At 62.1% G+C, this 53598-nt stretch carries 49 protein-coding genes (1 of these 49 running past the window's edge); 27 read left to right on the top strand and 22 right to left on the bottom strand.

Annotation, left to right across the window (positions count from 1 at the left end; genetic code table 11):
- Nucleotides 1–140: 140 nt before the first annotated feature.
- From PQR40_RS15900 to PQR40_RS15890, 3 genes are read right to left on the bottom strand one after another with little or no spacing between them, the layout of a single operon-like run.
- The gene (locus PQR40_RS15900) at nt 141–3188 is read right to left on the bottom strand and encodes an efflux RND transporter permease subunit (RefSeq protein ID WP_408509360.1); all 3048 of its coding nucleotides are present in this window, start codon (nt 3186–3188) and stop codon (nt 141–143) included.
- Entirely contained in the window at nt 3185–4321 is a 1137-nt protein-coding gene (locus PQR40_RS15895) for an efflux RND transporter periplasmic adaptor subunit (protein ID WP_408509359.1), read from the bottom strand. The genes PQR40_RS15900 and PQR40_RS15895 overlap by 4 nt, the downstream gene beginning before the upstream one ends.
- A complete protein-coding gene (locus PQR40_RS15890) occupies nt 4311–5657 on the bottom strand; it encodes a TolC family protein (RefSeq protein WP_408341123.1) in 1347 nt (448 codons plus the stop codon). Before PQR40_RS15890 ends, PQR40_RS15895 begins: the two co-directional genes overlap by 11 nt.
- Nucleotides 5658–6075: 418 nt before the next feature.
- Here PQR40_RS15890 and PQR40_RS15885 point away from each other — a divergent pair, with 418 nt between their 5' ends.
- From PQR40_RS15885 to PQR40_RS15875, 3 genes are all read left to right on the top strand, one after another.
- Nucleotides 6076–6735 (top strand): response regulator, encoded by a 660-nt coding sequence (locus PQR40_RS15885; protein ID WP_408241424.1) that lies wholly within the window; start codon nt 6076–6078, stop codon nt 6733–6735.
- A complete protein-coding gene (locus PQR40_RS15880; protein ID WP_408484744.1) occupies nt 6735–8093 on the top strand; it encodes an ATP-binding protein in 1359 nt (452 codons plus the stop codon). Before PQR40_RS15885 ends, PQR40_RS15880 begins: the two co-directional genes overlap by 1 nt.
- Nucleotides 8094–8288: 195 nt before the next feature.
- A complete protein-coding gene (locus PQR40_RS15875) occupies nt 8289–8993 on the top strand; it encodes a ProQ/FinO family protein (RefSeq protein ID WP_408241430.1) in 705 nt (234 codons plus the stop codon).
- Between the two features lie 18 nt (nt 8994–9011).
- Here the strand turns inward: PQR40_RS15875 and PQR40_RS15870 are convergent, their stop codons facing one another.
- A complete protein-coding gene (locus PQR40_RS15870) occupies nt 9012–10358 on the bottom strand; it encodes a TAXI family TRAP transporter solute-binding subunit (protein WP_408241433.1) in 1347 nt (448 codons plus the stop codon).
- Nucleotides 10359–10633: 275 nt separating this feature from the next.
- Between PQR40_RS15870 and PQR40_RS15865 the strand changes: the two genes are divergently transcribed.
- The 3 genes from PQR40_RS15865 (at nt 10634) to PQR40_RS15855 (ending at nt 12501) form a co-directional block, all read left to right on the top strand.
- On the top strand, nt 10634–11086 hold the full coding sequence (locus tag PQR40_RS15865; protein WP_408509358.1) for a DUF2946 domain-containing protein: 453 nt from the start codon (nt 10634–10636) through the stop codon (nt 11084–11086).
- Between the two features lie 107 nt (nt 11087–11193).
- Nucleotides 11194–12090: a hypothetical protein gene (locus tag PQR40_RS15860; protein ID WP_408241439.1), complete on the top strand. Its 897-nt coding sequence runs from the start codon at nt 11194–11196 to the stop codon at nt 12088–12090.
- Between the two features lie 30 nt (nt 12091–12120).
- Nucleotides 12121–12501, top strand: a complete 381-nt coding sequence (locus PQR40_RS15855; RefSeq protein ID WP_408241442.1) for a copper resistance CopC family protein — start codon at nt 12121–12123, stop codon at nt 12499–12501.
- Nucleotides 12502–13035: 534 nt separating this feature from the next.
- Here the strand turns inward: PQR40_RS15855 and PQR40_RS15850 are convergent.
- From PQR40_RS15850 to PQR40_RS15840, 3 genes are all read right to left on the bottom strand, one after another.
- Nucleotides 13036–14238, bottom strand: coding sequence for a porin (locus PQR40_RS15850; RefSeq protein ID WP_408509357.1), 1203 nt, complete (start codon nt 14236–14238; stop codon nt 13036–13038).
- A 132-nt stretch (nt 14239–14370) separates the two neighbouring features.
- The gene (locus PQR40_RS15845; protein ID WP_408509356.1) at nt 14371–15831 is read right to left on the bottom strand and encodes an amidase family protein; all 1461 of its coding nucleotides are present in this window, start codon (nt 15829–15831) and stop codon (nt 14371–14373) included.
- Between the two features lie 45 nt (nt 15832–15876).
- The gene (locus PQR40_RS15840; protein ID WP_408509355.1) at nt 15877–17190 is read right to left on the bottom strand and encodes an MFS transporter; all 1314 of its coding nucleotides are present in this window, start codon (nt 17188–17190) and stop codon (nt 15877–15879) included.
- Nucleotides 17191–17552: 362 nt separating this feature from the next.
- On the opposite strand from PQR40_RS15840, the gene PQR40_RS15835 reads away from it, so the two are divergent.
- Complete coding sequence (locus PQR40_RS15835; protein WP_408509354.1) at nt 17553–18485, top strand: LysR substrate-binding domain-containing protein; 933 nt, start codon at nt 17553–17555, stop codon at nt 18483–18485.
- A 44-nt stretch (nt 18486–18529) separates the two neighbouring features.
- On the opposite strand, the gene hpaC is transcribed toward PQR40_RS15835, so the two are convergent.
- Nucleotides 18530–19078, bottom strand: a complete 549-nt coding sequence (hpaC, locus tag PQR40_RS15830) for a 4-hydroxyphenylacetate 3-monooxygenase, reductase component (protein WP_408509353.1) — start codon at nt 19076–19078, stop codon at nt 18530–18532.
- 271 nt (nt 19079–19349) lie between these two features.
- Here hpaC and PQR40_RS15825 point away from each other — a divergent pair, with 271 nt between their 5' ends.
- On the top strand, nt 19350–20012 hold the full coding sequence (locus tag PQR40_RS15825; RefSeq protein ID WP_408509352.1) for a response regulator transcription factor: 663 nt from the start codon (nt 19350–19352) through the stop codon (nt 20010–20012).
- A 72-nt stretch (nt 20013–20084) separates the two neighbouring features.
- Here the strand turns inward: PQR40_RS15825 and PQR40_RS15820 are convergent, their stop codons facing one another.
- From PQR40_RS15820 to PQR40_RS15800, 5 genes are all read right to left on the bottom strand, one after another.
- Nucleotides 20085–20828: an SDR family NAD(P)-dependent oxidoreductase gene (locus PQR40_RS15820; protein ID WP_408509351.1), complete on the bottom strand. Its 744-nt coding sequence runs from the start codon at nt 20826–20828 to the stop codon at nt 20085–20087.
- A 143-nt stretch (nt 20829–20971) separates the two neighbouring features.
- The gene (locus PQR40_RS15815; RefSeq protein ID WP_408509350.1) at nt 20972–22099 is read right to left on the bottom strand and encodes an amidase; all 1128 of its coding nucleotides are present in this window, start codon (nt 22097–22099) and stop codon (nt 20972–20974) included.
- The gene (locus PQR40_RS15810; RefSeq protein WP_408509349.1) at nt 22096–22611 is read right to left on the bottom strand and encodes a nuclear transport factor 2 family protein; all 516 of its coding nucleotides are present in this window, start codon (nt 22609–22611) and stop codon (nt 22096–22098) included. Before PQR40_RS15810 ends, PQR40_RS15815 begins: the two co-directional genes overlap by 4 nt.
- A 20-nt stretch (nt 22612–22631) precedes the next feature.
- Nucleotides 22632–23009, bottom strand: coding sequence for a hypothetical protein (locus PQR40_RS15805; protein ID WP_408197927.1), 378 nt, complete (start codon nt 23007–23009; stop codon nt 22632–22634).
- A gap of 48 nt (nt 23010–23057) precedes the next feature.
- Nucleotides 23058–24344 (bottom strand): acyl-CoA dehydrogenase family protein, encoded by a 1287-nt coding sequence (locus tag PQR40_RS15800; protein WP_408509348.1) that lies wholly within the window; start codon nt 24342–24344, stop codon nt 23058–23060.
- Nucleotides 24345–24594: 250 nt separating this feature from the next.
- On the opposite strand from PQR40_RS15800, the gene PQR40_RS15795 reads away from it, so the two are divergent.
- The gene (locus tag PQR40_RS15795; RefSeq protein WP_408389425.1) at nt 24595–26085 is read left to right on the top strand and encodes a PAS domain-containing sensor histidine kinase; all 1491 of its coding nucleotides are present in this window, start codon (nt 24595–24597) and stop codon (nt 26083–26085) included.
- Nucleotides 26086–26092: 7 nt separating this feature from the next.
- Here PQR40_RS15795 and PQR40_RS15790 read toward each other — a convergent pair whose 3' ends face one another.
- From PQR40_RS15790 to PQR40_RS15775, 4 genes are read right to left on the bottom strand one after another with little or no spacing between them, the layout of a single operon-like run.
- Nucleotides 26093–27409: an MFS transporter gene (locus tag PQR40_RS15790; protein ID WP_408389423.1), complete on the bottom strand. Its 1317-nt coding sequence runs from the start codon at nt 27407–27409 to the stop codon at nt 26093–26095.
- 37 nt (nt 27410–27446) lie between these two features.
- Nucleotides 27447–27839, bottom strand: a complete 393-nt coding sequence (locus tag PQR40_RS15785) for a tautomerase family protein (RefSeq protein WP_408509347.1) — start codon at nt 27837–27839, stop codon at nt 27447–27449.
- 28 nt (nt 27840–27867) lie between these two features.
- Nucleotides 27868–28368: an aromatic-ring-hydroxylating dioxygenase subunit beta gene (locus tag PQR40_RS15780; RefSeq protein WP_408509346.1), complete on the bottom strand. Its 501-nt coding sequence runs from the start codon at nt 28366–28368 to the stop codon at nt 27868–27870.
- Nucleotides 28365–29648 carry an aromatic ring-hydroxylating oxygenase subunit alpha gene (locus PQR40_RS15775; RefSeq protein ID WP_408230402.1) on the bottom strand — a complete coding sequence of 428 codons (1284 nt, stop codon included), beginning with the start codon at nt 29646–29648 and terminating at the stop codon, nt 28365–28367. The genes PQR40_RS15780 and PQR40_RS15775 overlap by 4 nt, the downstream gene beginning before the upstream one ends.
- 105 nt (nt 29649–29753) lie before the next feature.
- Between PQR40_RS15775 and PQR40_RS15770 the strand changes: the two genes are divergently transcribed.
- Nucleotides 29754–30674 (top strand): LysR family transcriptional regulator, encoded by a 921-nt coding sequence (locus PQR40_RS15770; protein WP_408509345.1) that lies wholly within the window; start codon nt 29754–29756, stop codon nt 30672–30674.
- An 18-nt stretch (nt 30675–30692) separates the two neighbouring features.
- On the opposite strand, the gene PQR40_RS15765 is transcribed toward PQR40_RS15770, so the two are convergent.
- Nucleotides 30693–31580 (bottom strand): LysR family transcriptional regulator, encoded by an 888-nt coding sequence (locus PQR40_RS15765; protein WP_408509344.1) that lies wholly within the window; start codon nt 31578–31580, stop codon nt 30693–30695.
- A 102-nt stretch (nt 31581–31682) separates the two neighbouring features.
- Between PQR40_RS15765 and catB2 the strand changes: the two genes are divergently transcribed.
- The 3 genes from catB2 to catC all read left to right on the top strand — a co-directional run bounded on the left by catB2 (nt 31683) and on the right by catC (nt 34211).
- The gene (gene catB2, locus PQR40_RS15760) at nt 31683–32840 is read left to right on the top strand and encodes a muconate cycloisomerase CatB2 (protein ID WP_408509343.1); all 1158 of its coding nucleotides are present in this window, start codon (nt 31683–31685) and stop codon (nt 32838–32840) included.
- A 47-nt stretch (nt 32841–32887) separates the two neighbouring features.
- A complete protein-coding gene (gene catA, locus PQR40_RS15755) occupies nt 32888–33796 on the top strand; it encodes a catechol 1,2-dioxygenase (RefSeq protein WP_408230414.1) in 909 nt (302 codons plus the stop codon).
- A gap of 124 nt (nt 33797–33920) precedes the next feature.
- Nucleotides 33921–34211, top strand: coding sequence for a muconolactone Delta-isomerase (gene catC, locus PQR40_RS15750; RefSeq protein WP_063496017.1), 291 nt, complete (start codon nt 33921–33923; stop codon nt 34209–34211).
- Between the two features lie 57 nt (nt 34212–34268).
- Here the strand turns inward: catC and PQR40_RS15745 are convergent, their stop codons facing one another.
- Nucleotides 34269–35246 (bottom strand): PDR/VanB family oxidoreductase, encoded by a 978-nt coding sequence (locus PQR40_RS15745; RefSeq protein ID WP_408230418.1) that lies wholly within the window; start codon nt 35244–35246, stop codon nt 34269–34271.
- 164 nt (nt 35247–35410) lie between these two features.
- On the bottom strand, nt 35411–36304 hold the full coding sequence (locus tag PQR40_RS15740) for a LysR family transcriptional regulator (protein WP_408509342.1): 894 nt from the start codon (nt 36302–36304) through the stop codon (nt 35411–35413).
- A gap of 148 nt (nt 36305–36452) precedes the next feature.
- Between PQR40_RS15740 and PQR40_RS15735 the strand changes: the two genes are divergently transcribed.
- Entirely contained in the window at nt 36453–37202 is a 750-nt protein-coding gene (locus PQR40_RS15735; protein WP_408509341.1) for a sulfite exporter TauE/SafE family protein, read from the top strand.
- A gap of 152 nt (nt 37203–37354) precedes the next feature.
- On the opposite strand, the gene PQR40_RS15730 is transcribed toward PQR40_RS15735, so the two are convergent.
- Entirely contained in the window at nt 37355–38314 is a 960-nt protein-coding gene (locus tag PQR40_RS15730) for a LysR family transcriptional regulator (protein ID WP_408509366.1), read from the bottom strand.
- A 139-nt stretch (nt 38315–38453) separates the two neighbouring features.
- Here PQR40_RS15730 and PQR40_RS15725 point away from each other — a divergent pair, with 139 nt between their 5' ends.
- The 4 genes from PQR40_RS15725 to PQR40_RS15710 all read left to right on the top strand — a co-directional run bounded on the left by PQR40_RS15725 (nt 38454) and on the right by PQR40_RS15710 (nt 43136).
- Nucleotides 38454–39764: an MFS transporter gene (locus PQR40_RS15725; RefSeq protein WP_408509340.1), complete on the top strand. Its 1311-nt coding sequence runs from the start codon at nt 38454–38456 to the stop codon at nt 39762–39764.
- An 18-nt stretch (nt 39765–39782) separates the two neighbouring features.
- The gene (locus tag PQR40_RS15720) at nt 39783–41027 is read left to right on the top strand and encodes a Zn-dependent hydrolase (RefSeq protein ID WP_408389411.1); all 1245 of its coding nucleotides are present in this window, start codon (nt 39783–39785) and stop codon (nt 41025–41027) included.
- Between the two features lie 34 nt (nt 41028–41061).
- A complete protein-coding gene (locus PQR40_RS15715) occupies nt 41062–42084 on the top strand; it encodes a histone deacetylase family protein (protein ID WP_408230433.1) in 1023 nt (340 codons plus the stop codon).
- A 305-nt stretch (nt 42085–42389) separates the two neighbouring features.
- Nucleotides 42390–43136: a glucose 1-dehydrogenase gene (locus PQR40_RS15710; protein ID WP_408509339.1), complete on the top strand. Its 747-nt coding sequence runs from the start codon at nt 42390–42392 to the stop codon at nt 43134–43136.
- Between the two features lie 129 nt (nt 43137–43265).
- Here PQR40_RS15710 and PQR40_RS15705 read toward each other — a convergent pair whose 3' ends face one another.
- Complete coding sequence (locus PQR40_RS15705) at nt 43266–44147, bottom strand: LysR substrate-binding domain-containing protein (protein ID WP_408230439.1); 882 nt, start codon at nt 44145–44147, stop codon at nt 43266–43268.
- Between the two features lie 118 nt (nt 44148–44265).
- Here PQR40_RS15705 and PQR40_RS15700 point away from each other — a divergent pair, with 118 nt between their 5' ends.
- From PQR40_RS15700 to PQR40_RS15660, 9 genes are all read left to right on the top strand, one after another.
- Nucleotides 44266–45495: a 2-aminoethylphosphonate--pyruvate transaminase gene (locus PQR40_RS15700; RefSeq protein WP_408338028.1), complete on the top strand. Its 1230-nt coding sequence runs from the start codon at nt 44266–44268 to the stop codon at nt 45493–45495.
- A 171-nt stretch (nt 45496–45666) separates the two neighbouring features.
- Entirely contained in the window at nt 45667–46620 is a 954-nt protein-coding gene (locus PQR40_RS15695) for a LysR family transcriptional regulator (RefSeq protein ID WP_408230445.1), read from the top strand.
- 111 nt (nt 46621–46731) lie between these two features.
- The gene (locus PQR40_RS15690) at nt 46732–47709 is read left to right on the top strand and encodes an isopenicillin N synthase family dioxygenase (protein WP_408230448.1); all 978 of its coding nucleotides are present in this window, start codon (nt 46732–46734) and stop codon (nt 47707–47709) included.
- Nucleotides 47706–48635 (top strand): alpha/beta fold hydrolase, encoded by a 930-nt coding sequence (locus PQR40_RS15685; protein WP_408509338.1) that lies wholly within the window; start codon nt 47706–47708, stop codon nt 48633–48635. The genes PQR40_RS15690 and PQR40_RS15685 overlap by 4 nt, the downstream gene beginning before the upstream one ends.
- On the top strand, nt 48632–49738 hold the full coding sequence (locus tag PQR40_RS15680; protein WP_408230454.1) for a BMP family ABC transporter substrate-binding protein: 1107 nt from the start codon (nt 48632–48634) through the stop codon (nt 49736–49738). The genes PQR40_RS15685 and PQR40_RS15680 overlap by 4 nt, the downstream gene beginning before the upstream one ends.
- A gap of 14 nt (nt 49739–49752) precedes the next feature.
- Nucleotides 49753–50688 (top strand): aromatic ring-hydroxylating dioxygenase subunit alpha, encoded by a 936-nt coding sequence (locus PQR40_RS15675; RefSeq protein ID WP_408230457.1) that lies wholly within the window; start codon nt 49753–49755, stop codon nt 50686–50688.
- On the top strand, nt 50678–51880 hold the full coding sequence (locus PQR40_RS15670) for a Rieske 2Fe-2S domain-containing protein (RefSeq protein WP_408509337.1): 1203 nt from the start codon (nt 50678–50680) through the stop codon (nt 51878–51880). Before PQR40_RS15675 ends, PQR40_RS15670 begins: the two co-directional genes overlap by 11 nt.
- Nucleotides 51881–51887: 7 nt before the next feature.
- Nucleotides 51888–52535: a glutathione S-transferase family protein gene (locus PQR40_RS15665; RefSeq protein WP_408230463.1), complete on the top strand. Its 648-nt coding sequence runs from the start codon at nt 51888–51890 to the stop codon at nt 52533–52535.
- Between the two features lie 162 nt (nt 52536–52697).
- Nucleotides 52698–53598: the 5' portion of a DMT family transporter gene (locus tag PQR40_RS15660; RefSeq protein ID WP_408338038.1), read on the top strand. It continues 20 nt past the right edge of the window; 901 of the gene's 921 nt are visible here — the first part of the coding sequence; it begins with the start codon at nt 52698–52700; its stop codon lies off the right edge, out of view.

Raw genomic sequence — 53598 nt, 5'->3', positions numbered from 1 at the left:
ACGCTAATAGACCACTAAGTAATCAAGGAAAGGCCAACACCAAAAGCACACAGAAAAGCACGCCAAGCAGGCAAACAAATCAAGAAAAGCCCACAGCAGCCGACAAACAACCAAGCGCCGCGCAGGCAAAAAACCTCACTTTATATAACCTCCCTCATCAACAACTTCAACACCACAGGCAACAACACCAACACCAACGGCAACTGCACAATCAACCCGGAAATAATGGCAACCGCCAAAGGCTGCTGCATAGCCGACCCTTGCCCAAGGGCAAAAGCCAGCGGTAACAACGCCAGAATAGCCGCAATAGTCGTCATGGCAATCGGCCGCAACCGATTCCGCCCGGCCGCGATCAGCGCGGCCTCAAACCCAACACCTTCATCCCGAATCAGCCCCTGCAACTCCGATACATAAAAAATTGCCACCTCGGTCACGATACCGATAATCATCGTCATCCCCATCATCGCGGAGATGTTCAACTCAATGCCGGTAATCCACAATCCAATAAACACCGCTCCGGTCGCCAGCAATGGCATCGCCATCACCGCAAGCGCCACACGAAAGCGCTCGTACAGAAACAGCAGCAACCCAAACACCAACGCTATCGCGGCGCCGAACACGCTCAACAAACCCTTGAAGGCAATCTGCTGTTGCTGGTACAAACCGCCCAACTCGTAATACACGCCGGTCGGCAACAGGCTCCTGTCGCTCAGCACCTTCTGTACGTCCGCGATTGTCGAGCCGAGATCGCGGCCGTCGATTCGTGCGGTCACGGCCACCATCCGTTTGAGGTTGTCGCGGCTGATTTCCGGCTGGCCGGTCACCGTCACCTGATCGGCGACGCGATTCAGCGCGAACAGATGGCCGTCCGGTGCGCGAATCTGCAATTGCCCCAGCTGCGTATCGGTTAGCTTCAGTGCGCCAGCCACGCGCACCCGCACGCCCACCGTCTTCGGCCCGGTCTGGAATTGCGTTGCTACATTGCCTTCCACCATGTCGGAAACCGCTTGGGCAATCGACTGCGGGTCCATGCCCTCAGCCGCCGCGGCCTCCGGCCGGATGTGCAATTCGAGCGCGTCACCGGCAGGGTTGATGCCGTCGTTCACGTCCACCACGCCCGGAATCTTGCCGATCTGCGCAGCGACCTTGCGTGCGGTGGTGTCGAGTGTGTTCTGGTCGTCAGAGTAGATCTTGATCTGGACCGGCTGCGGCACCGCGGTCAGATCGCCGATCAGGTCTTCCATCAATTGCGCGAGTTCGATATTCACGCCCGGCACCTGTGTCTCGATCTTCGAGCGAATCTCCTCCATCACCGTTTCGATCGGCTCGCGGCCACTCGATTTCAGCCTCACGAAGAAGTCGCCCTTGTTAGGCTCGTTCAGATCGCCGCCGAGACCGGCGCCGGTGCGGCGCGAGTAAGTCGCAACGTTCGGATTCGCGCGGATGATGCCTTCGATCTGCTTCATCAGCCGGTCGGTTTCGGTCACGGATGTGCCCGGATCGGTGTGATAGTCGAGCACGAAACCGCCTTCGTCCATGCTCGGCATGAAACCGCTGCCCACCCGCGTGAACGCGAACGCGGCCACCACGATCAGCGGCACCAGGCCGAGCAGCACGAGAATCGGCCGTGCCGTCACGCGTTCGATCAGAAAACCGTAGCGCCGGGTCATCCATGAAGCGAAGCGAGTTTCCTGATGCTCTTCGGCGTCCTTTGGTTTTAGCCAACGGTCGCACAGAATCGGCACCGCGAGCCAGGTGACGAGAAACGAAATGAACAGGGCGCTTGCCATCGTCACCGAAAGCGCCTTGAAGAACGCGCCCGTCACGCCGGACAGAAACGCGAGCGGCACGAAAATGATCAGCGTCGCGGCCGACGAACCGGCAAGCGGCCGCGTGAATTCGAGTGCCGCCGCCATCACGCGGCCATGAAACTGGTGCGCGCCGCCTTCGCGCATGCGTCGCACGATGTGTTCGATCATTACGATGGCGTCGTCGATCACGAGGCCGACCGCGGCGGCCATCCCGCCGAGCGTCATGATGTTGAAGCCCATGCCGAACACGTCGAGCAGCAGAATCGTCGCGGCCATTACGACCGGCACCAGCGCGACCGCAATCGCAGTGATTTTCCAGTTGCGCAGGAAGGCAAACAGGGTGAACGCGGCCAGCACCACACCGATCATGATTGCATCGCGCACGCTGGTCGCCGAGGCGATCACCAGTTCACTCTGGTCGTACCAGTTCGAGAGATGCACGCCCGTCGGCATCTGATGCTGGAAGTCGGCGAGCTTCGCACGGATTGCCTTGGCCATGGCCACGCTGTTCGCGCCTGGTTGCTGGTAGACGTTGAGCAGCACGGCGTCCTGGCCGTCGGCAGTGACGCGCATCCATTGCGGCACGACGCCCTGACGGACTGTCGCAATGTCCCCGAGGCGGATTTGCGTCGCGCCGTTGGCCGACACCACCACGTTGCGCAGTTCGTCGAGTCGCGTGATCGTGCTGTTGGCGATCACGAGGTACAACTTGTCGTGATCCTCGATACGGCCGGTAGCCATCAGCACGTTGCTCGCGCCGATCGCTTTCGACACATCGGAAAGCGAGAGCTTGTAGGCGGCGAGGCGAGCCGGATCGATCGTGACTTCGAATTCATCCTGCGCACCACCTGTCACTTCGACGCGCGCCACACCTTCCACTGACGACAGCAACGGGCGCATCTGGAACTGTGCAAGATCGCGCAGCGCCGACAGCGACTGCTGTTTCGACGTCAGGCTATACGCGAGCACCGGGAACACGGTCGGGTCCATGCGCCGCACCTGCATCGAGGTGCCTTGCGGAAGCGTCGCGAGGATCTCGCTGATTGCCGATTGGGCTTGCAACGTGGCTTGCGCCATGTCGGTGCCCCAGTCGAAATTGATCGAGATCTCCGCCGATCCGCGGCTCGTGGTCGATTCGACGTCGCGTACGTTCGGCACGCGCCGCAATGCTTCTTCGACGGGCATTGTGACGAGCGTCGCCATTTGTTCGGCAGGACGGTCGCCCGCGTCGAGCGAGACAACGGCGCGCGGAAACGCGACGTTCGGGAACAGGGAGATCGGCAGGCGAAACGCGGTCAATGCGCCCGCGATCGCCAGCAACGCGATCACGAACAGCAACGAGCGCCGGTGCTTCTGCATCCATTGACCGAAATTCATCGCGGCACGCCTCCGCCAGCCCGCACCGCCATGCCGTCCTTCAACTCATAGTTGCCGCTGACGACGAGGCCTTGTGTGCCGTCGATCGGGCCGTCCACGCCATAGCGGTCGCCGTTTTCTACCTGCGTGACCACTGCCACGCGGCGCGCCTTGTTTTGCGGCGTGATCTGGAACACGTATGCGCCTTTGTCGTCTTTCAGCACGGCAGCACGCGGCACGACCCAATGCGTGCCGCTGCGCGTTGCGATATCGGCGCTGACACGCGTGCCCGGAATGAACGCGCTCTGTCCGAGCGGGACGTTCGCGCCGACGTTGACGAGCTGGCTCTGTTGATCGACCGACGCGCCGACCAGCACCACACGGCCCTCCGCCGCAGCCTTCGCGAGCGAAGTGGACAGGCCGTGAAGGGTGACCGTGTCGCCCGCATGGATAGCGGGGACATCCGACGGTTCGACGCCGAGCATGACGTTCGCGCGCGCGTCCTTGCCGTTACCGCCAGCCAGTTGCAGGATTGCGGCGCCGGGCTGCACCTGATCGCCCTGTGCCGCCGATACTTGCAAAACCACGCCGTCGATCGGCGCCGCGATGACCTTATTGCCGCTCGCGACACCCGTCTGGTTCTGCGCGGCGAGCGCCTGCTGCGCGTCCTCGGCGGCCTTGCGTGCCGTGGCGAGCTGCGATTGCGTGGCAAGCCCTTTGTCGTACAGCGATTGCGTGCGCGCGAGCTCGCCTTGCGCCAGCGTCACGGCGCTTTTTGCCTGAGTGGCGGCGAGCACTGCGGCGGGGTCGGCTTGCACGACGAAAAGCGGCGTGCCACGCGTCACGCTCTGGCCGGCTTGCACGCGCATCTGCACGATACGCGCGACGTACGGCAGATTAACCGTGGTCAGGTTCGACGCGGACGCCGCGACGATGCCATACGCACGTACCGGTTGCGCGATGACGGCGCGCTGCACCCGTACGGTCTGCACGGATACGACGGATGGGTCTGCCGCATCGACGCCGGCGAGCGTACTGGTTGCGCCGGCTGCATCGGCCGCATGGATGCCAGCGCTTATTAGCGCGACGCAGACAAGGGAAATCGCATAGGAGGCGATGTGCGGCCACCGCGTCGGGAGTGGGCTATTTCGCATGAGTTTCGGTGAAGGTCTGAGCGGAGGAAAAGGCGTCTGGAATCGCGCTGCCCAGCAGTGCTTGCAGGCCGACGCGCTGTTCGGCGAGCGATTCGCGTAGTGCGGCGACGTCGACGCGTTTGGTAAGCGCGGCGCTTTGTGCGTCGGTGTAGGCGCCGAGTACGAGATTGTGTTGCGCGTAGGCCGCAGCCGCGTGTTGGGCGGCGAGATCGACATCGGGCAGCGCGGCTTGGGTCTGCTGCAACTGTCGCGTGAGAATTACGCTGTCCGCACGCATATGGGCGACATCGGCATAAGCCTGATTGAGGCGTGACTGATATTCGTCACGCAGGCGCTGACGCGTCGCTTTTTCGATCGCGACGTTGCCTTGATTGCGGTTGAAGATCGGCAGGCTCAGATTGATCTGGAAGCCGCTGGTGTAGATGTTCGAGGTGTCTCGCGCACGCACGAAACCTACTGACAGGCTCGGGAACTGGCTGAGGATCGCCGCGCGGTATTTCTGTTCCTGCGCTTCATAACCCGCTTGCAGTGCGATCAGATCTGGACGGCGCTGCGCGAGTTTGCCGAGCGCGGCATCGAGCGTGGTGTCGGGCAGTCCGGTTGTGTCTTCGTTGCCGGTGAGTTGCAGTTGTACTTCGGGGGAGAGGCCGAGTAGCGCGTTCAGATCGTGATGGGTCTGTTCCGCTGCCCGTTCGGCGTCCGTGTATTGCTTGCGTGCATCGCTGTATGCGGTCAGCGCGGCCGTCAGCGTGTCGTCGGTCAGATTGCCTTCGCGGTGCGCGTCGGCCATGCGCTCGTAGCGCGTGCGCGCGAGGTCGCGCTGCTGTTGCAGCAGCGGCAGCGTGTCCTGCTGAAAGCGCGTCTTGATGAACAACTGCCGCGCCTCTACGACGATCTGCCATTCCTGCCACAGCAGGCCAAGATCGGTTTTGGCTACGGTCGCGTCAGCGGATTGCTTATTCGCACTGCGCAGCACGATCGCCATCACGTCGATGCTCAGGCCATAATTGAACGCGCGCGTGGCGCCGGCCGCGCCTGGGTAGTCGCTTGATACGCTCAGTTGCGGGTCGGGCAGCAACCCTGCGGAATAAGCTTGCGCGTGGGCAATGCCGAGATCGTCACGGGTCAGCTTCAGATCGGGATTGTTCGCGACGGCCAGCATCGCGACTTCGTCGATGTCGAGCCCATCGGACGGATCGAAGCGATGTGCGGCCAGTTCGGGCAGCGGCATGGTCGACGGATCGATCTGGATGCGTTCGAGCGAGCGGGCGGAGGTGGATGTATCCTGCGGCGCAAGCGGCTCGCGGTGATACCACGTGCAGCCGCCTAGCAGCATTGCGCAGACGGGCACGAGTATGCGCAACCGTGCGGCGAAGGCGGCCGGTGATTTAGCGGTGAGCGCGGCGACCAGCCCCGGCGGTCGCCTCGCTTCCGGGGTGACTGGCGATCTGACGGCGAATGAGGCGGCCAGTCCGGCAGGCCGGTTCGCTGCTGAGGTAGCCGCTGAAATGACCGCTGCGGCGGCGTTGAAAACGGGCAAAATCCGGCTCCTGAACGAAGTTGAGACAACCGCGAACGGATGTCGCAGAACAGGTGCCGATTCTGCTGATGGGGAGCTTAAGAAACGCTTAACCGAAATTTAAGCGTCCCATAAGCCTCCCTTCAGCGTCGCCTAAGGGTCCCATCAGGACCACATAAGGAAGCCTTAAGCTAACTGGCTGGACAATGCGGGCAAACTGGAGGGAGGAGAGGCCATGCGTCTGCTACTGGTCGAAGACGACGACATGATTGCGGAGACGGTGTTGGGCGCGATGCGCCGCTCGGGCTACGCGATCGACTGGGCCGAAGACGGCCGTGCGGCGGAACTGTCGCTGGGCAACGGCGTGTACGACCTCGTGCTGCTCGATCTCGGCTTGCCGAAGAAGGACGGTATCGACGTGCTCAATGCCTACCGCAAGAGCGGGGGCGCCGCGCCGGTGATCATCCTGACCGCGCGCGACGCGGTCGACGAACGGATTCGCGGCCTCGATGCGGGCGCCGACGATTACCTGATCAAACCATTCGACCTCGACGAGCTGGCCGCGCGGGTGCGCGCGCTGTTGCGGCGGCGCACCGGCCAGAAGCAACCCATCTATGCGCACGGCGAGCTCACACTCGATCCCGCGGCGCATGAAGTCACCAAAGGCGGCGATGTGCTGCCGCTCGTGCCGCGCGAGTTCGCCTTGCTGCAGGCGTTGATCGAAGAGCCCACGCGCGTGTTCACCAAGCCAGAGCTGGAAGAGAAGCTCTACGGCTGGGGCGAGGAGGTGGGTAGCAACACCATCGAAGTGCACGTGCATAGCTTGCGGCGCAAGATCGGCGCGGATGAGGTGGTGACGGTGCGCGGCGTGGGCTACCGTCTGAAGAGGTGCTGATGACGTCGATTCGCCGCTGGCTGCTGGGCTGGCTGATTTTCGGGCTGGCCGCGGCGTCGGGCGTGGCCGGCTACGGCATCTTTCACACCGCGCGCGAAGAGGCGGGTGAGCTGTTTGACTACGAACTGCGCACGGTAGCGCTGTCGTTGCCATCGAATCTGGCCGGTTCGAGCGACGGCGAGCATCGCAATCCTGATCTGGGCGATCTGGCCGACGACCGGATCGTGATCGAAATCTGGGACCGGTCCGGCAATCTCATCTATCACTCGAGGCAGGCACCGGTATTCTCGCGTTTGCCGGCGGGTTTCAGCACGATCGAGCGCGGCGAGAATCACTGGCGCGCGTTCGGTTTGGAGCAGCCGGACCGCTATATCCAGGTTGCGCAGCCGATCTCCGTGCGCGAAGACCTTGCGCTACAACTGGCGCTGCATACGCTGTGGCCGCTCGGCGTGCTGGTGCCGGTGACGATCGTGCTGGTGCTGCTGGTGGTGGCAAGGGGGCTGGCGCCGATCGGCGGCCTGACGCGCGCGCTGACGACCCGTTCGATCGATTCGCTGGAGCCATTGCGCCTGGATGGCAGCGTGCCGGTCGAAATCAAGCCGCTGGTCGAAGCGCTCAACGACCTGTTGCAACGATTGAACGTTGCTTCGCAGGCGCAGCGCACCTTTATCGCCGATGCCGCGCATGAGTTGCGTTCGCCGCTTGCCGCGCTGAAGCTGCAACTGCAGGCGGCTTCCCGCGATGGGTCGTTAAAGGGCGAGGGACAAGCGCTGGAGCGTGTGGAGGAGCGGGTCAACCGGATCATTCACCTGGTGCAGCAGTTGCTGACGCTGGCGCGTGAGGATGCGCATCCCGTGACGTCGATGGTGCCGGTGAGTTTGCGCCGGATCGGTGAACAGGCGGTGGGGGATCTTTCGCTGCTCGCAGAGACGAGGGAGATCGATCTCGGGCTCGAGTGCGAAAACGCGAGCGCGGGCTACGACCCTTACACGGTGCTGGCTGAGCCGCATGGGATGAGTGTGTTGCTCGGGAACCTGATCAACAACGCGATTCGGCACACGCCGCGGGGTGGGCGCGTGGATGTGATTCTGAAACGGTCCGGTGAGCGGGTGGGGTTTGATGTCGTGGATAGTGGGTCCGGGATACCGGAAGCTGAAATCGAGCGGGTTTTCGATCGGTTTTATCGGGGGGAAGAGGCGCAGGGCGACGGTAGCGGGCTTGGACTGGCGATTGTGTCGCGGATCGCCGCGCGGCATCAGTTGGGGGTTACCTTGCGGAATAATGAGGGGCGGGGTGGGTTGTGTGTTTCGGTTTTTGGCCTGGCGGCGGGTGGGGTGTCTGTTGATGTTAAGAGGTGATTTTTTGCCTGCGCGGCGCTTGGTTGTTTGTCGGCTTGGCGCGTTTTTCTGTGTGCTTTTGGTGTTGGTCTTTCCTTGATTTCTTCTGAGCCACAGCGGAACGCTAACCAACCTGAACATGCACCGCATCACCCCTGTCACGAGTACGTTTCAACACGCTGCTACAATCTTGTCTTTCTCGATTGATTTTGCGCTATGGGTTTCGAACAACTCGCTGAATTGAAGAAGCAACTGGCTGCGGCACGTGCCGAAGCTGCACCTGCGGCCAAGCCCGTCGCCCAGCCCGGCGCGAAGCCTGCCCGCAAGCCGTCGCCGCCGCGCCGTGCCGCTTCCAGGGCAGATGCGAAGCCTGCCGCCGACGCAAGGCCCGCGGCTGATGCAAGGCCTGTGGACCCGGTAGTGAAATCGATCGGTAAGCTGCAAAAGCGCTTCCCGAACGCGTTTCCGAAGAATCCGGCGCCCAAGCTGCCGCTCAAGGTCGGCATCTTTGAGGACCTCGTGGTTCACGCGAAGGAGCTGTCGCTGAGCGAAGCCGAATTGCGCGACGCGATCAAGACGTGGTGCCGCGGTAGCCGCTACTGGAAATGCCTGGTCGAAGGCGCCGCGCGCGTGGATGTCACGGGCGGCGAAACAGGCAAGGTCACGGCGCAGGAAGCGGCCGGCGCGCAGCGTCTGCAGGCGCATCGCGCAGGCAGAGGCGCGGCGAAAGCAGCCGCTGCGTCGGCTGATGCGTCAGCCCATGCCGCGGGCGCTGAAGTTGCTCCGGGCGACGCAGCCGGGCAAGCAGCGGCCGCCCCGCAAGCTGACGCGCTCAGCCAGCCGCAGACCACCTCGACGGAAACTCCGGCCGCCGAATCGACCATGCCGCCGGCAGCACCGTCGGCCACCGCCGAAGCATAAAGAAGCCCGCCGCCCCGTCTAGGGGCGGCTGCCTTGCGCCGCGGCCAGCCGGCCGCGTACGAAGCCGACGTGCTCGCGCAGCACATAGAACGCGTCGGCGTATGCAAGCGGCATGCGCAAGCGGTTAAGCGACGCCTCGATTTGATCGAGCTTCGCGAACAGCCGCTTGCGCTCCTCGTCGGTCGAGTCGGCGAATGCGCCGCGTTCAATCGCAATCAAAGCACCGTAATAGCGATAGATGCGCGAGCGCACGCGCCATCGGTACAGTGCCGGAATCAGCCGCATCGCCGGAAACAGCAGCACCGCCATCGGCAGCAGCAGAACGAGCGTGCGATCGCCGATGCTCGCGAGCCAGAATGGCAGCGCGCGGTATAGAAAACTCTTGCCGGTCTTGTAGTAGCGCTGTGCGTCTTCGCTGATCTGATATTCATGGGCGACCGGACTCGGGAATTCCCCCGCGTGCTGCAACAGCCCCGCCGTGCCGTGCACCTCCTGCGCGGCCTCGATCAATAAGTCGGAAATGGCCGGGTGCAGATTGGTCCGTGCCACAAGTTCGACCGTCGGGCTGATCAGATGGATGGTGTCGGGCGGAATTCTGCGCCTGAGGTCAAGCACGCCGGGCGGCAGGTCGATCTCGTTGAGATAGGGAAAGAGGCGCGTATAGGCGCTGGCTTCGTCGAAATTCATCACGGAGATGCCGGGCACTTTCAGGAGCCGCAGCATCAAGCCGCGCGTGGCGGAGTCGCCGTTCAGGATCGCCGCGTCGACGTCGCCTGCCACGAGTTGCGTGGCGGCCTGCATGCCATCGCTCGGGACCAGCACCGTGTTGCCGCCCGGTTCAATGCCGTTTGCTTCCAGCAGTTTGAGCGCCAGCAGGCGCGTGCCGCTGCCTTCTCGGCCGATTGCAATCCGTTTGCCTTCCAGTTCTGAAAGCGCGCTGACGCCCGTGCCGCGGTAGAACACCACCACCGGGATATAGAAAACGCTGCCGAGCGACATCAGGGACGATGTATCGAGACCGTCGGCCACGCCGCCTTGCACGAGCGCGAGATCGACATGCTGTTTCGGGTCCAGCAGACGCTGCAGATTCTGCACGGAGCCATCGGATTCCAGCACCTTCAGCGTGATGCCGTTGCGGGCGAGGATCTTCTTGTACTGATCTGCGGCGACAAGGAACGAACTGTCGTGAGGGCCTGCGCTGATGGTGATGGTCTTCGGCGGCGCCGGATCGACCAGCCAGACGATCAGCGTGATCATCAGCACGAACAGCGCGGCCACGATGGCGTAAGGCAAGGTGTGATCGCGCCACTCCGCATGCGAATCATCGCCGGGAAAGTGCGGAGGACGCGTGCGATGCGCTTTCATGGATACTCCGTACGGATAGCCGGGATGAAGCATTGTCTACCGTCGGCAGCGGATTTGCCGTTGGCAGTTTGCTCTATTGACCGCGGGTAGCCGCCGGACCATCGGGCGACGAATGAAATTCCGCCATGGCGATGCCGTAGCGCTGCAGCACCGCAACCGATGCGGGTGCGAAACGCAGGTGAAATGTCCGGCATAAGCAACGCGTTGCCGATCAGGACACACGAGAGGCCGTGGCATAATCCACGACAGCATCTAAACGTGTCGCCGGGCGCATCTTGAGTCGTTTCCATCGGAAGATCGGTAGTTGGCTGGGATTGTTTGCGATCCTGATGGCCACGCTCGCGCCGGCGATCTCGCACTCGCTTGCCGCACGCAACGGCGGTGAAACCGGAATGGAAGCCGGGCATTGCTCGATGCCGTCGATGGCGTCCATGTCGGAGAGCGATGCTACATCCTCGATGTCGTCGACGTCTTCCATGCCCTCCATGCAGGATCAGGCATCGGACGACACCGGCAGCAAACACACCCAACACTCCGCTACGTCCGACGGCGACGCCTGCGGCTATTGCAGTCTGCTCGCCCACATGCCGGTGGTGCCGAGCGTCGAGGCGCTGTTCTCCGTCACCGTCCGCGCCCTTCGGCATACCGTCGCCACCCGCTTCGCGAGCGTTCGCCGCGTCGAGCCACTCACCTTCGCGCAGCCTCGCGCCCCTCCGTTCGCCTCCTGATTCGAGTCATACCGGCGCGATGCCATGACCGCATCGCGGTGCCGCCGCACGTTCGTCTTTAGACGCGCGCACCGGCATAGATCACGATCTATGAACAGGATGAAACCATGCAAACCCAAGCAACGCGCAGCGCGATACCGCTGCGCGTGGCGTCGCTCGTCGCGACTGCCGCCAGCGCATTTTTCTTCGCTCCTTCACTCGCCAGTGCTCACGCGATTGCGGGTAATCGCGTCTTTCCGTCGACGATGGCCGTCGACGATCCCGGTGTCGGCGACGAAGCCAACTTCGAATACGGTCACCAGCGTGTGCCGGGCGATACCGGCGATCAAAGCATCAATACCTTCGACTTCGAGTACGACAAGCTGATCACGCCGCGGCTGGCGGTGTCGGTGGACGGCACCTATGCGATGCAAAACAACCCAAAGGCGCACGGCTTCGACAACTTCGGCGTTGGTTTGAAGTACCTGCTGTACGTCAACGATGAACACGAGTTCATGGCCTCCGTCGGAGTAAACGCCGAACTCGGTGGTACGGGAAGCCGCGCGATCGCGGACAACTTTTCGACGATCTCGCCGACGATCTACGCCGGCAAGGGCATGGGCGATCTTCCCGCATCGCTTGGCTTTTTGCGGCCGATTGCGATCACGGGTGAAGCGGGCCCGGCGCTGACAACAGGGGCGGGGCAGCCGAACGCGTTCAACTACGGTTTCACGGTGCAATACAGCCTGCCGTATCTGCAGCAGCACGTGCACGACATCGGTCTACCGCAGCCTTTGGCGAACGTCATTCCGCTGGTGGAAGTGCCGCTATCGAGAAGCCAGGGACAGACAACCGGCACGGTCAATCCGGGCTTCATCTGGATCAACCGCTATGGCCAGTTCGGGGTTGAAGCGCAAATTCCGATCAACCACGCGAGCGGCTCGCACGTGGGCATTCTGGTTCAGGCCCACATCTTCTTCGACGACGTCGCGCCGACCACGATCGGCAAACCTCTCTTCCAGTAACGCAGCAATACTGTAATGCAGGAGCAAACGATGAAAAACGATCGACATGACGGGCTGCGCACAGCAGCGAAGGTGCCGTTGCTGATTGCCGGGCTCGTGTTCGCGAGCGCCGTTTTCGCCCATGTATTTCCGCAGAAACAGGAGCCGGGGGCGGGCGCGACGGTGGCGTCGCCCGCACAGGTCCGCGTGATGTTCGACGGGCCGCTCGAGCCGTCGTTCAGTTCGCTGACGGTTACCGACGCGAGCGGCAAGCAGGTTAATTCGGAGAAATCCGTGGTGGATGGGCATCAGACGGCGGAGATGACTGTGCCGCTGCCGGCGCTCGTGGCGGGGCACTACACCGTGCACTGGGTGGCCGTGGCCTCTGATGGGCATCGCACGCATGGCGATTATGTGTTTGATGTGAAGTAGTTTTTTTTTGCCTGCGCGGCGCTTGTTTGTGTTTTTGTGGTTTTGGCCTTTTCTTGATCTGGTTTTTTGGCCTTTCCTTGAATTGTTATTGGTCTATTAGCGTCGCCCCTGTGCGGGGCAGGCACTGTAGGAGTGGCGCCGCAACGGCGAGCTAAGGCGTTGAGTGAAACTCGAGCGCCAAATCATAGCGGGTGGTTTTATGAAGTACTCGTCGGCGCGCGCAGCGCCGCCGGAAGTATGACTGCCTTGTCACTAAGGCTGAAGGTGCGAGGGCACGGATTCCAGATGCACCACTGCCCTCTCCGAGCCAGGGGACCCGCTTATGAGCTAGCGGTTTGAGCTGCTTTCTTTTGCCTACTTTTCTTTGCAGCAGGCAAAGAAAAGTAGGTGCCTGCCCCGCACAGGGGCGACGCTAATAAACCAATAACAATTCAAGGAAAGGCCAAAAAATCAGATCAAGAAAAGGCCAAGAAACCAGATGAAGAAAAGGCCAAAACCACAAAAACACAGACAAGCGCCGCGCAGGCAAAAAAATCAAAACTTATGCCGCATCCCAACCCTCACAACAGCCTGCTTATCATCGGCCGACGCGGAAGGCCCATTAATCGCGGCTACGGCCTGCTTCCCCGTCGAATCCGTTCCAGAAGCTTTCTGATAAACCCCAATCAGATACACATCGGTACGCTTCGACACGAAGTAGTCGATCCCAGAAGCGACCTGCTGATAGGTCGCCCCTGTCATGCCCTTAACCGAACTCCCCTTCGTATAGTCATACGCCACGCCACACAGCAAATCAGGTGTGATCTGATACTTGAAGTTCAGCTCCGCATTATTCAACGTAGCGTTGCCGCTCAGCCCGCCCGGATTCGGCCCCGAAGAAAGATCGCCAAGATCACGAAAACTCGTATTCGAATAAGTCGCACCAAACGTCGCCGCCCCGAAAAGATACGACGCCCCGGCACCAATCACATGTAATGATTTCGCTGACGCATACCCGGAATACACAGGCGACACCATGTTGCTGCCCGGCACGCCATTCACACTGGCAGCAGGACTACCGGTACTGCCAAAGAACGACGTATTCGGATTGGCGACATCGAGATAACCCACGCCAAGTGCCAACGGCCCATTCACATACCCAGCCGACACCGACCAGATCCGGTTGCGAGAAAAATTGCCCGCGACGCCGCCCAGGCTATACATGCCTTCCACCGTCAAACCACCATACGTGTTGCTGGTGAACTTGATCGCGTTGTTCGTCGAGTTGGTGTTGTTGATGTTGTCGAGATCGCCAGGATGCGCCGCCATATAGCCGCCCCATTGATCGCCAACCTCAAACGGGCCGAGGATGTCGACGTTCGTGTCGTACTGACGGCCGAGCGTCACCGTGCCGAAAGGTCCCGACAAACCGACCCACGCCTTCTTTCCAAATAACAAACCGCCCTGGCCGAGCTTGCCGGTGCTTGCGTCAAAGCCGTTCTCCAGCATGAAGATCGCCTTCATGCCGCCGCCGAGATCCTCCGCGCCGCGCATGCCCCAACGGCTTTGCTGCATCACGCCGCTCAACAGGCGAACCGCGCTATGGCCGGAGACGCTGCCGTTGGCGTTGACCGTCGCCGCATTGCTGGTGTAACTCAAACCTTCATCGATAATGCCGTATAGCGTGACGGCACTCTGTGCATGCACCACGGCCGGAAGGGGTGCGGCGAGACATACTGCCAGTAGCGTTTTTTTCATGTGGTCTGACGCTCAAGTTAGAGAAAGTGCGAAAAGTGACGGACGTGTTCGCTCCCGCGAGCCACGCGTTGCTTGTCTGCAAGCAGCCAGCGGCGAAACCGGCTACTGGAAGAACCTCGGAATTAGCGGTGTTTAGCGCCCGGTAATAAGCGGCGGACGTATCGCGCTGTGCGCCGCAACAGCCTCATAGGCGTGGCCGAATTGCAGCAGACCCCAGTCGTCGCGAAAGCGTCCGGCGATCTGCAAGCCGATCGGCAAGCCGGACGCGCTAAAACCGCACGGCAAAGCGAGCACAGGCGATTCAGTGGAAGACAGATACCAGCAGATGCGCATCCAGTCGATGTACGAGTCGTAGCGCATGCCCATAAATTCAGTGGGCCAGCGCAGATCGGCGTCGAAGGGCAGCATCTGCGTGGCGGGCAGCACGTAGTACGCGTGATTGTCCATGAAGCGGCGCATCCGCTCGAACAACGCCGTTTTGCGTACGAACATATCGCCCAGGTCCGAGGCGGATAAAGAGCGATGCAGACGGCACTCCGCTTCGATTTCCGGCTTCAGTTGTGCGCGTGCCCCGGCATCGAGCCGATCAACCAGGCTGCCGATCATCCATGCACGCTCAATGCGAAACACGTCTTCGGCATCGCCGAGATCGGGGTCGGCGAATTCCACTTCGCAACCCATCGACTCGAATACGGCGGCCTGGGCCTGCACGGCCCGCTGAATCTCGGGATCGACAGCAAGACCGGCAAGCTGGACCGACATGGCGATGCGCGTGCCGCGAAAGTCGCGCTGCAACGGTTGTGCGAAGCGCGATCCTGGTTCGCTGATTTCGGTCGCGGTTTCGCCGGAGGGTCCGGAGATCGCGCTGAGCAGCAAAGCGGTATCGGCGACATCGCGCGCCATCGGGCCATCGACACCGAGCGTCGCCCAGCCGTTCGAATCCGGCGCGCGCGGCACACGTCCCGGCGACGGACGCAAACCGACCACTGCATTCCACGCGGCCGGATTGCGCAGCGAGCCACCCATGTCGCTGCCACAAGCGAGTGGATTCATCCCACACGCAACGGATGCCGCTGCGCCGCCGCTACTTCCTCCAGCGGATTTGCTCAGATCCCACGGATTGCGTGTCACGCCAAACACGTCGTTGAACGTGTGCGAACCGGAGCCGAATTCAGGGGTGTTCGATTTACCGATCATCAGCGCACCCGCGGCGTCACAGCGGCGCGCGATCAGTGCGCTGTGCTCGGGTACGTGATGTTCGAAGGCCTTTGAGCCGAACGTAGTGCGCACGCCGCGCGTCGCGGTCAGGTCCTTCTGCGAAACGGGCAGGCCGTGCAGGGGACCTTGCCAGACGCCGCGTGCCCATTGCGCATCGATTTCAGCGGCACGGCCGCGCAAACCGGATTTGTCGGCGATCGTCACCAGTGCGTTGACTTGCGGGTTGACGGCCTCGATACGTGAGAGGTGCGCATTCAGAATTTCGACGGCGCTCACTTCCTTCTTGCGCTGCAGATCGAGCAAGGTAAGGGCGGACAGGTCACAAAGTTCGCTGCTCACGGAGAGCGGTGTATCGGCATGAAGAGTGTCTGACATGAGAATTTCGCGGTATTGGAGAGTGAATGATGCGTGTGTGGCGGCCTAGATGTCTTGACGTGTGCGGTCGACCACGAACAGGAGCGCGACCAGCGAGAGAACCCCGCAAACGATCACGTACCAGGCGGGCGCGGCCGGATTCCCGGTCGCCTGAATCAGCCACGTCACGATGAATTGCGCAAAGCCGCCGAAGATCGACACGCCCGCTGCATAGGCAATGGAAAGTCCGGTTGCACGCGTGCCGCGCGGGAACATCTCCGGCAGCATCGAACCGGTCGCGCCCGCGTTGATGGAATGCAGCGCTGCGAGCGCACAGATCACCAGATATAAAGTGCTGATCGAAGGCGAATGCTGGATCAGATAGAAGCCTGGCAGAATGAGCACGGTCAGCAGCACGCGCGAGATGAAGGCGACGCGTTTGCGGCCGAACGTGTCGGACCAGATGCCGCCCACCGGAGACATCACCAGCATCACCGCACCGGCGAGAATCCCGCACCAGAGCGCGGCATCCATCGGCAGATGCAGCACCTTGATCGCATACGTCGACATGTAATAGATCACGATGAAATGCGCCGACGTGCCGCCAACCACCAGAAAAAGGGCCACCAGGACAAGGCGCCAGTCACGTTGGAGAACAGTCTTCAGCACGCCCGTGGAATCGGCCACGGCGTCGGCAGGCGTATCCGCTTCGTCGTCTAGACGCGAACGCAGATAAAGGCCGAGCGGCGCGATCAGCACGCCTGCAAGAAACGGAATACGCCATCCCCAGGCTTCGAGCGAAGCTTGGTCGAGGTAATGCGAGAGAAGGAAACCAACCAGTGAGCCTGCCAGCGCCGCCGCCCCCTGGCTCGCGAACTGCCAGCTCGTGATGTAGCCGCGTCGCGCTGAAGAGGCGCGTTCCGCGAGCAGCGTGGTCGCGACGCCGACTTCGCCGCCCGCGGAAAAACCTTGCAGCAGGCGCGCGGCGACGATCGCGAGCGGCGCCGCGATGCCGATTTGTGCGTAGGTGGGCATCACGCCAATCAGGCCAGTGCCGACCGCCATTGTCACGAGCGTGAGATTCATCGCGGTGATGCGGCCGAAGCGGTCCGCCAGCACCCCGAACAGCACACCGCCAAGCGGTCGTGCGATAAAGCCGATGCCGAACGTGCCAACCGAGAGTAAGAGTTGCTGTTGCGACGAAGCGAGCGGGAAGAACAGCTTGCCGAGCAGCACGGCAAAGAAGCTGTAGACGGTGAGGTCGAAGAATTCGAACGCGTTGCCGATTGTCGTCGCGACGATCAGCCCGCGAGTCGATACGCCATGCCGCGCGCTTTGACTGACATCGTTGAGCGAAGAACTGAGTGAAGGTGACTTCATGAACGGGATCCCTCTGGAGGTGAATCAATCCGTGATGCTTCGATATCGTTTCGACAGCGCTTCAATATCGGTTCGAGCGCTTTGATCGGGCAGAGCGCCTTCAATGACGACGACAGGAAAAGTCTAGGGAGTCAAAAAAGCGTTCTGGATTTGCTTTTTCTTATTGTGATAACGCTGGGTTATCGCGCCCGGCTGGGCTTGGGTTCGGGCTGAAGCAGGACTCATGCAGGCCGCACGGCAATGGGTATTTGGGAGCATGGCCTTGGTTTTTCTCGCGGTGTACCATCGATTCAAGCCGTCAACCGCTTCCTGACGCCGACCGTGGCCCCTCGTTCTCCAACCGTTTATCCGACCGCTCACCCGTGAAATACAACCAGTTGCGCGCTTTAGTGGCGATTGCCCAGCACGGCAGCATTCGCGCCGCGGCCAAAACGGTGTGTCTGTCCCAGCCCGCGTTGACCAAGGCGATTCGTGAGCTCGAACAGGAGTTGGGCGTGCCACTGGTGTCGCGCAGCGCGCGTGGCGCGCAACTCACGCAGTACGGCCAGGCCGTGTGTGCGCGCGCGAGGCTCATTCTTGCGGAGATGCAGCACGCGAAAGACGACGTGGTCCATCTATCCGGTCAGGCGGGTGGGACGGTGTCGTGTGCGGTCACACCGCTGGTGTCGCTGAAGTTTCTGTCGCGCGCCATTCACTCGTTCCGGCAACGCATGCCGAAGACGCGGCTCTCGGTTCAGGAGGGTTTCCTGACAGCGGCGTTGGCCCGGCTGCGCGATGGCTCGCTGGACTTCGTGATCGCGATCGTCGATGAAAAGAAGCTCGCGCCGGAATTCGTGTTCCGCTCCTTGCTCGAAGGCGAGTTGATCATTTCCGCTCGCAAAGGGCACCCGCTGGCGAATGCTGAATCGATCGCGGATCTCGAAGGCGCGGAGTGGATGCTGAACACCACGCCCGAAAGCATCGGCCAGTCGCTTCAGGATTTTTTCGTGCAGCATGGGGCAAGCGCGCCGAATGTGGTCGTGGAGTGCAGTTCGTTCAGTGCGAGTTTTTCGTTGACTGTGAGCAGCAATCTGCTGTCATGCTGTCCGAAGAGTTTTCTGGAAATGGACTGGATTCGTGAACGAATCGTTTCGGTGCCAGTGCGTGAACCGTTGCCGCGCGTGTCGGTAGGCATCATCTCGCGGCGCGATGCATTGAATACGTCGGCCTGCGATTATCTGATCGACTGCTTTGTCGAAGCCGTTGCGGCCGTGCCGCAGTTTCAGTTCGATATCCATAGCGCGGGCGTGATTTAAGCGAGCCACGGGCCGCGGCCGAATTCAATTGCTACTGTCGCGCATCAATGCGATGCAGAGCGTTTGACACGGTGAAAATTGCGATCGAAATAGATCAACCCATCACCGTCCGTACGCACGCTGATGCAGTTGATTTTGACGAACATTACCGAGTGCGAACCCACTTCCTTCAGATCAACGATCTCGCCCTGCAGACTCGCGAGTGCGTCGCGCAAGACCGGTACGTCATGCGCGCCGTCGTCCCAGATTGGCCAGCCAAAGCGTTCTTCCATCGGCACCTGCGTCATGCCCGCGAAATGGCGCGCGAGCAATTCGTGCTCACCAGGCAGCACATTGATGCAAACATGCCGGTTGCGTTCGAAGGTGGCGTGCATTGCGCTCGAACGGTTCAGGCAGACGAGCAGCGTGGGCGGCGTATCGGTAACAGAGCACACGGCGCTCGCGGTGACGCCGCAGCGTCCGTGCGGACCGGCGGTCGTGATGACGTTCACGGCCGCGGATAAATGCGCCATGGCCTGACGGAATTGCTGTTTTGCTGCGAGGTCGGTGTCAGCGACGGTGGTCGATTGCGTCGCGTGTGGGTTCGGCTTCATGTTCTGGGTTCCTCTGGGGGCGGTAGGGGTCTGGATTCAAGCGTAATCAATCCACGTACGGAAAAAAATCAGCGCGAGCGGTGCGCGTGGGGGCATCTTTCCCGACTCGTCTAAAGCTTTCCCCCTATGCACGTCTGCATAGAGTGAGCGCCTGAGCGGCTTTTATCTGCGTCACAGGGTAACTATCGCTTTGCAGCGTTTTTTTCACTGGTTATCATGAGCCGGCAAAACGCTTCGAATCGCACACTTCCCGAACCGTTCCACCTACGCCATGTCCCAGCAGCCTCAGTCCGCTCCACCTCTCTCACCGATCGTCTATATCGTCGACGACGACAATGGCATGCGTACGTCGCTCGCGTGGTTGCTCGAATCGGTCGGCGTGAAGTCGGCGGGCTTTGCCAATGCCAGGGAATTTCTCAGCGCTTTTGATCCCGGCGTACCCGCATGTCTCGTGCTCGATGTGCGCATGCCGGAGCAAAGTGGCTTCGATGTGCAAGCGGAGTTGAACCGTCAGGATGCAACGCTGCCGATCATTTTCGTCAGTGGTCACGGCGACATTCCGATGTCGGTGCGTGCTTTGCAGAACGGCGCGATCGATTTTGTCGAGAAACCCTATAACTCGCAGCAGATGCTCGATCGTGTGCAGCGTGCCTTGAAACTCGCGACGCTTCGTCATGCTGCCAATCAGAAACAGCGTGAGTTGCGCAAGCGCCTCGCGTCGTTGACGGCACGCGAGAAAGAAGTGCTGCGCGGCGTAATCGACGGCAAGGGCAGCAAGCGCATCGCTTCCGATCTGTCGATCAGTGTGAAGACCGTCGACGTGCATCGTGCGAGCATCAAGGACAAGCTCGGCGCGGCGTCCATCGCGATGCTGGTGCGCGACGTAATGGCGGTGTGGGAGCAGGAGGCGGCCGTGAGCGGTGCGCCTCGTTGAGGGCATACCCCTGTGTGAGCGTGAACGTTGGCGTATGCCACGAATGCAATTCACCGCGAACGCGCCGGGCATTTAACGCATGAACAGGCCGCCGTTCACATCCCAGCACGCGCCGTTGGCAAAGTAAGCGTTCTCAGCGGCCAGCATCACCGCGACATCCGCAACATAGTCCGCTGAGCCCAGACGTCCCACCGGAATGTTGGCGATCACCGCCTTCAGTTTGTCGGCCGCGACGCTCTCGTGCACGATCGGCAGGTCCATCGGCCCGGGCGAAATTGCGTTGACGGTCACGCCCGCGGAACCGAGGTCGCGCGCGAACACCTTGGTCAACGTGATGATGCCGCCTTTGGCTGCCGCATAGTGCGCCCCGGTGGCCGACCCGCCGTTCTGTCCCGCCAGCGAGGCGATGTTGACGATGCGGCCAACGCCGGCGTCGGCGAAATGCTGGCCGAACACCTGACAGCCGAACAGCACACTGCGCAGATTCACGTTGATTACCTGATCGAATTGTTCGGCGGTGATCTCCATCACGGGGACGACTTTGGATGCACCCGCATTGTTGATCAACGCGTCGATGTGGCCCCAGCGTTGCAGGATCGCATCGCGTGCCGATTCGAACGCGGTTTTCGAGGTGACGTCGAGATTCAGCGCGAAGGCGCTCGAACCGTCGGCGCTCAGTTCGCGGGCGAGGGCTTGTGCGGCATCGAACGCAATGTCGCCGATGGCTACCGCATAACCCGCGGCATGAAAGCGCGCGGCAATCGCGGCGCCGAGACCGCGCGCCGCGCCAGTGACGAGTACGACTCTGTTCTGCATTGCTTCTACTCCGTTAGAAAACTGCCGCTTCTGCAGCGGCTTTGTGCATTGCCTGTTTGTCCGGGCCATTGGCCTGGTTCATCCGCCAGGCTTGCTTGGCAACTGCATTCGCCAAACTCATTTGCCCACCTCAACTACCTGCGTCAGGCGGCGAGGGCCGCTTCGAAGCGCGCCGCAATCGCGCACACCTGTTCATCCGCCCCTTTGCGTCCGACGATCTGCAAGCCCGCCTTGAGCGGCGAGCCGTCGATAGGCAAGGGCAAGCTCAGTGCCGGATGGCCGCTCAGATTGAATGGCCGGATCAACGACGACATGGCGATGACCGACGTGCCGCCGCGTGCTTCGTCGAGCGTGATCGGCAACGCGGGCAGGGTGGGGAGAATCAATACGTCGACGCTTTCCAGCGCATGGTCGACGGCCGCAGTGAATTGCCGGCGTACCAACTCCGCGGCATCGCGTTGAGCGACTGTCGTTTTTGCCGCGGCGCGCAGCCGTGCGTCGAGATCCGCACCGAGCTTGCCGCTTGCCACCAGGTGACCGAACGCATGGGAGGTTTCCGCGTTGATGATCGAGAGGCCTGCTTCGAACGCCGCGGCGAGGCCGGCGAGTTCCAGCGTGCGAGCGGTGCAGTCGGCCTGGCTTGCCGCGCGCGTAACGGCTTTGAGGATTTCGGGCGTTGCGTCGACCTGCACGATGCCGACGTTCCACGCGCCTGATTGGCGCGCTTGGGCCGTATTCACGTCGAACCCGGCGGTAATCGCCTGCATCGCCGCGACGATCATCTGCATCTCGCGCGCGAACGGCCCGACACAATCGAGCGTCGATTCACGCGGAGCGACGCCGCGCCGCGAGACGCGTCCGTAAGTCGGCTTCAAGCCGATCACGCCGCAGCATGCAGCGGGGCCGCGAATAGAACCGCCCGTGTCCGTCCCAAGCGCGGCATCGGCGAGCTTCAAGCCAACAGCCGCTGCCGAACCGCTTGATGAGCCGCCAGGAATACGGGCGGCGTCCTGCGGATTTTGCGGCGTGCCGGTGTAGTCGTTGATACCAGTCATGCCGAACGCCAGTTCGTGCATGTTCGCCTTGCCGACGATGTGCCAGCCGGCATCGAGCAAGCGCTCCACGACTTCCGCGTGCTGAACAGCAGGGGGGCTGTCGGCCAGCGCGCGGCTCGCGGCCGTGGTCGCGTAGCCGGCGATATCGATCGTGTCCTTGATCGCGATGCTCGGACCTGTGCCGCCTAACGACAAGGTCTGGATAAACTCGTTCATGGATTCGGTTTCCTTGCATTGACTTGCCAGGGCGCATCGAAAAGACGTTCGGTGCGAAAGTGCGTGATGAGCCAGTCGCGGCCATTGCCCGCGGGGGAAAAATCCACGGCCAGGCGCGCCGAGATCAACTCCGCTGGTGCGTCGACATAACCGGACGTTTGCAGCATGATCCAACGGCCTTTTGCGACCGCGCCGTGCACCTCGATGGTTTCCGACGTGAGGAAGTGCACATTCACTGAAAAGTGCGGCGACGGCGGCAAGTAGCGCGTAAGCATCGTGAGAATTTCCGCCTGACCGTTGAGGCGGCCGAACTTGCTCGCGTACTGCGGGCCGATGCCTTCCCAGATCGCGTCGACAGTGAAGAGGGCCGCAAGCGTCTCGCCCTCGAGCGCGCCCGAAGGCACATCGCATAGCGCCATATAACGCGCCATGGTGCGGCGCACCGCCGATTCGGCTTCGAGCGCGGCGAGCCGTTCGGTCAACATGGCAAGCGTATTCGGGGTCTCGTTCATCGCATCACGCTCCGGCATGCTCAAGCAGCGTTAGCGTGTTGCGGCGGGACTTGCAGCGCGCGGCCGACTCGCGCTTCGATCTTGCCGTAGCGCCACAGGTTGTATTCGCCGACCGGTGTGGTGCGATACAGATTGCACACCGCCACGGCGGTGTCGAAGTCGCGCACGTCGGCCATGATGTAGAAGGTCCACGGCGAGTTGTCGGCATTGCCGACGGTGAGACGGTCGTCGTCCATGATGCCGAGCACGCTGACGCCGTCCATCGATTCGACCGCCGCCAGCATCTTGCCGTAGGCCTGCCAGACTTCGCCGATCTTCTCGCGCGGCAAGTCAAAAAAATTCTGCGTCACGCCGCAGCAGAACAGAACGCGCAAGGGCAGCTTCTGGTTATCGGACATTGTGTGGTTCTCCATGAAATCGTTTGAACGTCAAAATCAGAACGTGGCTTACAGGTAGCCCGGAATCGGCGGCACACCAACGAACACCGCGCCGGCGCCGTCGAAGTTGCCTTCGCCGAGGAACGCGTGCTGGGTCACCACCATTGCATCGCGTAGCAGGCGCTGCAACGGATGCGTGCGGTAGATCGCCATTGTGCCGCCGAGCCGGTAGGCGCGCTGCACGACCTCGGCGCCTTCACGGGCGATCTGCGTCGCGGCCAGACGCAGCAGGCTGACCTGCTCAGGTGTGACGGGGTTGCCGGCGAGGATCGATTGCCAGACCGTGTCGGTGGTGTCGTAGAAGAACGCGCGGGCCGAGCGCAATTGCGCTTCGGCCTTCGCCAGTTCGATCCGGTAGTACGCGCGGTCGGCGAGTTGCGGCGCACCGGTTGTCGTCTTGCGGCCGCCGGCCATCTGGTTGGCGACATCGAGCGCCGCGCGTGCGAGGCCGAGGTTGACCACGGCCAATACTTGCGCCGCGTAGGCGATAGTCGGGTAGCGATACAACGGTTCGTCCACGCACGGCTCGCCGCCGCGCACGAAGGTCCAGTCGTCGGCGACGAACTGATCGGTGACGCGCAGATCGTGACTCCCGGTGCCTTGCATGCCGACCACGTCCCAGTTCTCGACGATCTCGACCTGATGCGGGCGGAACACGGCTGTGCGTGGTTTTCCGGGCACAACGGGGGCGCTCGTGCCTGAGCCGGCCGTGCCTGAGCCGGCCGTGCCTGAGCCGGCCGTGCCTGAGCCGGCCGCACCTGAGCCGGCCGCGCCTGAGCCGGCCGCGCCTGAGCCGGCCGCGCCGATCCCCACACCGAGCCAGTCCGCGCCCTTGCAGCCGCTCGCGAATTTCCACGTGCCGTTCACACGCCAGCCGCCCTCGGCGGGTTGCGCGGGTTGCACGGGGAAGAGGCCGCCCGCAAACACCTGATCGGGACCGTCGGCGTAGATGTGCGCCTGAGTTGCCAGAGGCAACGCCGCGAGATACACGTTCGCCGAGCCGAAACTGGCGACCCATGCCGCCGAACCGTCCGCCACCGCGATGCGTTCGATCATGTCGAGGAACGCGGTGGGCGCGAGCGCATCGCCGCCGAAACGCCGCGGCGTCGCCGCGCGATACACGCCCGCGCGCTTGAGCCTGGCGATGACGTCGCGCGGTACATGTGACAGGCGTTCGAATTCCTCGCGCCGAGCGGCGATTTCGACGATGACGTCGGCGAGCGGCAAGCGCGTTGCATCGCGGCTTGCGTCGGCGGCAATGGCAGCGGCGGCATTGTCGGTAGCAGTGTCTGACATGGCGGGGCTTCTCCTTGTTCGTTATTGGCTGAAACACGAGGCACGATTCGATCGCGGGCGATGAAGCAGGCGACGACACGTGCAGGGTGAGGCCAGTCTAGAAATGCAAAAAGAACGCTTCAATTGGGACGCGGGATGCGTTTTTAGGTAACGCGCCGGGGGCGCCTAAAGAAATCTTCAGACGCGAATCATGCCGACTGGTGTTATGTTCTTTCCAATACGTGATTGGATTTTTCCACCGCCTCGCATAATGAATTTCCCCGCCGAAGAAGATTTCCACCGCCTGCTCGACGCGCTCACGTTGTGCGTGCTGTTGCACGACGCTGAAACGAAGGCGATCGTGTGGGCCAATCGCGCGGCTTGCGAGGCGCTCGGTTTTACGCTCGAAGAAATACTGCCGCTCAAGGCGAAAGACATGACCCGCCCGGTGCCGAGGTACCGCCGCGAGATCGGCGTCGGCGCAATGGATCGCGCGATTACCGAGGGCCCCCAGGTCTACGAGTGGTGTTACCGCTCCCGCACGGGGGCGGATATGCTGTCCGAGGCCATTGCCACCTATGTGCCGCTGCGTGAGCGCGGCGTGGTGATGGTGCAGTTCCGCGACATCAGTATCGAGGACACGCTCAAGCAGACGCTGCGGCGCTACGAGTCGCGGCTGCGCGAATTCATGCAGGATCTCGGTGAAGGCGTTGCCGTACTGACGCCCGTAGGCGCAGTGGAATTCGTCAGCGAATCCGGACGGCGTGTGCTGGGTCTGCAAGAGGGCGTGCCGATGGGCGACGTGCTCGACTATTGCAGCGTGTCTGATCGCGACCGCCTGCTCCAGCAACTCGCCAACGCACCGCGCATCCAGCCTTCGGCACCGCAACGCTATCGGATTACGCGCCGCGATGGCACGCCGGTCTGGTTGCGCATTACGTGCAGAAGAATCGAAATCGAAGACGACCTCAACGGCCGCCTGCTGCACTTTCGTGACATTACGGACGAAGTCGCTGTCGAAGAGGCGCGCCGTAACGAAGCGCGGCTGCTGGAATATGCGGGGCGCTACAACGCGATGGGCGAAATGGCGACCGCCATTGCGCACGAGCTGAGCCAGCCGCTTGCCGCGGTGCGCAATTTCATCGAAGGCGCGATCCGGCGCCTCGCACAACCCGGTGTCGTCGACGACGTGTTGTGGGGCTTGCGCAGCGCCGATCGCCAGGCTGAGCGCGCGGCGGTGATCATCAAGAGCGTACGCGATTACATCGTCAAGCGAGAGCCGAGCGAGACGTACGTGGATATTCGCGACGTCATCACGGACGTTGCCTACTTCATCGAATTGCGTGCGAAGGAAGCGGGTGTTGCCGTCACCATCGAGCAGGCATCTGAAGCCTTGCCGGTGTATTGCGAGCGCGTGCTGATTGGCCAGGTCGTGCTGAATCTGGCGTTCAATGCGATCGAGGCGCTGACGGAATGCACGAATGCCGCTGCACGGCGCGGTGAATTGCGCCTTGTCACCAGTCTGCGCGGGAAATATGCGCTCGTGCAGGTCGTTGATAACGGCCCGGGCGTGCCCACCGAAGCGCACGGCCGGCTGTTCGACGGATTTTCTTCGTCGAAAGCAGGGGGTAATGGCATCGGTTTGTCGCTGTGCAAAAACATCGTCACCCGGCACGGTGGCGAAATCTGGGCCAAACCGGCACGGCAGGGCGGCCTTCAATGCAGTTTTACGCTGCCGGTTGTGACTGTTCCCGCCCGCTGATCGCAGCTCAATCATGCCTGGTACTGACACTCTTCGGAATGGTCGCGAGCGTGATCGCGGTAATGAGGCCGAAGCCGATCAGCATCAACGCGACCGGCCACGGCGCATGGACCTTCGAATACAGTGCGATAGCGACCAGAGGCGCAAGTCCGCCGGAAAACACCGAAGCGATTTCGTGGCCTAGCGCCATGCCCGAATAGCGGACCTCGGTGGGAAACAGTTCGCCCATCAGCGCGGGCTGCGTGCCGATCATCGCACCGTGGCAGAAGGGCAAACCTAATGCGAGTGACAGGAATACGAGTAGCGGTTCATGGGTATCGATCAACCAGAATGCGGGAAACGCGATCACGACCAGGCCGAGCGCGCCGATCATATACACCGGCCGCCGCCCGATCACATCCGATAGCCGGCCCCACAGCACGATCGTGACGAGTTCGATCAGCATTGCGATCATCACGCCGCCGAGCATCACCGAAACCGGCACGCCGATCGTCTTGCCGTACACCAGCACGAACGACAGGAAGATATACGTGCCGCCGTTTTCAGCGACACGTAGCCCCATTGCTTGCAACACCTGTTTCGGGTGATTGCGCAGCACCGTCAGCACTGGCATGTGCTTCGGTTTGGCCGCGGTGAAGTCGCGGCTCTCCGGCAGGCTCCGGCGAATATACACACCGACGCCGAAGATCAGCACGCTCGCGAGAAAGGGCACGCGCCACCCCCACGACATGAAGCTCTCGACCGGTAGTCGCTGCACCAGATAGAACGCCGCTGCCGACAACACGAAGCCGCCCGCCACGCCCAACTGGCTGAACGACGCATAGTAGCCACGACGATTGGCCGGCGCGCTTTCGCTAATGAGCAGCACGCCGCCGCCCCATTCGCCGCCGGATGCGATGCCTTGCACGACCCGCAAACAAACGAGCGCAGCGGGCGCGAGGAAGCCGATTTGCGAGAACGTCGGCAACAGACCGATGCCGAAGGTCGCCACGCCCATCATCATCAGCGTCACGACGAGCGCACGTTTGCGGCCGTGCCGGTCGCCGATGTGGCCGAACACGATGCCCCCCAGCGGCCGCGCCACAAAGCCGATCGCGAAGCCGGCGAAGGCGGCGAGGGTGCCCATCAGCGGATCGCCGTGAAGTGGGAAGAACAGCGGCCCGAAGATCAGGGCCGCGGCTGTGCCGTACAGAAAGAAGTCGTACCATTCGAGCGCGTTGCCGAGCACAGAAGCGACGATGATCCGCCGCAGTGTCCGCGAAGTCGCCGGCACTGCGGGCGTGGCGGGTGATCCGGCCGTGGGAGAAAGCGTGTCGTGTTGCATCGTCGTGCTCGCTGGTTCGCTTGTAGGGAGAAGGACGCTAGCGCCCGAGTGACTTTGCGGTCTGGCCGCCTATGCCGAAGTCGGTATTCGGAATGTCCTTGATCATCACGCGGGCGGCGTCGAGCGGCGTGTCGAGCACAGAGGCGCTTGTTTCGCTGAGTGAGGCGATCAACGCGGTCTTTTGCGCGGGCGTGCGCCCCGCAATCAGGATCGCGACGATCACCAGCAGCGATGCACGGCTGCCCGCGCGATCCGCCGCGCTGGCGCCGCCCACGCCGAAATCATGCTGCGGCAATTCGCTTAGCAGAATCCGCACCGATTCGGCGGGTGCGCCGATCGCATCGACGGTGGCCTGAGTGAGGCCGGCAATCAGTTGCGCTTTACGCGCTTCCGCGTGACCGGCCGGAAGATAAACCTCTAGTGTGGGCATCGTTTTACTTCGCTCGAATCGTCGTCAATCACAACAGGAACCCGATGGCGCTGAGCGCTTCGGTCGAATCGATCAGGCGGATCACCTTCTGCACGATGCGCGGCTCGCCGCTCGTAAAACTGATGCGATGCGTGAGATCCGCCGCGAACAGGGTCGACTTGCCGCGTTTATACGCGACGATGACCTGCGCCGAGTTCACTTCTACTTCGTCGCTCGTATCGCTCGTCAGCGTGAAACGCGAGACCGTGCGCACGGTGCGGGCGGCGTCGCTCGCCGAAGCCGAATAGCCGGACGTCATGCGTTGCACGCGTTTCTCGCGCATGTCCTGATCGTCGTACGCGTAGTTCAACGTGGCGGCGAAGTCGGTGGCGTCGGGATCGATCGGCACCACGTAAAAGCCTATCGGGTCCCACAGCGAAAGCCATTCGCGATAGTCCTTGCGGTCCAGCAACTCGGCTTCGCGCCAGATCAGTTCGATCGCGCTGGCAAAGGTCTCCTGCGAGAACAGCGTGTTCCTCTTGTCCATCATGCTTGCTCCATCATCGTGCGCCATTGCGCGTACGCTTCGCGCATGCCGGTTTCGTCGGTGGCGTGGGCGGTTTTTTCGCCATTCGGCGCCGTGCTCTCGCGATTCAGGCCGCGGTTCACGAGGATCGGCAGATCGGGGCCGGCATGTGAGCCGCGCTGCACGCGTTCCCAGGCTTCGGCGTCGTCCGGGCTGCCGAAACCGAACGGACCCTGGAAGTGTTCGTGAATGCGCAGACGCACGCGGTTCGCTTCTTCGGGGCCGCCGTCCATGGCAAGGGCGACGTGACGGATTTCCGTCTCGTTCGCCGAGATGGGCCGCAGCACGCGGAAAAATGCCATCGACAGCGCGAGGTTTGGAAACAGATTCAGGTTGAAGCCGACACCCATCAGCGACCGCACGATGCGACGCACTTCGTCAGGCGTGTGTTTTTTCGCGAGCGTGGCGGCCAGTGCTTCGAAGCGCTCGGGGATCGGCGCGCCATCGTCGCGGTCGAGATCGACGAGTTCCGGCACCAGCACGGCAAGGCTATGGCCGTTGCCGAGCGAACGGCAGAATGCTTCGTCGCTCGTCATGAAACTCGTGATCGCGGCGGCGGTTTCGTCGTCGATCGATTTCATCCACGACTTGTGGACCACCGGGAAGTGATACAGGTCGGTGGTGTTTTCGAGCTGGATCTTCCAGTTGCCGTTAAAGCGGAAGCGATGTTCGCCGTTCGCCTTGATCGGATACCCCGCGCCTTGCTTCATGAACAGGTCGATCCACGGCTTGGCGCCGCCGAGGAAATCTTCGAGTGGCTCGATCTCCTGATTGAAGCTCGCGAAGATCAGACCTTGATAGATGCCCACGCGCAGGCTGGCGAGCGGCAACTCGGTCTTGTCGATCACGCCTTCATAGCCGTCGCCATAGGGCAGTGCGCGCAATGCGCCGTCGAGGCCATAGGTCCAGCTGTGATACGGACACGTGAAGCCCTTCGCATTGCCCTTGTGCTGCTCGCACACGGTCGCGCCGCGATGGCGGCAGCGGTTTTGCAGCACGTTGACGGTACCGCTCTTATCGCGCACCACGATTACCGGCTGGCGGCCGATCGTGGTGGTGCGGAAGTCGCCCGGATTCGGCAATTCGCTTTCGTGCGCGACCCAGATCCACGTCTTGTAGAAAATGCGCTCGAGTTCGGTTTCGAAAACCGCCGGGTCGTAGTACAGCGACGGGGCGACGCGGTCGGACTGCGCGCGCTGGTACAAGGCGCTCGCGTCGACGGTCTGATATGAGGATTCGCTCATCAGTTCGGTATGTGGGGTGGTTGATGAAGCAAAGTCTCGCTGACCGACTGATATGCGTCAAATTGATCTAAAATAAAATATAAAATCAATCTCATGGATATCTCGATGAATTCGCTGGACCACGTCGACCTCAATCTGCTGCGCGTTTTCCAGGCGATCGTCGAGGAGCGCAGCCTCACGCGGGCCGGCCAGCGCCTTGCGTTGTCGCAGCCGGCGATCAGTTATTCGCTAGGGCGTTTGCGGACCCTGTTCGACGATCCGTTGTTCATTCGCACGCGCGCCGGCATGCAGCCCACGCCGATCGCGCTCGAACTGTCGGGCATCGTCGCGCGGGCGCTGGATACCGTGCGTGAAGCCTTGCGTTACGCGGAACACTTCGATCCGGCGGTGAGCACGCGCACGTTCCGGTTATCGCTGTCCGATGCGGGCGAGTTGGCGTACTTGCCGCCGATTTGCGAGGCGTTGCACCGGCAGGCGCCGCGCGTGAAGTTGCGTATCGAGCCTTTGCCGGTAGAAGCAATCGAAGATGCGTTGCGCGCGAGCCGGCTCGATTTTGCAATTGGCAATCTGCCGACGCTGACCGCGCGCACGCGTCATCAACCGTTGTTCGAGGAGACTTACGTTTGCATGACGCGCAAGCGCCGCGGCTTGCCGCGCACGAAAGATCTGAGTATGAAGGCGTTTGTGGACGCGTCGCACGTGCAGATCACGTCGGTCGAACACAGCCACTACGCGCTCGACGACGCGTTTCGCGCGCAAGGCGTCGGCCGGCACATAGCGCTGGAATTACCGCATTTCGTGGCCTTGCCGAGCGTGCTGGCCGTGACCGATCTGTTCGCGACGCTGCCGCGGCGTCTTGCACAGATTTTCAATCGGGACGGTGGTTTTCAACTCTACGAGTTGCCTGTCACATTGCCGATGGCGGCCGTCACAATGCATTGGCACGAGCATTTCGATCAGGACGAGGGCAACGTGTGGTTGCGCAATCTGATGGCCGATATCGTGCGGCGGTTCGACGAGCGTTGAGATGAGACCGCTGCCCCTTCAAGCCCGTTTGAACAACGCCCGCGCCAGCGAACACAGCAACGTAGTCGTCGGTGACTCATCCTGCAGGCGGCGGCTCATGATGATCGGCGACACGATATTGGCGGCCGGAACCGGCCGGTACACCACGCCATGCGCGCGCAAACCCTCCACGCTTTCCGGCACGAGACACACGCCGACTTGCGCCGCCACCAGCCCCAGCGCGGTTTGCAATTCCCTCACTTCATGAATTGCCTTCGGCTCAAGCGCATGGTCATGCATCGCCGATAGTTGCTGGTCCGCATAGCTCGGCCGCGGCGTGCTCGGATAGACGATCAGTGTTTCCTGCGCCAGCGCGGCAAGCGTCAGCGGTTTCTTCTGGCGTGCGAGCGGATGGTCTTGCGGCAGTGCGGCAATCATCCGTTCTTCGACGAGCACTTCACGCGCCAGTTGCGCATCGTCGAAACGCAAGCGGCCGAAACCAACGTCGATACGGCCGCCTTTAAGGGCCCCGAGTTGTTCGATCGTGAACATTTCAATCAGCGATAACTCGATATGCGGCGCAGCCTCGCGAAACGCGCGGATCACTGCGGGCAGCGCGCCATAGAGCGTCGACGGCACGAAACCGATCACGATGCGTTCGGCCAGTTGTGCGAGGCGTCGCGTGAGCGGAGCAAGTTCGTCGGCATCGTCGATCAGGCGCTTGGCCTGTGCATAGAAAATGCGGCCGGCTTCGGTCAGCCGCAACGGCCGCGAGCCGCGTTCGAACAGCGCGAGGCCAATGCTCTCCTCGATCTGCTGGATCTGGCGGCTGAGCGGCGGCTGCGTCATATGCAGGCGTTTGGCGGCCCGCGTGATGTTCATTTCTTCCGCGACCGCAATGAAGTAGCGGAGTTGGCGAAGTTCCATGCATACCCCTAAGGTATGGAAGTAGTCGGAATCGGTGTTGGACTGCTTCGCGGGTTGTTTCTACTATGGAGCTCTCGGTAAAGCAGTTCAGGAGGGCAACGAATGATAGCAACACCCGTGAAGATCGAAAGTGTGGAGACAATTCTCGTCGACGTACCGACGATTCGTCCGCACCGCCTTTCGGTCGCAACGATGAACTGCCAGACGCTTGTGCTGGTGCGCATCCGCTGTGCCGACGGTGTGGTCGGCGTGGGCGAGGGCACGACCATCGGCGGTCTCGCGTACGGCGAGGAAAGCCCGGAAAGTATCAAGGTCAATATCGATACGTACTTCGCGCCGCTGCTCAAAGACATGGACGCGACCCGCCCAGGCGCGGCGATGGCGAAGCTGCGCGCGCTGTTTCAGGGCAACCGTTTTGCGAAATCCGCGGTTGAAACCGCGTTGTTCGATGCCCAGGCGCAGCGTCTCGGCGTGCCCCTGTCGGAGTTGTTCGGCGGCCGTGTACGCGATTCGGTGGATGTGGCGTGGACGCTCGCGAGTGGCGACACGACCCGCGATATCGACGAAGCCGAACGTGTTTTCGAAGCAAAGCGGCATCGTGTGTTCAAGCTGAAGATCGGCTCGCGCGCAGTCGCCGATGACGTTGCGCACGTCGTGGCCATTCAGAAAGCGCTGGAAGGACGCGGTGAAGTGCGTGTCGACGTGAACCAGGCATGGACTGAATCCGAAGCGATCTGGGCTGGCAAGCGTTTCGCCGATGCCGGTATTGCGCTGATCGAGCAACCGATCGACGCGGAGAATCGCGCGGGCCTCAAACGTCTGACGGATCTCGCTCAGGTGCCGATCATGGCCGACGAAGCATTGCACGGCCCGGCCGATGCGTTCGCCATCGCCAGCGCGCGCGCGGCCGATGTCTTCGCCGTAAAGATCGCACAATCGGGCGGCCTGACGGGCGCCGCGCAGGTGGCGGCAATCGCTTTGGCTGCGAACATCGACCTGTACGGCGGCACGATGCTCGAAGGCGCGGTGGGCACAATCGCCTCGGCGCAACTCTTCAGCACCTTCGGCGAACTGAAGTGGGGCACTGAACTGTTCGGTCCGCTGTTGCTGACCGAAGAGATTCTCACCGAACCGCTGCGCTATGAGAATTTTGCTTTGCATCTTCCACACGGGCCGGGCCTGGGCATCACGCTCGACTGGAACAAGATCGACCGCTTGCGGCGCGATACGCGCCAGGGCGCAAGCGTCACCACGAACTGACGGTTCATCCGCTAGCCGCCAAGAACATTAAACGAAGGAGATACCCCATGAACAAGCAAGCCATTGACGCGCTGCTGCAGAAAATCAACGACAGCGCCACCGGTGAAGGCAATCCGCGCACGAAGCAGATCGTCAACCGCATCGTCCAGGATCTGTTCTATACGATCGAAGACCTCGACGTGCAGCCGGACGAGTTCTGGACCGCGCTGAATTATCTCGGCGACGCAGGCAAGAGCGGCGAGCTCGGTCTGTTGGCCGCGGGCCTCGGCTTCGAGCACTTCCTCGACCTGCGCCTCGACGAAGCGGAAGCCAAGGCCGGTATTGAAGGCGGCACGCCGCGCACCATCGAAGGACCGCTGTATGTGGCGGGCGCGCCGGTGTCCGAAGGGCATGCACGACTGGACGACGGCACCGATCCCGGTCAGACGCTGGTGATGCGCGGGCGCGTGCTCGGCGAAGACGGCAAGCCGCTGGCGAATGCGCTGGTTGAAGTGTGGCACGCGAATCACCTCGGCAATTACTCGTACTTCGACAAGTCGCAGCCGGCCTTCAATCTGCGCCGCTCGATTCGCACGGATGCCGAAGGCAGGTACAGCTTCCATAGCGTGGTGCCGGTTGGCTATTCGGTGCCGCCGCAAGGGCAGACGCAGTTGTTGCTCGATCAGTTGGGCCGTCATGGGCATCGTCCGGCGCATATCCACTTCTTCGTTTCGGCGCCGGGCTGCCGCAAGCTGACCACGCAGATCAACATCGACGGCGATCCGTATCTGTGGGACGACTTCGCGTTCGCCACGCGCGACGGCCTCGTGCCGGCCGTCAGGCAGGCCGAGGGCGCGGAAGGCAAGCCCTATGGCGTGGAAGGCCAGTTCGCGTTGATCGATTTCGACTTCACGCTGTTCAAGGAGCGCGACAACTTGCCGGGCGCTGAAGTAGAGCGCGTGCGTGCAGAAGCGTGAGGCGCTGAAGCACTGACGCCCGAAAGGCCTGGACGTACCGCATGAATCCATCGACCCTGGCTGCGCGGCGTGGTTTGCCGGGTAACCAGGGTTTTTTATTACCGATAAGGAAAGGAGAGCAAGCATGCTGTTTCACGTTGAGATGACCGTCAACCTGCCGCCCGACATGGACGCGGAGCGCGCCGCGCGCCTGAAGTCCGATGAGAAAGCGATGTCACAGAAGCTGCAGCAGGAAGGCGTATGGCGGCACCTGTGGCGCATCGCCGGACGCTACGCGAATATCAGCGTTTTCGACGTGGAAAGCCCCGCGCATCTGCATGACGTGCTGAGCCAATTACCGTTGTTTCCGTATATGGATGTCGAAGTACGCGCGCTGTGCCGCCATGCCTCGTCGATTCGTGACGACGACCGGTAAGAGCGCAAAAAAGAAGGTGCTGCGAATGCAGCACCTGGTTGCGTTGAAGATTAAGTCCTAAAGATCGAGTACCAGCAACGGCGAAGTAGCACGTGAGACGCAGCAGCAGATCACTTTGCCGCTCGCGCGCTCAGCTTTGCTGAGGCAATGGTCACGATGCTCAGGCGTGCCGCTCACCACGTCGACCATGCAGGTGCCGCACACGCCTTCACCGCATGACGTATCGACTTCGATGCCGATCGCTGCCAGCGCCGCGACGATCGTCGTGTGTTTATCCACGTGTACCGTTGCACCGCTGCTGGCGATGCGCACGTCGAATGCCTCTAGCGTGTTCGCTTCGCCGCTAGCCGCCGAAGCGGGCTCGGCGGCGAAGCGTTCGAGGTGAAGCGCCCCGGCAGCAACCCGCGTTTCGCCAATCGCCACCACACGCTCCATGAAGGGCGCCGGGCCGCAAGTATAGATGTGCGTGCCTTCGCGTGCATTTGCCACACAGTTGGCCAGCACCGTATCGAGTTGTTCTCGCTCGACGCCGAAATGAAGCCGCACAAAATCACTGAACGGTGCGCGTGACAGCAACGGCAGGAACGCCGCGTGCTCCGCGCTGCGTGCGAAATAATGCAACACGAAGTGCTCGTTCTGTTTGAGCAAGCGATAGGCCATGCTCAACAGCGGCGTAACGCCAATGCCCGCCGCAATCAGAATGTGTTCGCTCGCGCCGGCTGCGAGCTGAAACAGATTGCGCGGCGCGCCGATCGTCAATTCGCAGCCGATGGTCACGTCGTCATGCAGCGAGCGTGAGCCGCCGCGCGACGCGTCTTCACGCTTGACGGCAAACAGATGCGCTTCACGATGATCCGGGTCGCCGCACAAAGAATATTGCCGCGTGACGCCCGAGGGGCCGGTGACGTCGATATGCGCGCCGGGTTCGTAGCGGTCGAATGGTTGTCCGTCCAGACGCGATACGCTGAACGAGCGCACGCCGTGCGCTTCGTCACGCACGCTGTCGACACGTACGTTGAAGGTGGTTCTTTCCATGATCTTGCCGGCAAAAAGACAGAGATGAGCAGAGCGGAGGCCGCATGTGTTGCGTGGCTTCCGGTTGTGCGTCAAGAATAAGAAACGGCAAAGAATCAGGCAAATCGATTAAAAATCGGTTGTGAAATAAGCCGTGCTGATAATAGAGCGCCAACCGAGCGTTCTCAGCATTCCCAGATTCCGGTCAGATGCCGCACCAGCGCTTTTTCCGGCCGTTTCAGCGCGTTGAGATCGCGCATGCAGATCAGCAACTGGCGCGTGGCCCAACTGTCCGTCAGTTCGATCGTGCGAATGCCAGGCGTGCTGCGATAGCGTTTGGCGGCGGTGGCCGGCACGATGGCGATGCCCGCGCCCTGTTCGACCATGCAGCAGATGCTGTCGAAGGTTCGCATGTGCGCGCGGACGCTGAGTGGCTGTCCGGATAACAGTGCGCGTTCGCCAAGATACGCATGCAACGCGCTGCTCGTACTCAAGCCGATGAATTCACGTTCAGCCACTTCAGCAAGCGTGACGCGACGGCGCGCACCCAGCGGGTCGTCACGGCTTGTGACCAGCACGAGCTTGTCGACAGCGAAGGGCAGCGTCTGCAACGCGCCGTGTTCGACGGCATCCGAGATGATGCCGATCTCCGCCGCGCCGGCCAGCACCGCTTTCACGGTTTCGGTACTTTGCCGCTCCTTCAGATCGATCTGCACGTTCGGGTGCTCGCGCAAAAACAGGCCGACCGCGGACGGTAAAAACTCGGTAATCGCGGCGGTATTAGTCCACAAACGGATGCAAGCTTTATGCCCGGCCTGATGTTCGCCGAGCTCGCCTTGCATGCGGTCGATCTGGCCGAGTACGAGTCTCGCGTGATGCGCAAGCGTGTCGCCTGTTGCCGTGGACTCCACGCCGCGCCGGCCTCGCTCCAGCAAGGGCACGCCCAGGGCTTCTTCCATGCCGCGCAAGCGTGCGCTGGCCGATGGCAACGACATGTTCGCGCATGCCGCGCCATGCGTGATGCTGCCGGTTTCGAGAATGTGCAGGAACAGGCGGAGGTCGATCAGATCGAAGCGCATGGAGTCGGATTTGAGTTGAGGCTGCCACCGCAGCTGAATTTCAGTTTCAGCCTTAGGCATAGCCTAAGTCACTGTACGTATCTTACGCATTGTGGGCGGCGCTGCGGCAATCGAAAATCGCCGACATGACAATCAGAACAACATCCCGATGATCTCTTCTTTCGCTATGCGTGCGAGCGTGGTTGCGGCGACTTTCGTCGCGGCCGGCTTCGTCAAGGGTGTGACCGGCATGGGCCTGCCGACCGTCGCCATGGGCGTGCTCGGCACACTGATGCTACCGGCGCAGGCTGCCGCGATGCTGCTGCTGCCGTCTTTTGTCACGAACGTCTGGCAACTGTTCGCGGGGCCCAACGTGCGGGCGCTGTTCAGGCGTTTGTGGCTGATGATGGTCGGTATTGGCGTCGGAACGGTTGCGACTGCGTCGTTCATTGCCGGCGGGGGCGGCGAATGGGCTGTGGCCGGATTGGGCGCCGCGTTGACGCTCTATGCTGTGGCGGGGCTAATGGCATGGCGCTTCTCGGTGCCGTCGCGATACGAGCGCTGGCTATCCCCGGCGGTCGGCGTGGTCACCGGCGCGATCACCGGAGGGACAGGGGTATTCGTCGTGCCGGCGGTGCCTTACCTTCAGGGGCTAACGTTAAAGAAAGAGGATCTGGTTCAGGCGCTCGGCCTGTCCTTCACCGTTTCCACCCTCGCGCTCGCCATTGGACTGGCACGCGAGCATGCATTCGAGATCGACGACCTGAGCGAATCGCTTTGCGCGGTGGTGCCCGCGTTGCTCGGTATGTGGATCGGTCAACGGGTGCGCGGACACATTAGTCCGGCGACCTTCCGCCGCTGGTTTTTTCTGTGTCTGCTCGGCTTGGGTATTCAGTTGCTGGCGCGCGCATTCGTTTGATCAGGAAGTGACGGGAGTGAATCAGGGGGCTGGATTGTGTGGTCGACTATTCTGGATACATTGGGTGCCTTGGCCGTGCTGGCCAGCGTGGCCGCGCAGATCGCGTTCATCCGCAAGCGTGGAAGCCGGTGAACCGCCAGGCTCATCCTCAGTCAACGCGGCGCAAGCCGCTCGGGTAGCGCGTAGCGTTGCATTGTGCGCTCCATGCCGTCGAGAAACGCCTGCTCGGCGGCGTTCATCTTGCGGGCGCGCAGCCACAGCAAATCAATGTCGACGTCGACCAAACCATCTTCCGGCGGCAGACGCCACAACCGCTGCTGCGCGAGGTCATCGCGCACGATGTGCTCCGGCAGGCAGCCGATGCCATATCCGGCGAAGATCAGCCGGCGCACCTCGTCGAGGCTCGGTGAAGCCGCCACGATGCGTCCGGTGAAGCCGCGTTGATCGCGAAACACGGTAAGCGGTGAAAGGCTGTCGCCGATCTGGTCGCTGGTGAACGACACGAAGTTTTCCGCCAGCAACTGATCGATCGAGAGGGCATGCCGCCCGAACAGCCGATGATGCCGCCCGCAAAAAAGCGCATACCGTTGGCGCAGAAAACAACGCTGCTCGAGTTTGTCGACGGGTGTTCGGCATAGGCCGAGGCCAGCGGTAGCCGTCTTTTGCAGCAGCGACGAGATGATGTCCGACGAGCGCATCACTTCGATGTGCAAGTCCACGCGCGGATAGCTCTTGTGGAATTCCGCGAGGAATTCGTCGTAGACGCCGGAGTCGATCCGGCTCACCGTGAGAAGCCGGATCGACCCGGTGATGTCGTCGCTGCGGTCGTCGAGTTCGGTTTCCAGCCGCGACATGTGCCCGTAAATATCGCTGGCGATCCGGTACACCTCCTCGCCGGCGCGGGTGGGTTCGAAGTGCGGGCCGCGGCGCTGGATCAGGTTGCGCCCGAGCGTGTCTTCGAGACGCTTGAGCGCCTGGCTGACCGCGGGTTGCGTCAGATGCAAACGGGCCGCGGCACGGCTTACGCTGCGCTCCTGCATGATCACGAGGAAGGTGCGCAGCAGGTTCCAGTCGAGCCTGTCATTCAAAAAACGCGTAACGTCCGCGCGCAGTTGAGTCATGGAATCACCCTAGACATTAGTAAAATTTATAGTTGAGATAATAAACCGAAATTTGACTAATGTTTTATGGTTGGCGATAAAACCCCTCACAAGATGCCCTGATCTCAGGAATCGCGACTGAGGAGCCGCCATGAACGCTTCAACTCAAGCCACCCGTCAGCCCGTGCGAGCGGCAAGCGCCGCTTTCATCGGTACGATGATCGAGTGGTATGACTTTTACATCTACGCTACCGCCGCCGCGCTGGTGTTCGGCGAGTTGTACTTTCCCTCGCACGACCCGTTTTTCAGCACGATGGCGTCGTTCGCGACCTTCGCGGTCGGGTTCTTTGCGCGGCCACTCGGCGGCGTGATCTTCGGCCACCTGGGCGACCGGATCGGCCGCAAGAAGGCGCTGATGACCACGCTGATGATGATGGGCGTCGCGACCGTGTGCGTCGGCTTGCTGCCGGCTTATGCGAAGGTCGGCGTACTCGCGCCCGTGCTGCTGGTGTTGCTGCGGGTGGTGCAAGGCGTGGCCGTGGGCGGCGAGTGGGGCGGCGCCGTGCTGATGGCCGGCGAACATGCACCGAAAGGGCGGCGCACCTTCTTCGCCTCGTTCGCGCAACTGGGCAGCCCGGCCGGACTGATTCTCTCGCTGATAGCATTTCGCGCGGTCACGTCGATGCCGCACGATGATTTCATTGCATATGGCTGGCGCCTGCCGTTTCTGGCTAGCGCGGTGCTGCTCGCGGTCGGCATCTTTATCCGCATGGGGGTGAACGAGTCGCCGGAATTCCAGCGCGAGAAAGAGGCGAAGCGTACTGTCGAGCTGCCGATTGCCGAAGTGTTCCGTTCTTCCGGCGCGCTCGTTGCGCTGTGCATCGGCGCGAACACGATCGGTATTGCTGGCGTGTATTTCACCAATACCTTCATGATTTCGTACACCACGCAAAACATCGGCGTGTCGAAATCGCTGATTCTCGATTGTCTGTTCGCGGTCGCGATCATCCAGTTTCTGGCGCAACCGCTGGCTGCATGGCTTGCTGAAAAGATCGGCGGTGCGCGCTTCCTGAAGCTCGCCGCGTTTGCCGCGATGCTCTCGCCGTATCCCATGTTCACGCTCGTGCAAAGCGGCAGCCGACTGTCGATGATTGTCGGCATCGCGCTCGCGGTGGTGTGTATGGCGAGTTTCTATTCGGTGATCGCGGGCTTTGTCAGCGGGATATTCCCGGTGCGTGTGCGTTATTCCGCGATCTCGCTTTCATACCAGGTGTGTGGTGCGATCGCGGGTGGTTTGACGCCGCTGGCGGGAACATGGCTCGCCCACAAATTCGTTGGCCAATGGTGGCCGCTTGCGGTGTTTTACACGTGTCTCGCGGGCATCTCGTTGTCGTGCATCGTCGCACTGGATGCGCTGAAACACCGCCGTGCCGATGCACCCGACGCACTGCCGGTACATTGAATCAAAGGGAAATCAAAGATGTTGAAAGTCGATGGACAACGCCTGTGGGCGAGCTTGATGGAAATGGCGACAATCGGCGCGACCGCGCGCGGTGGCGTCCGGCGTCTGGCGCTGACGGAAGAAGACCGCCTCGGGCGTAAGTTATTCGCCGGTTGGTGCAGGCAGGCGGGCATGACGGTGCATACGGACGAAGTGGGTAATCTGTTTGCACGTCGCGAAGGAACGCAGATTGACGCGAAGCCTGTTTTGATCGGCAGCCATCTCGACACACAGCCGGAAGGCGGCCGTTTCGATGGCGTATACGGCGTGCTGGCTGCACTGGAAGTGATTCGGAGTCTGAACGAACAGAACATTCAGACACATCATCCGATTGAAATCGTCTCGTGGACCAACGAGGAAGGCGCACGTTTTACGCCAGCGATGCTGGGCTCCGCGGTATTCGTCGGTGCGACGCCATTGGACGAAGCATTGCGAACCCGGGACGCACAAGGCGCCACGCTCTCCGAGGCGCTTCAGGCGTGTGGCTATGAAAGCGGGCGTCATCTCGACGTGAACCAGGTCGAGGCCTATTTCGAAGCGCATATCGAGCAGGGGCCGATTCTGGAAAGCCATGGCCATCCGATCGGTGTCGTCACCGGCGGGCAGGCGATCCGCTGGCTCGACGTCGACGTGACCGGCGTCGCGGCACACGCCGGCACCACGCCGATGCCCTATAGAAAAGATGCTTTCTTCGCGGCCTCGGCCATGGCGCTCGAGCTCGAAGCCATCGCCCAACGCTACGCGCCTTCGGGACTGGTCACGATAGGTCAGATCGACGTGCCGAATTCTTCGCGCAATACGATCGCCGGTAAAGTGACGTTCACCGTCGATCTTCGACATCCCGACGATGCAACGATCGACGTCATGGAGCGAGATGTGCGCCTGGCATTCGAGCAAATCTCCACGCAACGCGGTTTGCAAGCCGCGATTTCGACTTACTGGAAGAGTCCTGCAACGCCATTCGATTCAGACTGCGTCGCGCTGGTCGAACAGGCGACGCAGCAACTCGGCTACTCATATGAGCGTATCGTCAGCGGTGCGGGACATGATGCGATTCATCTGGCGAGGCACGTGCCGACCGCAATGGTGTTCATCCCGTGCGTCGACGGCCTCTCGCACAACGAAGCCGAAGATGCACTACCCGGCGACGTAACCGCGGGTGCGAATGTGTTGATCAATGCGGTGCTGGCGCGTGCGAAGGCGGCCGCACCGGCCTACGCCTGAATACAGCTGAATAGTGAAGCCAAGGAACTGGACCATGCAGACGTTTTTTCATCCGGCACAGTTGAAGCATCATCCGCGCAGCTATCTGTCGCGCGGTCAGATGCGCTCGCCACAGGAAGTGCCCGAGCGCGCGTTGCGACTCGTCGAAGCCGCGAAGAAGCTCGGCTTCGACGTGCGCGAACCGGCGGATTTCGGCGCTGCGCCGCTCGCCGATGTGCACGGGATGAACTATCTGCGCTTCCTCGAAGAAGCGCACCGCGAGTGGAAGAAGATTCCTGCGGAATGGGGCGACGAGGTGATGTCGAACGTATACATCCGCGAGAATAATCCTTTGCGCGGCGTGCTTGCGCAAGCTGGACGCTACCTCGCCGATGGCAGTTGCCCGGTCGGCGCGGATACCTACGAATCGGCCTACTGGTCCGCGCAAAGCGCGCTGGCAGCCGCGCACGCGATTCTCGACGGCGCGGGAGAAGCGTATGCCTTGTGCCGCCCGCCAGGCCATCATGCGCGTGCCGAAGCGGCAGGGGGTTTCTGCTATCTGAACAATGCAGCTGTCGCGGCGCAGGCGCTACGGGAAAAATACGGGCGCGTCGCGATTCTCGATACCGACATGCATCACGGCCAGGGCATTCAGGAGATTTTCTACGGCCGCGACGATGTGTTGTACGTGTCGATCCACGGCGATCCCACAAATTTCTATCCGGTAGTAGCCGGCTTCGAAGACGAACGCGGCGCAGCGAAAGGCGAAGGCTACAACGTCAATCTGCCGATGCCGCACGGTTCGTCGGAAGCGGTGTTCTTCGAGCAACTGGATGCGGCGTTGCGCGTGGTTGCACGTTTCCAACCCGACGCGCTGGTCGTTGCACTGGGCTTCGATATCTACAAGGACGATCCGCAATCGATGGTGGCCGTGACGACCGAAGGCTTCGGCACACTCGGCGGTAAGCTCGGCGCGCTGAAACTGCCCACGCTGATCGTGCAGGAAGGCGGCTATCACATCGAATCGCTCGACGCGAACGCGCAATCGTTCTTCGGCGGGTTTGTATCGAAGCGATGAAGTAGGCGGGGCATGTCCCACCGAATTTTGTATGCGGGGCCAGAAAGATGCTGTAAGCGTCAAAAGGCGTCGCGACGCCCCGCGAAATTGTCTGACCGTTGCCTGTGCGTTCCGCCCGCCGCGCCTTTCCGATTGTTCGGCTCATCCGACGTATCTATTCGTTTTGAGCCGCTTTATCCATGCGGCTTGTGTGCCTACATTGTGTCCTGTGACAGCGCCATTGCATTTCCAGCTTCATCGACGTCAGCCCCGCGAATCTTCGCGACAGCGACGTCGGCGCGAACTCCATCCAAAAGGACATGATCATGAGCAAGCTCACAGGTAAGGTTGCGGTTGTAACGGGTGCATCGAAAGGCATCGGCGCCGCGATTGCGAAGGCACTGGCTGCGCAGGGCGCGTCGGTCGTGGTGAACTATGCGTCCAGCAAGGCGGGCGCGGACGACGTAGTCGCCACGATCACCGCGGCGGGCGGTAAGGCAGTGGCCGTTGCCGGCGATGTCTCCAAGGCAGCCGACGCGAAAGGCATCATTGATTCGGCCGTCGAAACGTATGGCCGCCTCGACATTCTGGTCAACAATTCCGGCGTGTATGAGATGGCGCCGATCGAAGATATCACCGAAGCGCACTTCCATAAGCACTTCAATGTGAACGTGCTGGGTCTGCTATTGGTCACGCAAGCAGCGGTGAAACATCTGGGCGAAGGCGGCAGCATTGTGAACGTCAGTTCGGTTGTCAGCCGTATCACGCCACCGGGCAGTTCGGTCTACACCGCCACCAAGGGCGCCGTGGACGCCATCACCGGTGTGCTGGCACGTGAACTCGGCCCGCGCAAGATTCGCGTCAACTCCGTGAATCCCGGCATGGTGGAAACTGAAGGCACGCATAGCGCCGGCTTCGTTGGCTCAGACTTCGAGGCGTGGGCAATCAGCACGACACCGCTTGGCCGCATCGGTCAGCCTGACGATATCGCCGACGTTGCCGTGTTCCTCGCCTCCGACGATTCGCGCTGGTTGACCGGCGAAAGCCTGATCGCCAGTGGCGGTTCGCGGTAACAGGATGATGCGCAGCGTGTGTTCGGGTGTTGGTGCGTCGTGAGTCGAGGCACTATCCCGATCCACGCTCACCGCGTCAGCACTGCATGAAAACGCCGCCGGGCAACGCGTGTCCGGCGGCGCTCTGTTTTACCGGGTTGTCACGCCAGCGGCGTTTGTCACCTCCACCGCAAACAGTGCATCGAGAAGATTCGACCCCGGCCGCTCGGCGAGCCGCGTGAGCGATTCGATCATCTGCACCTGGCAATCCTGCAGCGGAATCGTTCTGATCCGCCGCGATTCGTTGAATTCGGCGCGCGCGATCACGCCGACACCCATACCTTGTGCGACCGCTTCCTCCAGCGCTTCACGCCCGTCTACGTACATCACCGGCTCGACCTGCAACGACTCGCGCACCAATTCGATTTCCAGCAACTGCTGCGTGACGGATTGCGGCTCGCGAAAAATCATCGGCTGTTGCACGAGTTCCGCGTAACTCAGCTTGCGTTTCTTTGCCACCGGATAGCTCGCCGGCACCATCGCCACCAGCGGATCGCGTCGCAGCACGCGCGACACGAGGCGGCTGTGCACCTGCGGCGCGGCGGTAATGGCAGCGTCGACCGCGCTCGACAGTACGCGCTGCATGCAGTCCGCGGCATTGGCTATCGATAGCGTCACGACAATCCCCGGATGTAACTTGCGAAATGCGCCGATCAGCGCGACAGCCAGATCGGGTGCGTCCGCGACCAGCGAAAGCGAGCCCGACTCGAGCCCACCCGCCGATTCGAGGAGTTGCCGCGCATCGCGCTCGCAACTGAGCATCTGCCGCGTCACGCTGAAGAGACGCAGGCCGAGTTCGGTCGTTTCGACGCCGCGTGGACCGCGGTTGAACAATCTGACGCCGTAATCCTGCTCGAGCCGCTTCACATGATCCGACACCGCCGGCTGCGTGAGCGACAGCGCTTGCGCCGCTTTGGAAAACCCGCCGTGTTCCGCGACCGCATGAAACGCCCGCAATTGCGCGTATTGCACGTCTGCCTCGTCGAGAGATAAGTTTTTACGATACCAGAATCAATTATATCGATTTTGCCGATGGGCAAGCTTTCTGTACTGTGTCATGACCGAAACAGCGATATGGAAGATTCCGACCATGAAAAACGCGACGAACAGCGCCCCGACAGTGTCCGCAATGCCTTCAGCCGTGACGTGTGCCATGCCGGCCAGGGGCGAGCCCTATCTGTTGACGCCGGGACCGTTGACCACGGCGTTCTCGACCAAGGAAGCGATGCTGCGCGACTGGGGCTCGTGGGACGGTGACTTCCGGGCGATGACTGCGCACCTGCGCAGCAGCCTGCTGGACATTGCCGGCGACACCGCCGGCGAGTACGACTGCGTGCCGCTCCAGGGCAGCGGCAGTTATTGCGTCGAAGCGATGCTCGGCAGCCTGATTCCGCGCGACGGCCATGCCCTGGTGCTGGCCAACGGCGCCTATGGCAAGCGCATCGCGACCACCCTCGGTTATCTCGGCCGTGCCTGCACGGTACTCGACAAGGGCGACTATCTGCCGCCGCGCGGCGCCGAAGTCGAAAGCATGCTGGACGCCGATCCAGGCATCACGCACGTGGTCGCGGTGCATTGCGAAACGAGCTCCGGCATTCTCAATCCAATTGAAGAAATCGCTGCCGCCACCGCGAAAAAAGGCCGCAAGCTGCTGATCGACTCGATGAGCGCATTCGGCGCGGTGCCGCTCGATGTGAGGCAAATTCAGTGCGAGGCCTTCGTCTCGTCGGCGAACAAGTGCATTGAGGGCGTGCCTGGCTTCGGTTTCGTGATCGCCCGCAAGCGCGCGTTGCAGGAGGCCAAGGGCCGCAGCCATTCGCTCTCGCTCGACGTGTATGACCAGTGGGACGTGATGAACCGTACCGGGCAATGGCGCTTCACGCCGCCCACGCACACCGTGGCTGCGTTTATCGAGGCATTGCGTCTGCACCAGCTCGAAGGTGGGCAGGCCGGGCGCCTCGCGCGTTATGCGAACAATCGTGACGTGCTGGTCGCGGGCATGAAGGAGCTCGGCTTCGAACCGCTGCTGAACGCTCGCTGGCGCTCGCCGATCATCGTGACTTTTTTTGCGCCGGCGCATGCGTCGTTCAAGTTCGAGCGCTTTTATGAATTGATGAAGGAGCAGGGTTTCATCATTTATCCGGGCAAGCTGACCGTGGTGGACAGCTTCCGCATCGGCTGCATCGGTCAGGTGGATGAGCGCGTGATGCGCCGCGTGGTACGGGCGTGCGCACAGTCCTTGCAAGCGCTGGGCGTCGACCATGCCGCGCCGCCGGCGGTGGCGATCGAAGAGCGCAAGGCCTTGGCCGAAGCGGCTTGAACAGGGCCGCTCGAGTGCGAGGCGAGCGGCCTTAATGTGTCAAAACGTGGGTTTCGGTAAGCGTAGGGCTTTTTGCTGTATTTTTCGAAGGCGTACTGTTGAGCGACAGTGCGCTTTTTTTGTTGCTGATGGTCAGCGTGACTTTACCCATAAATAACAACCCGGACCGATATGTCGAAAACCACGGTGGCCGATGCCCTCGCATGGCACATCCACGCGCGCTCGCTGCGCTATTTCGATGCAATTCGGCGCTGTAGCTCCATCCGTGAAGCGGCGCGGCAATTGCACGTTGCCTCTTCGGCGGTGAACCGGCAGTTGCTGAAGCTCGAAGCGGAAGTCGGCACGCCGCTCTTCGAGCGGCTCCCGGCGGGGCTGGCATTGACGGCTGCGGGCGAGGCGTTCGCGCGGCATGTGATTACCGTGCTGCAGGACGCGCGCCGCTTCGAGAGCGAGATGGACGCGCTGCGCGGAATCCGTCGCGGCGAGATCGGCATCGTCACGGTCGAGGGGCTCAACTCGAGTTTTCTGCCGGACCTCGTCGAACGGATGCTGACGCGTTATCCGGCGATCCGTTTTCAGGTGCATACGGCCGGCTCCGCGTCGATTGCCCGCACGATTCTGGATGGCGATGCCGACCTTGGCCTCGCGTTCTCGCTGCCGCGCACGGACGACTTGCAGCAACTCGCCGTGGGGCGTTTCCAGCTCGGTGCGATCGTCGCCGCGGATCATCCGCTCGCCGGCGAGACAAGCGTCACGTTCGCGCAGTGCGCGCGCTATCCGCTGATTCTCGGTAACGCGCAATTGTCGATCAGCGGGTTGCTCGAACCGTTGATCCGTCATTGCGCGTTGCCGTTGCAAACGGTGCTCGAAAGCGATTCGATCGAGCTGATGCGGCGCATGGCGGCACGCGGGCGCGGCGTGGGGTTCCAGACTCGCCTCGGGCTGGAGCGCGATCTCGCGGACAGCACGCTGGTGCATATTCCACTGCGCACGCCACGCGCGCTGGTCTCCGAGCTGGGCGCCTACGCACGCGCCGGGCGCACCTTGACGCCCGCGCTCGATGCATTCGTTCGGCTGCTTGCCGAGGCGATCGCCGAGCGGGAGGGCGACGAGCCGGCGGTCTGACGACTCGCGCCGGTGCTGATGCCGAAACGGCATCAGCATGCACTTTTTTCTGCGCTTTTTTGATCACCCGCCGCGATCTAGACTCGGTCAAACGGGTTCAAAGGAGCCGGGATGTCCGAAGTGCTATCAGCCAAAGCAGTGCCGCACACGAGCCTGCCTGTCATCGACGTGGCCGGGCTTGCATCGGCCGATCCGCTGCAACGCGCGGCGGTGGGCGCGGCGCTCCATGCCGCTTGCATCGACAAGGGCTTCTTCTACATCGCCAGTCACGGCATCGAGCCGGCCTTGATCGACGCGGCGCGCGCCGAAGCCGAGCGCTTTTTCGCGCTGAGCGACGCTGAGAAGCGCCGGGTCGACAAGGCGCAGTCGTTCTGCAACCGCGGCTATGAGCCGTTGCGCGGCCAGGTGCTGGAAGCGGGCACGCCGCCCGATCTGAAAGAAGGTTTTTACATCGGCAACGAACTGCCGCTCGATCATCCGCGCGTGGTGGCGCGCGCGTTCAACTGCGGGCCGAATCAGTGGCCGCGCCAGTCGCCCGGTTTTCGTCCGGCCATGGAGGCTTATTTCGCGGCGCTGTTCGACCTGTCGACGCGTTTGACGCGCGGCCTTGCGTTGTCGCTCGATTTACCGGAAGACCATTTCGACGCGTTCTGCGACGAGGCGATGGGCACGCTGCGCCTGTTGCACTATCCGCCGCAACCGGCCCAGGCGCTGCCCGAGCAGAAGGGCTGTGGCGCGCATACCGACTTCGGTTGCCTGACGCTGCTATGGCAGGACGCAATCGGCGGCCTGCAAGTGCAGGACAGCGATGGCGGGTGGATTCACGTGCCGCCGCTGCCCGGCACCTTCGTCGTCAATCTGGGCGACCTGATTGCGCGCTGGACCAACGAGCGCTATCGCTCGACCCTGCATCGCGTGGTCAATGCGTCGGGCCGCGAGCGTTACTCGATGCCGTTCTTCTTCACCGGTCGGCCGGACTATGTGGTGACCTGTTTGCCGGGTTGCACGGTAGAAGGCGAAGCGCCGAAGTATCCGCCGATCACCGTGGTAGGTCATCTCGAAGCGTGCTACCGGAGAACTTACGGATGACGCCGGTGCGCACCCCCGCAGCGGGCATGCTGCTGATTCACGGCGCGTGGCAGGGCAGTTGGGCGTGGGACGCCTGGCTGCCGGAACTCGCGGCGCGCGGTTGGACGTACAAGGCAGTCGATCTGCCCGGCAATGGCGGGAATGTTTCACGCGATGCCGGCCTCGAAGTCTCGTTGCAAACCTATGTCGACGCGCTGACTGAAGCGCTCGCGGCATTCGACGGCCCCGTCGTCGTGGTCGCGCATAGTGGCGCGGGTGTGCCGGCTTCGCAGCTGGCCGAAGCGTTGCCCGAGCGGATCGCGTGCCTCGTCTATGTTGCGGGGATGATGTTGCCGTCGGGCATGGGTTACGCGGAGCTCGTCGAGACCAGCGCCGCAGATGTGCCGGATGCCGGCGGCATCGCACCGTATCTGCAATGGAGCGACGAGGGCGCCACGACCATCGTTCCGACCGAGGCGGCGCTTGAAATCTTCCTGCACGATTGCCCGCCGCAAGCGGCTCGGCAAGCCGCCGCGAAACTCACGCCCCAGCAGGAAAGCGGCCGGGCGATCGTCACGACGCTGAGCGCGGAGCGTTTTGGCAGCGTGCCGCGCATTTATGTCGAAGCGCTGCGTGACCGCTCCGTGTGGTTGCCCCTGCAACGCAAGATGCAGGCGCTGGTGCCTGGCGCGATCGTGCGTTCGATCGACTGCGGCCACGTGCCTCAACTCGCACGGCCCGTTGAACTGGCTGAGCTGGTGTGCGACGCGCTTGCCGGGATCGGTATCGCTTCTTCTGCTTCTTCTGCTTCTTCTGCCTCGGCTGCTTCGGCTGCTTCGGCTGCTTCGGTTGCTTCGGTGTCTGTGGGTTCTTCCGCTTCCCAGGTTTCTGTCGACTCAGCCTCTGCCGCCATTCCCCATTCCCTCACTACCGGAACCTCGTCATGACCCGACTCAATCGCTTCGGCCGGTTGCTTCTCGCCGGTAGCGCGGCTTCGCTTGTTGCGCTTGCAACCATGAGCGCGTCTGCCGCTGCCGCCACCGACGCGCCGCTCGATGTCTCCATCGTCTATCTCGGCAATCCGGGCGATGCGGGCTGGACCCATGCGCACGACCTCGGCATTGCCTCCGCGGAAAAGCAGCTCGGCTCGCAGATCAAGGTGACGCGCGTCGAGGACGTCCCCGAAAACGCCGATGCGGCCCGCGTGTTCCGCGACCGCGCGGCGAAGGGCGACAAGATCGTGATCGGCACGTCGTTCGGCTATATGGATTCGATGATGAAAGTCGCGCACGATTATCCAGACACCGTGTTTCTGCATTGCTCCGGCTACAAGAGTGCGCCGAACCTCGGCAACTTCAACGGCAAGGTGTATGAGTCCGCGTATCTGGCCGGGGTCGTCGCCGGCTATGTATCGAAGTCGCATGTGCTTGGTTTTGTCGGCTCGGTGCCGATCCCTGAAGTGGTGCGCAATATCGACGCGTTCGCGCTCGGCGCGCGTTCGGTCGCGCCGCAAACGGTCGTGAAGGTGGTATGGATCAGCAGCTGGTTCGATCCTGGCAAGGAGCGTCAGGCGGCTGAAACGCTGGTCGGACTCGGCGCCGACGTGCTGATGCAGAACACCGATTCCACCGCGACGATGGCCGTGGCCGAGCAGCACAAGGTCCACGCGTTCGGCTGGGATTCGGACATGAGCCACTGGGGCCCGCATGCGCATCTGGGATCGGTGGCGTACGACTGGGGTATTTATTACACCCGGGTGATCGACGAAGTGCGCCGTGGCACGTGGACTAACAAGCCGGTCTACTGGGGTGTCAAGGAAGGCATCACCGACCTGGTGAATGTGAATACAGCGGTGGTGCCGGCGGATGCGCAGCATGCACTCGCCGAGAAGCGCGCCGCTTTGGTCACGGGCCGCCTCGATCCGTTCGCCGGACCGCTGAAGGATCAGAGCGGCAAGTTGCGGGTCGCTGCTGGCGCCACGCTGTCCGCGGACGATACGAACCGGATAAACTGGTTCGTCGACGGTGTGCAGGGCAGCGTCGCGCAATGACGGAGCAGGCAGCTATGAGGACGGCAAGTTCGGCAAGCGAAGCGATGAACGACACGGCGATCGACGAAGTGATCTGGAACGACTGGCATCCGGTGGCCGCGCTCGATGCACTCGACGGCCTCGGCACATCCAGCGGTGTGTCCGGTGGTTCGAACGCCGTGACCAGCACGCGGCTGCTCGGTGTCGATATTGGCATTGCCGCGCCGTCACAGGCACAGTCGCAAAAACGCTTCCGCGTGTGGCGTCTCGACGATCACACGCCGTGCCATGCGCAGGCGCGCTACGGTGTGCTGTGGGTGTGTCCCGGCGAGCCGCATCGCGACATTCTCGCGATTCCCGAGGCCGACGAGCCCGATCGACGCCTGCTGCATGCCGGCGCGTTTCGTGTGCACGTGAGCGGTTTGCGGGCAATCGAGAACTTCCTCGACATGGGGCATTTTCCGTTCGTGCATACCGGCTATCTCGGCGTGGAACCCTACACTGAGGTCGCGCCATACCGCATCGAACGCGACGAGGTCAACGACGAACTGTACGCACACGACTGCCGCTTCTACCAGCCGCGCGCCGCGATGACCGCGGGCGCCGCGCTCGATGTGCGCTACGTGTACCGCGTCGCGCGGCCGTTCAGCGCGATTCTGTACAAGACTTGCCCGCCGCAACCCGAGCGCTTCGACGTGATTGCGCTGTTCGTGCAACCGGTCGACGAAGAATGGTGCGTCGCCCACACGGTAATGAGTTATCTCGACGACGCCAGCAGCGACGACGCATTGCGCGGCTTCCAGCAAACCATCTTCGCGCAGGACATCAAGATTCTGGTCAATCAGGTGCCCAAACGCCTGCCGCTCGGCACCGGCGAGGAGCATCCAGTGCGGGCCGACGCGATGTCGGTCGCGTACCGCCGCTGGCTTACGGCCCAGCAGGTCACCTATGGGACGACCCATGGCCGATAAGGACCGCATGGAACACGCATGGTTTGCGCTGTGCGACGTCGATCAACTCGGCGGGCAGGCGATCTATCACACCGAACTGCACGGCAACGAACTCGTGGTGTGGCGTGCCGAAGACGGCGCCGTCAACGTATGGGAAAACCGTTGCCCGCATCGCGGTGTGCGTTTGTCGCTCGGGCACCATCGTGGCGAAGCGCTGCAGTGTCAGTATCACGGCTGGCAGTTCAACTCGGGCAGCGGCGCTTGCCGCTTCGTGCCGGCACATCCCGATGCGGCGGCGCCGCCGGTTGCGGTGAAGACATGGCCGGTTGAAGTGCGTTATGGCTTCGTGTGGACCTGTCTCGCGCCATTCGGTGAGGCGCCGCCATTTACGCCGATCGAGGAACTTGAGACGGACGCCGCCTTTAACGCACCTTCCGAAGGACAACACGTCCGCTTACGCACCGTCGCGATCGATGCCCCCAGCGAAACCGTGCAGCATGCGCTCGCCGGGTATTGCTTCGACCATGCGCACTTCGATCCATGGCAGTCCACGGAATGCGTGGCGTTCGACGTTGCGCCGAATGCTGTGATGATCGAGCAACTGGACGACGCCGCGCATCGGGTGGTGTTCGTCGTGCAGCCGGCCCGGGTTGGGCGAACGTATCTGCATGGCGTCGCGCTCGGACCGGTTGCCTTGACCGAGCGCTTGACCGTGCAGTGGCATCATCAGCAACGTCTCAACGCGTTGCGCGATGCGTTGGAGCAGCAATCGGAGCATCTTCAACCGCTATCGCGCGATGGCGTTGCCGATCGGCAGCCGTTGTCCGTGCCGCCAACTTCGCCGCCCGTGCAGCCGGTCATTCTGCAGCGCTCATTGTCGAAACCGGTCTCCGCTTCAGGGAGCCAGGGCGACAAGAATTCTTCGGCAGGCCATGACGCGGCGGATCGGGCCTTCGATGTCCATCTGTCGCGCAGCAGGCGAACGATCAAGGTTGCGGCCGGCGTTACGGTGTTGCAGAGCTTGCGCAATCACGGCATCGAGGTGCCGAGTTCATGCGAGCAGGGCGTGTGCGGCACGTGCCGCACACGCGTTATAGAAGGAACGCCGCTTCATCGCGACAATTTTCTGACGGCGCAGGAGCGGGCCGCGGGCGATTGCATGATGGTGTGCGTCTCGCGTGCGGCGACTGAAACATTGACCCTGGATCTATGAGGCCGCCATGCTCAAACTTTACGACGACGAGTTGTGCGGCGAAAGCTATAAGGTTCGGCTGATGTTGGGCCTACTCGATGTGCCTTACGAAAAGGCGCGCATTGAGCTTTATCCGTCGAGGCAGAACGAGACGCGCCGCTTTCGCACGATGAGTCCGCTGGGCACGTTGCCGGTGCTCGACGCGGATGGCGCGTTGATGCACGATGCCCACGCGATCCTCGTCTATCTGGCGCGGCGCTATGGCGGTACCGGGTCAGAAGGCCTGGCTCACTGGTTGCCGCTCGACGATCCGTTGCAACTCGCACACGTCCAGACGTGGTTCGGGTTCGCCGCACAATTGAGCGATGTGGTATTCCCGTTGCGCGCGCAAGTGCTGCATGGCGCGCAGACGCACAACAATGCTTGCCGCACGGACGCAAAGAAACTGCTGCGTATCGCCGACGAAACCTGCTGGTTCAACGAGGCCGCGGGCACGCCGTTTGTCTGTGCGACTTCAGCGCCCACGGTGGCGGATATCGCCTGCTTCGTACCGGTGGCATTACTCGACGAAGCCGGGATCGAATCGATCGACTATCCGGCGCTCAGGCGCTGGAGCTTGCGCATCAAACGCCTCGAAGGATTTACGACGATGGCCGGGGTCTATGCGGCTGTGTGACAGCGCTTACGCGGACCGCTTGCCGGTCACGGTCATCCGGGTGTTACCCATTAACACGTTTTCCGGCCCTGATACAGTGATTCCCGCCATACCGCAGCACGCGTTTCGAATCACGTCTGCCGTGGCTAAATTCGCTTCCAGAGGCGAAGCGGAGTATGTGGTATGGGTAGGATCAGGTGGTTCATCACGGCGCTGGCACCGGTGCTGTGGGGCACGATGCCATTGACGGCAAGCGAAGCAACCGCGCCCGGTCATCCGCTGTTCATCGCGACCGTGCGCAGTCTCGGCGCCGGTCTCGTGATTCTGGCGCTGTTCCGCAGACTGCCGCCGCGTGCCTGGCTCGGGCGGATTGTCATGCTCGGCATGGTCAATATTTCGCTGACGTTCGGGTTGTTCTTCGTCTCGGCTTCGCATCTGCCCGGCGGCATGATCACCATCTTCATGGCCCTCGCGCCATTCTGGGCCGCGTTGCTGAGTTGGCCGCTGCTTGGCCAGCCGGTGCGCGCTGAACGTTTGCTGTTGATCGCGTTCTGTGTGTTGGGCGTGGCGTTGCTGGTCCGCGCATCGCCCGCCGCGCTCAATCCGATTGGTGTGCTGGCGGGACTGGGGGCGTCGGCCTCGATGGGATGCGGGATTGTCCTGTTCAAGAAATGGAACCGGCCGGATACGCTACTGGTGTTCACCGGCTGGCAACTGCTGGCGGGCGGTCTGTTTCTCGCTGCGGCTACCTTGCGTTTCGAACCTTTACCCGCGCAGCTTGGATTACGTAACGGCTTCGCGCTCGGTTATCTTGTGCTGGCAGCGACGATTGTTGCTTATGGTTTGTGGTTTCGCGGTATCGAGCAACTCGGTGTGCAACGGACTTCGATGCTGTTACTGCTGGTGCCCATGGTGGGAATCGCTGTCGATATCGTCTGGCTCGGCAAGCATTTGACGGTGTGGCAAGGCGTGGGCGCAGCGATCGTACTGAGTGGCCTGATTGTCGATACGGTAGCAGCGCAGCGTCTGGATAGGCGGCCGGCGCAGATAGGCAGTTGGCCACGGCCTCAGTCATCCGAACAGA

The sequence above is a fragment of the Paraburkholderia sediminicola genome (assembly GCF_046026855.1).
GTDB lineage: Bacteria > Pseudomonadota > Gammaproteobacteria > Burkholderiales > Burkholderiaceae > Paraburkholderia > Paraburkholderia sediminicola_A.
This window is presented reverse-complemented; position numbering and strand designations above follow the sequence as displayed.

Bases quoted from the DNA above. Each gene is read 5' to 3' on its own strand.
- PQR40_RS15900 (WP_408509360.1), bottom strand. From the start codon at position 3,188: ATGAATTTCGGTCAATGGATGCAGAAGCACCGGCGCTCGTTGCTGTTC.
- PQR40_RS15895 (WP_408509359.1), bottom strand. From the start codon at position 4,321: ATGCGAAATAGCCCACTCCCGACGCGGTGGCCGCACATCGCCTCCTAT.
- PQR40_RS15890 (WP_408341123.1), bottom strand. From the start codon at position 5,657: ATGCTGCTAGGCGGCTGCACGTGGTATCACCGCGAGCCGCTTGCGCCG.
- PQR40_RS15885 (WP_408241424.1), top strand. From the start codon at position 6,076: ATGCGTCTGCTACTGGTCGAAGACGACGACATGATTGCGGAGACGGTG.
- PQR40_RS15880 (WP_408484744.1), top strand. From the start codon at position 6,735: ATGACGTCGATTCGCCGCTGGCTGCTGGGCTGGCTGATTTTCGGGCTG.
- PQR40_RS15875 (WP_408241430.1), top strand. From the start codon at position 8,289: ATGGGTTTCGAACAACTCGCTGAATTGAAGAAGCAACTGGCTGCGGCA.
- PQR40_RS15870 (WP_408241433.1), bottom strand. From the start codon at position 10,358: ATGAAAGCGCATCGCACGCGTCCTCCGCACTTTCCCGGCGATGATTCG.
- PQR40_RS15860 (WP_408241439.1), top strand. From the start codon at position 11,194: ATGCAAACCCAAGCAACGCGCAGCGCGATACCGCTGCGCGTGGCGTCG.
- PQR40_RS15855 (WP_408241442.1), top strand. From the start codon at position 12,121: ATGAAAAACGATCGACATGACGGGCTGCGCACAGCAGCGAAGGTGCCG.
- PQR40_RS15850 (WP_408509357.1), bottom strand. From the start codon at position 14,238: ATGAAAAAAACGCTACTGGCAGTATGTCTCGCCGCACCCCTTCCGGCC.
- PQR40_RS15845 (WP_408509356.1), bottom strand. From the start codon at position 15,831: ATGTCAGACACTCTTCATGCCGATACACCGCTCTCCGTGAGCAGCGAA.
- PQR40_RS15840 (WP_408509355.1), bottom strand. From the start codon at position 17,190: ATGAAGTCACCTTCACTCAGTTCTTCGCTCAACGATGTCAGTCAAAGC.
- hpaC (WP_408509353.1), bottom strand. From the start codon at position 19,078: ATGAAGCCGAACCCACACGCGACGCAATCGACCACCGTCGCTGACACC.
- PQR40_RS15825 (WP_408509352.1), top strand. From the start codon at position 19,350: ATGTCCCAGCAGCCTCAGTCCGCTCCACCTCTCTCACCGATCGTCTAT.
- PQR40_RS15820 (WP_408509351.1), bottom strand. From the start codon at position 20,828: ATGCAGAACAGAGTCGTACTCGTCACTGGCGCGGCGCGCGGTCTCGGC.
- PQR40_RS15815 (WP_408509350.1), bottom strand. From the start codon at position 22,099: ATGAACGAGTTTATCCAGACCTTGTCGTTAGGCGGCACAGGTCCGAGC.
- PQR40_RS15810 (WP_408509349.1), bottom strand. From the start codon at position 22,611: ATGAACGAGACCCCGAATACGCTTGCCATGTTGACCGAACGGCTCGCC.
- PQR40_RS15805 (WP_408197927.1), bottom strand. From the start codon at position 23,009: ATGTCCGATAACCAGAAGCTGCCCTTGCGCGTTCTGTTCTGCTGCGGC.
- PQR40_RS15800 (WP_408509348.1), bottom strand. From the start codon at position 24,344: ATGTCAGACACTGCTACCGACAATGCCGCCGCTGCCATTGCCGCCGAC.
- PQR40_RS15795 (WP_408389425.1), top strand. From the start codon at position 24,595: ATGAATTTCCCCGCCGAAGAAGATTTCCACCGCCTGCTCGACGCGCTC.
- PQR40_RS15790 (WP_408389423.1), bottom strand. From the start codon at position 27,409: ATGCAACACGACACGCTTTCTCCCACGGCCGGATCACCCGCCACGCCC.
- PQR40_RS15785 (WP_408509347.1), bottom strand. From the start codon at position 27,839: ATGCCCACACTAGAGGTTTATCTTCCGGCCGGTCACGCGGAAGCGCGT.
- PQR40_RS15780 (WP_408509346.1), bottom strand. From the start codon at position 28,368: ATGATGGACAAGAGGAACACGCTGTTCTCGCAGGAGACCTTTGCCAGC.
- PQR40_RS15775 (WP_408230402.1), bottom strand. From the start codon at position 29,648: ATGAGCGAATCCTCATATCAGACCGTCGACGCGAGCGCCTTGTACCAG.
- PQR40_RS15770 (WP_408509345.1), top strand. From the start codon at position 29,754: ATGAATTCGCTGGACCACGTCGACCTCAATCTGCTGCGCGTTTTCCAG.
- PQR40_RS15765 (WP_408509344.1), bottom strand. From the start codon at position 31,580: ATGGAACTTCGCCAACTCCGCTACTTCATTGCGGTCGCGGAAGAAATG.
- catB2 (WP_408509343.1), top strand. From the start codon at position 31,683: ATGATAGCAACACCCGTGAAGATCGAAAGTGTGGAGACAATTCTCGTC.
- catA (WP_408230414.1), top strand. From the start codon at position 32,888: ATGAACAAGCAAGCCATTGACGCGCTGCTGCAGAAAATCAACGACAGC.
- catC (WP_063496017.1), top strand. From the start codon at position 33,921: ATGCTGTTTCACGTTGAGATGACCGTCAACCTGCCGCCCGACATGGAC.
- PQR40_RS15745 (WP_408230418.1), bottom strand. From the start codon at position 35,246: ATGGAAAGAACCACCTTCAACGTACGTGTCGACAGCGTGCGTGACGAA.
- PQR40_RS15740 (WP_408509342.1), bottom strand. From the start codon at position 36,304: ATGCGCTTCGATCTGATCGACCTCCGCCTGTTCCTGCACATTCTCGAA.
- PQR40_RS15735 (WP_408509341.1), top strand. From the start codon at position 36,453: ATGATCTCTTCTTTCGCTATGCGTGCGAGCGTGGTTGCGGCGACTTTC.
- PQR40_RS15725 (WP_408509340.1), top strand. From the start codon at position 38,454: ATGAACGCTTCAACTCAAGCCACCCGTCAGCCCGTGCGAGCGGCAAGC.
- PQR40_RS15720 (WP_408389411.1), top strand. From the start codon at position 39,783: ATGTTGAAAGTCGATGGACAACGCCTGTGGGCGAGCTTGATGGAAATG.
- PQR40_RS15715 (WP_408230433.1), top strand. From the start codon at position 41,062: ATGCAGACGTTTTTTCATCCGGCACAGTTGAAGCATCATCCGCGCAGC.
- PQR40_RS15710 (WP_408509339.1), top strand. From the start codon at position 42,390: ATGAGCAAGCTCACAGGTAAGGTTGCGGTTGTAACGGGTGCATCGAAA.
- PQR40_RS15700 (WP_408338028.1), top strand. From the start codon at position 44,266: ATGAAAAACGCGACGAACAGCGCCCCGACAGTGTCCGCAATGCCTTCA.
- PQR40_RS15695 (WP_408230445.1), top strand. From the start codon at position 45,667: ATGTCGAAAACCACGGTGGCCGATGCCCTCGCATGGCACATCCACGCG.
- PQR40_RS15690 (WP_408230448.1), top strand. From the start codon at position 46,732: ATGTCCGAAGTGCTATCAGCCAAAGCAGTGCCGCACACGAGCCTGCCT.
- PQR40_RS15685 (WP_408509338.1), top strand. From the start codon at position 47,706: ATGACGCCGGTGCGCACCCCCGCAGCGGGCATGCTGCTGATTCACGGC.
- PQR40_RS15680 (WP_408230454.1), top strand. From the start codon at position 48,632: ATGACCCGACTCAATCGCTTCGGCCGGTTGCTTCTCGCCGGTAGCGCG.
- PQR40_RS15675 (WP_408230457.1), top strand. From the start codon at position 49,753: ATGAGGACGGCAAGTTCGGCAAGCGAAGCGATGAACGACACGGCGATC.
- PQR40_RS15670 (WP_408509337.1), top strand. From the start codon at position 50,678: ATGGCCGATAAGGACCGCATGGAACACGCATGGTTTGCGCTGTGCGAC.
- PQR40_RS15665 (WP_408230463.1), top strand. From the start codon at position 51,888: ATGCTCAAACTTTACGACGACGAGTTGTGCGGCGAAAGCTATAAGGTT.